The sequence below is a fragment of the Candidatus Polarisedimenticolia bacterium genome (assembly GCA_036004685.1).
In the GTDB taxonomy this organism is placed as follows: Bacteria; Acidobacteriota; Polarisedimenticolia; order Gp22-AA2; family AA152; genus DASYRE01.
In genome coordinates this window covers 1-57,671 of the sequence record DASYRE010000024.1, presented here as the reverse complement: position 1 = coordinate 57,671, position 57,671 = coordinate 1, and the positions used below count along the sequence as shown (strand labels likewise).

Sequence of the window (57,671 nt, the reverse complement as noted above, 5' to 3'; positions counted from 1 at the left end):
GAAGCCAGGGCGACGACCGTGGCGCGCGCGGCGGCTTCGAGGATGCGGCGATGCGGCGCGAATCCTTCGAGGATCACGGCGTCGCCCAGATTCTCGCTGCGGATCGCGTCCTCGAGGCGGGAGCGCTCGGGTCCGTCGCCGAAGATCCGCAGCCGGAAGACGATCCCTCGCCGGCGCAAGAGGCCGCACGCGGCGATGAGATCGACGAACCCCTTTTCCGGCACCAACCGTCCCGCCGAGACGATCTCCGGCGGCTCGGCCCGCGGCATCGTCCCGGCCGGAGGAATCGCCGAGAGCGTCACGCCATGGTAGACGGTGTGGATGCGATCCGACGCCTCGGGAGCGAGCTCCGCCAGCAGGCGCCGGTTGCCGTCCATGCAGGTGAGCACGAAGCGGGCGGAGCTGATTTTCTGTTTCAGGAAGGTCTGATCGGCGTAGACGTCGAGCCCGGCGTGCGCCGTGAAGCTGAAGGGCACCTTCAGCAGGCGGGCGGCGACGTAGGCGCAGGTGGCGGGATAATGGCCCCAGGTGCCGTGGACGTGGGCCGTTCCCCGGCGCTCCATGCGCCGCGCGAACGCCAGGGTCTTCGGAAAGAGGGCGACCGTCTGCATGAGGAAGTGCGGGCTCGCGGCGTTGCCGGCCACGACTCGCAGGAACGTGCCCACCGTGCGCCACGGACGGAGAAGGAGAAAAGCTCCCGACGCGAGCCAGACCTCCAGGCTCCAGAAATAAGGAAGCCGGTTGATGCTCAGTCCGCGGTCGGGATCCGGATCCTCGCCCACCAGCTCCCGGAAGTTCCGGGTCGCGTACAGGTCGATCGCCATCCCGCGCTCCGCCAGGGCCCGGAACTCGCCCTCGACGAAGGTCTCGGTGATCGTGGGGTAGGCGGTGAGCAGGTAGGCAATGCGCCGCCGCGGCTCCATCTTTCCGGGCCGGTCACCGCTCTCGGCGGATGGATCTGGACGATTTTTGTTGGGCAGAATTCCTCCGGGAGGAAGGGCTGCCGCCGGCCGCGGCGCCGAAGGTCGAAGGCGAATCTACATCATGTTGAGCTGGAGCTTCGCCGCCTGCGACATCATCTCCGGAGTCCAGGGGGGATCCCAGACGACCTCGACCTTGGCCGAGCTGACGCCCGGGATGTTGCGGATCTTCGCTTCGACTTCGGGGGGGAGGGATCCCGCGACGGGGCACATGGGGGAGGTCAGGGTCATGCGGACGTCGACCGACCCGGGAGCGTTCACGTCGACCTTGTAGATCAGTCCCAGCTCGTAGATGTTCACGGGGATTTCAGGATCGTAGCAGGTCTTGAGAACCTCGACGACCTTCTTCTCGAGATCCTCGACGCTCGTCCCAGAACCCTCCGGCTTCGTCTCCGCCGTCTCTCCGGTTGGCTCCGTCATCGTCCGCTCCTTTCGAATCGTCCGAACCGTGCGTCGTTCGAGGTCACGCGATCGCTCGCCTCGAGCCTCTTGGCAATCGGAACGTGGTCGTCGCGCGATTCCCGCCTCGACCGTCCGTCCGCCGCCGGCAGGAGGCCGCTTCCTGGCACGTCGCCTATTCCGTCGAGACGGTGTGTTCCTTCCCTTCCAGCGCCGCTTTCAAGGCGTGCCAGGCGAGCGCGGCGCACTTGATCCGGATCGGGAACTCCGAGACTCCGGAGAACACCGCCAGCTTGCCCAGATCCGCCCCCGAAGAGTCCTGCCTCCCCGTGATGAGGGAGTGGAACGACTCGAAGATCGCCTTCGCCTCCTCGGGGGTCTTCCCCTTCAGCTTCTCGGTCATCATCGAGGCCGAGGCGGTGGAGATGGCGCATCCCGATCCCTGGAAGGAAACGTCCTCGACCTTGCCGTTGCGCAGGGTAAGAAACACGGTGATGCGGTCGCCGCACAGGGGGTTGAAGCCTTCCGCGCTGTGGTTCGCCGAGGGAATCTTCCGGAAGTTCCTGGGGCTCCTGCTGTGGTCGAGAATGACCTCCTGGTAGAGATCGCGGAGGTCGGACATCAGCCGAAGACCTCGAGGACCTTCCGGATGCCGGCGAGGAGGGCGTCGACGTCCTGTCGAGTGTTGTACATCGCGAAGGAGGCGCGCGCCGTCGCCGGGATCCCGTAGCGCTCCATGAGCGGCTGGGTGCAATGGTGCCCGGCGCGAATCGCGACCCCCTGCTCGTCGAGGATCGTCCCGATGTCGTGAGGGTGCACTCCCTCGATGACGAAGGAGAGGATCCCGGCCTTCTCCGGCGCGGTGCCGACAATCCGGACCCGGGGGATCTGCGAGACCGCTTCGGTCGCGTAGGCGAGCAGCTCATTCTCATGGGCCGCCGCGGCTTCGATTCCAATCTCCTCCAGATAGTCGATCGCGGCCCCAAGGCCGATCACGCCGGCGATGTTGGGCGTTCCGGCTTCGAACTTGAAGGGCAGGCGGTTGTAATGGGTCTTTTCGAAGCTGACGGAGCTGATCATGTCGCCGCCCGACTGGTACGGCGGCATCGCCTCCAGGAGCTTCTCCTTGCCGTACAGGATCCCGATCCCCGTCGGACCGTACATCTTGTGGCTGGAAAGAGCATAGAAGTCGCAGTCCAGCTCCTGGACGTCGATTCGGAGATGGGCGGCCGCCTGGGCGCCGTCGAGCAGGACGGGAATGCCGCGCGCGTGCGCCATCCGGATCACCTCGCGGACCGGGTTCACCGTGCCCAGGGAGTTGGAGAGGTGGACCATCGAGACGATCCGGGTCCGCTCGCCGAGAAGCTTTTCGAGATCTTCGAGGATCAGCTCGCCTCGATCGTCGACGGGAGCGATCCTCAGGTGCGCTCCCTTCTCCTCGGCGAGGATCTGCCAGGGGACGATGTTGGAGTGGTGCTCCATCGTCGTGAGGATGATCTCGTCGCCCCTGCCGACTCGGGAGCGGCCGTAGCTCTGGGCCACGAGGTTGATCGCGCCGGTGGTGCCGCCGACGTAGACGATCTCCCGGTCGCTGCCGGCGTTGATGAACCGCCGGATCTTGGCGCGGACCTCCTCGTAGCCGCGGGTGGCCCGCTGGCTCAGCTCGTGGACGCCCCGGTGGATGTTGGCGTTGTCGCGCAGGTAATAGCCGCTCACGGCGTCGATGACGGCAAGCGGCTTCTGGCTGGTGGCGGCGTTGTCCAGGTAGACGAGCGGGCGGTTGTGGACCCTCTGGTCGAGGATGGGAAAGTCCCGCCGGACGCGCTCCACGTCGAAGCGCGCCGTCGTCGTACGGCGCTCCGGGTCCAAGGTCCCTTCGGCGGCTCTCATGCGTTCCCCCAATTCTCGATCCCCACCGGCAGGCGGGTCATCAGCTCGCATTCCAGTCCCATCCGCACGGGCTCGACGGGAATCCTCTCCACGACGTCGCTCGCGAAGGCATGCACCAGGACGCCGCGCGCCTTCTCCTCGCCGATCCCGCGCGAGCGCAGGTAGAAGAGGGCGTCGTCGTCGAGCTGCCCGATCGTCGCCCCGTGGGTGCACTTGACGTCATCCGCGTAGATTTCGAGCTGGGGCTTGGTGTCCACCAGCGCCTCCTCGGAAAGGAGGAGGTTCTTGTTCGTCTGCTTGGCGTCGGTCTTCTGGGCGTCGGGCCGCACCATGATCTTGCCGTTGAAGACGCCGTGGGAGGAGCCGCCCAGGACTCCCTTGTAGAATTCGCGGCTGCTGCAATGGGGCTTGGCGTGATCGATGAAGGTGTGGTTGTCGATGTGCTGGCGGCCCGTCGCGAGATAGAGGCCGTTCAGGACGCACTCCGCGCCTTCGCCGTCCAAGACGCCGTTGAGGTCGTTGCGGACCAGGGCCCCTCCAAAGGTGATGGAGTGGGACGTGAACCGGGCGCTGCGCTCCAGATGCGCCTGGAGGGTCGAGATGTGGTAGGCCTCCTCGCTCTCCCTCTGGAGCCGGCAGTGATCCACGACGCAGCCCGGACCCGCCACCACCTCGGTCACGGCGTTGGTGAAATACCCGCCGCCGCCGAGCGAGAAGTAGTTCTCCACGATCGCGGCCTGGCTCCCCTCCTCCACGACGATCAGGCTCCGGGGATGCGACACGATCGGCCCTTGGCCGTTGGGCGCGGTGACGAAGAGGAGATGGATCGGCTCGCGCAGCACCTTGCGCCTCGGGACGTGGACGAACGCCCCGTCGCGGAGGAACGCGGTGTTCAGCGCGACCAACGCCTGGGAGTCGAACGATGCGTGGCGGCCCAAATAGGCCTCCACCCGCGCACCTTCCCGCTCGAGCGACTCCGCGAGGCTCCCTACCCGGACGCCGTCGGCGTCGGACCGCAGCAGCGACAGCTCCGGGACGTAGCGGCCGTTCACGAACACGAGGTGCGTACACTCGGCTTCCCCGAACATGGCGACGTTGAGCTTCTGCTTCTGGCTCATCACCCCCTTCCCGTTCCGCTCGGCGGACTTGAACGGGGTGGAGGAGATCGGAGCGAGGCTGGTGTACTTCCATTCCTCGTCCCGGGTCGTGGGGAACTTCAGATCGAGGAAGCGATCCAAGGCGCGCCGGCGGAGGGCCGGCAGGAAAGTGGGCTCGTGCCGGGGGCCGGTCTTCTCGAACCGCTCGAACTCTGAAGCGTAATGATCGGTCGCGGAGATCGGTTTCGTCATTCTGCTCTGCTCGTGGCTGCGTGAGGTTGTCGCGAAGGTGGCTGCCGATCAGGCGTTGGCGGCCTTCTCCTCGATCCAGGAATATCCCTTGTCTTCCAGCTCCAGCGCCAGCTCTTTGCCGCCCGATTTCACGATCCGGCCTTCGGAGAGGACGTGGACCCGATCGGGGACGATGTAGTTCAGGAGGCGCTGGTAGTGGGTGACGACGATGATGGCCCGCTCCGGCGCGCGGAGGGTGTTGACGCCGTGGGCCACGACTTTTAAGGCATCGATGTCGAGGCCAGAGTCGGTCTCGTCGAGGACGGACAGCCGCGGCTCCAGGACGGCCATCTGGAAGATCTCGTTGCGCTTCTTCTCACCGCCCGAAAAGCCTTCGTTGACCGACCGGTTCAGCAGGCTCTCGTCCATCTCCACCAGCTTCATCTTCTCCTTCACGCGAACCAGGAAGTCCATGGCGTCGAGCTCCTCCAGTCCGCGGTGCTTGCGCGAGGCGTTGAGTCCGGTCCGCAGGAGGTAGGTGGTGCTCACGCCCGGAATCTCGACCGGATACTGGAAGGCCAGGAAGATCCCCGCCCGCGCGCGGTCCTCGGGCGACATCTCCAGGAGGTTCTGGCCGTCGTAGGTGACTTCCCCGCCGGTGACTTCGTAGGTCTCGCGTCCGGCGAGAACCTGCGCGAGCGTGCTCTTGCCGGACCCGTTCGGACCCATGATGGCGTGCACTTCCCCGGACTTCACCTTGAGGTTGATTCCCTTGAGGATCTCACGCCCGCCGGCCGTCGCCCTGAGGTTCTTGATCTCGAGCAGCATCGTCTCTCCGCCTTCTCCGGTCGTCTTAGCCTGCGCTACCTAGCCCACGCTTCCTTCGAGGCTGACTCCGAGGAGCTTCTGCGCCTCGACGGCGAACTCCATCGGCAGCTCCCGGAACACTTCCTTGCAGAAGCCGTTCACGATCATGTTGACCGCGTCTTCGGTCGAAATCCCGCGCTGCTTGCAATAGAAAATCTGGTCCTCGCCGATCTTGGAGGTGGAGGCCTCGTGCTCCAGGCGCGAGGTGCTGTTCTTCACTTCGATGTACGGGAAGGTGTGCGCCCCGCACTTGTCCCCCAGCAGGAGCGAATCGCACTGGGAGTAATTGCGGGCGTTCGCCGCCCCTTTCAGTATTTTCACCAGACCGCGGTAGGTGTTCTGCCCGTGCCCGGCCGAGATCCCCTTGGTGACGATGGTGCTGCGCGTGTTCTTTCCGATGTGGATCATCTTCGTTCCGGTGTCGGCCTGCTGGTAGTTGTTGGTCACCGCCACCGAGTAGAACTCCCCGACCGAGTTGTCGCCCTGCAGGATGCAGCTCGGGTATTTCCAGGTGATCGCCGAGCCTGTCTCTACCTGGGTCCAGGAAATCTTCGAGTTCGCGCCGAGGCACTTGCCGCGCTTGGTCACGAAGTTGTAGATGCCTCCCTTCCCCTCCTTGTCGCCGGGGTACCAGTTCTGCACCGTCGAGTACTTGATTGTGGCGTTGTCCAGCGCCACCAGCTCCACGACCGCGGCGTGCAGCTGGTTCGTGTCGCGGATGGGGGCGGTGCAGCCTTCGAGGTAGCTCACGGTCGCGCCTTCATCGGCGACGATGAGGGTCCGCTCGAACTGTCCCGTGTTGGCGGCGTTGATCCGGAAATAAGTGGAAAGCTCCATCGGGCAGCGCACTCCTTTCGGGATGTAGGCGAAGGAGCCGTCGCTGAAAACCGCCGAGTTCAGGGTGGCGAAGAAGTTGTCGGAATAGGGCACGACCGAGCCGAGGTACTTTCTCACGAGATTGGGATGGTTCAGCACCGCCTCGGAGAAGGAGCAAAAGATGATCCCCATCTCGTTCAGCTTCGCCTTGAAGGTCGTGGCGACCGAGACGCTGTCGAACACCGCGTCGACGGCGACGCCGCTGAGGAGCTTCTGCTCCTCCAGCGGAATCCCCAGCTTGGCATAGGTCTTCAGCAGCTCCGGATCGACCTCCTCCAGGCTCTTCGGGCCGGTCTTCTGCTTGGGCGCGGAGTAATAGCTGATGTCCTGGTAGTCGATGGGACCGTATTTAACGTTCGGCCAGTGGGGCTCTTTCATCGTCAGCCAGTGACGGAAGGCCTTGAGGCGCCACTCCAGCATGAACTCCGGCTCCCCCTTCATCGACGAGATCATGCGGATGATCTCCTCGCTCAGGCCTTTGGGAATCGTCTCCGATTCGATGTCGGTGACGAACCCGTACTTGTATTCCTGCTCGGCCAGGTCCTGGATTGTCTTGGTCGTGGTCTTCATTGCGCCTCTTCAGGGATTTCCCGCTCTCCGCTCGATTTCGATCGGCTTGCCCGATTTTCGAGAGCGAAAAGAGATCGGCCGGGCCATCTCGGAGAGGGAAACGCTCTCGAGAGCGGTCCGGATGGCGTTGTTGATCTTCTGCCAGCTGTTGTGAACGGGACAGGACTCCTCCTGGGCGCAGGACCCGGGAAGAGCCGCGGTGCAAACGGTTAGGGCCACGGGCCCTTCGGTCGCCGTGATGATGTCCGCCACGGTTATTTTTTCGGGGGCGCGCGCCAGGCTGTAACCGCCCTTGACGCCTCGATGCGAAAGCAACAACCCCTTGCGGGTGAGGGCTTTGAGAATCTTGTTCACGGTGGGCAGGGGAAGGTGCGCGGCGCAGGCGATGTCGCGCGCGTTGTGCAGCTTATGCTCCGGATCCCGGGCGAAATGGGCGAGAAGCATTATTCCGTAGTCGGTCAAGCGGGTCATGCGAATCAAGGAAATCGCTCCTCAAACGGTTCAGGGATTCGAAACAGTACCGTTCCTGTCCTGTATACGACACGATGTTACCGGCCCGGAGCCATCTTGTCAACCCCATTTCTTGAGTCCTTTCGGCGGGTTCGTCCTGAGTCGGGAGTCTCTTGCCGACCACCTTCTACGGGGTCTTTTCCGGCCGGGTCGAGGGGGAAAGAGCCGAAGGGCGAGACCCGGTGGACGCAACGTCCCGCGGAGCGGCTGGATCGAGGGATCGGAGCAGGTCGTAAGTGTAAATCCCGCTGCTGTGCATGTCCGACCAGACGAATTGCAGCGCGTATCGTCCGACGCGCCGGATCTCCATGGGGCGCACGCTCTTGAGGATGCGCTCGGGATCCATGCGCCGCTGACCGGTCCATTCATCCACGCACAGAGCGCAAGGACATGCCTGGCGCAAGGCCCGGAAAGGATAGCGGCTCAGGTGCCCGTCGCTCCATCGAATTTCGACCATCCCATTCTCCGTCTTCACCTCTTCCGGCCGGTGGCTGACGGAACGAGTCATTTCGTTGACCCGCCGGACTTCGTCGGAGACCTTCCGGGCGATCTCCACGAAGGCCCGCGCGGAGGGAGCTTCCGGAGCGGGGCCCTCCGCCCCGACGACGGGGACCCCGGCATCCCCTGAAGGGGGAAGGGCGGGATCCAGCGGCACTTCTCCCAGAAACGGCACCCCCAGCTCTTCCGCGGCGCGCTTGCCGCCTCCATGCCGGAAGATCTGCGTTTCCTGCGAGCAGTGGGGACAAATGAAGGTGCTCATGTTCTCGACGATACCGAGAATCGGGACCTGCACCTGTTCGAACATCCTCAGTCCCCGGAGCGTGACGCCCACGGCGACTTCTTGAGGAGTCGTCACGATCACCGCCCCCACCAGCGGAGCGGATTGCGTCAAAGTCAGCTGGACGTCACCCGTTCCGGGCGGCAGGTCGATGAGGAGGTAGTCGAGCGCTCCCCAGGAGACCTGCGCCAGGAACTGCTGGATCATCTTGGTGGCCATCGGCCCCCGCCAGATCACCGGCGTGTCGCGGCCGGTGAACAGCCCCATCGAGATGAACTTGATACCGAATTTTTCGGTCGGCAGGAGGGTCCCCTCCGCCTCCCCCGGCCTGGGCGGCTGATTCGACCCGAGGAGGGTCGGGATCGAGGGTCCATAGATGTCGGCGTCCATCAATCCGACGCAAGAGCCGCCGCGGGAGAGCGCCAGCGCGAGGTTGGCGGCGACGGTGGATTTTCCGACTCCCCCCTTGCCGCTCGCGATGGCGATGGCGTTCTTCACTTGGCTCATTCCGCTTTGGATTTCCACGGCGCTCATCGACACCTTCGATCTGGACCAGGGGTCGGTCCGGGCAATTCCCGCTGGTTCGGAGCAAGAGGCGCCAGTAGACCAGTCGCGGGATGGAAAGTCAACCTCGGGCGACCAGCGCTGGTCCGCGCCAGGAGCCGCCGCATCGAGGATCAGGAGGGAGCGTCCGGCACGCTGTTGGGTTGCGGGCGCTGGGTGGAAGGGCAGCAGCGAGGACCGGCCCCTGTCGAGGGGCCGGTCTGAGAAGGGGGGAACGTCCATCAGGAATTGTCATCCCGGGCAGTTTGCGGGGATGAACGAAAAAATGAATCGGCCCCCTTGCGGGGGCCGATCTTCGGGACCTCGATTGGCATTCCGTGATCCGAAGGCGCTTTCTCCTTCTAGGAATCCCTTCCTAGCCCTCAGCGCCTTCCCGTCATCACGGGTTCGACCGTTCTCGCGGTCGTCATCGCGTGGTCCCTGTCTCCTTCGGTACCGTGTTACCTGCGGTTGTCGTCATCGCGGTCACGGTCCCCATAGTCGTCATCGTCCCGATCCCGGCGATGACGTCGGTCCCAATCGTCGTCGTTGCGATCGCGGTCTCTTCCTCTCCGATCGCTGCGATCGTAGCGGTCATCGCGATCGTAGCGACCCTGGCGGTCACGACGGTCACGATCGTTCCAATGATCGCCGTACGGCCTTCCTCGGCGCTCGGCTACTAGGACGGGCACCGACCGTCCCTGACGCCGATACTGAATCACCTGGTACGGCCGGTATCCTGTCCAGCGGGAGCCGAGCTGGATCTGGACCAGATCCTGGAAATCGCGGTCGCTCAAGCGGAATCCTGATCGATGCCGCCAGTGGCCCCAGGCACGTCCATAGGGAGGGCCTGGGTCCCGATCAAAACCGCTGAACAGCACGTCCACCGATACTCCGCAGCGCCGGGAGATGTCCATCCAGCCCATGCCGCGCGAGCGCAGGTTGACGATGAAACTCGGAGATCGCCCCGACTCGTGCGCCAGGAAGAGAATCGTCGGCAGATCGGCCTCGATGTATCGGATCCGCGGAAGCAGCGGCTCGATCGTCCGCCGGCTGTAGCCGTAATCGTTCACTGCCAGATGGCCGAAATACTGGTTGTCGTTCCTCACGGAGCCGCTGCTGAAAAGGAACTCGAACGACGTCGCGGCACTTGCCGGGAGTAAAGCCAAAGCTGAAAGAGCGGCGACCATCACCGTTCTTTGAAGCCATTTTCTCGTCACAAGCACCTCCTTAGGTGAAAAGCGGCACCTTCCATCATCGCGAGAGTCGCGGACCTTCCTTCTCTGCTCAATGGGGCACCTCCTTTCTCTTGCTCATTCGCAGAGCCTCAAGGGGGTGGTCTCCAATCGACTCGCATCCCCATAGAGCAATCACGATGCCAGTGCCGGATTCGAAGGTCTAACTGGCTGCAGGAAGAGACTTAAGAGAAACTCTTGACAGGCGATTCATGTTTTTGCGCGAGGGTGGGAAGCGGAGCTAGCGTCATCATGAAAGGACATTTCCACAACGAGCTATGCTTTCACTCGACCCCGCATCCAGAGGCTTCGTCCCGTAAGCTCCGAATGATCCATCTTGGCGGCGCGATCCAGCAGCCGGAGACGTTCCGGGAGAGGAAGCCTGAAACGCCATTCGTCGTTTCTTCCTCCCTGCTCCCGGACGGCTGCCGACCAGTCCTCCCACCATGGCGTCACGTCGCGCGCGATCGGCTCGATGATCAGCAGGTCGCTTCCCTGCCGCGCCGCCGCGAGCATCTTCGGCCGCAGCGCTTCGCGCTCCTCCGGCTGGATCTCGTTCAAGGTGAACGCCGCGAGAATCGCCTCGTCCCGCCCGCGGAAATGGAGGAGGTTCAAGTCGGCCCGGCGCGCCTCTCCCTCCAGGCCCAGGCGCCGGAGGTTCCAGCGCGCCTCGCTCACCGCCCAGGGGTTTCGATCGATGGCCAGGAGACGCGGATGCGGGTCGCATTCCAGGGCCCATGCGGCCCCGGCCGCTCCGGTGCCCGATCCGAGATCGAGAATCGTGCCGGGGCGTCCCCCCGCGCCGAGGGATCTCACGATCTGCCGGACGAGAAGAAAATGGAGGGGGGCGTAGAAGAGGGCGAACGCCGCTCGCTTTCCCGCGCCGTCGAGCGCCGCGCCCGCCGTGAGCCGGCCTCGGCGCTGCACGTAGAGAGAAGACAGAGCCTGCAGCCCGCGCCGGACCTCGGGGAACGTGAGGCGCTCCAGATGGCGCGCCTCGACCGCCGAGAACCATGACTCGAAGGGATCCCCTGCCGGGGCCGCCACGCTTGAACTCCCCGGAAAGATCGCCGGTCAGCTCCGGTGGTACTTCCCCATCAGCTCGGCTTCGGAAAGGACATGCGCCTTCATCGCCCGTTCGAGATGCGCCTTCCGGGCGCCTTCCGGAAGCTCCAAAGCCACGTCGAGAGCGTAGAGGCGGAAGGTGTAGCGGTGCGTCCCGGACGGAGGGCAGGGACCGCCGTAGCCGATCCTCCCGAAATCGTTCGCGCCCTGGCGCGTTCCGTCGGACAATGCCCCCTTTTTCGGCAGGTTTTCCGGCAGCCCGCGGACCTCCGCCGGGATGTTCCAGATCACCCAGTGGACCCAGCTTCCGGACGGCGCATCGGGGTCGTCCGAGATCAGCGCGAAGCTCTTCGTCGCCGCCGGGGGATCGGTCCAGTCGAGCGCGGGCGACACGTCTTCCCCGTCACAAGTGTGGACGGAGGGGATGTTCGCATTCGGCTTGAATGACGGGCTGCTGAGGTTCATCTCGACTCCTTCACCCCGGGAAATCATCGATCGCGACGTCCCGAGCCTTGAAGAACACGGCTAAGAACCGCTTCCGGCAGAGCTGAGGCGCGCCGCCTTTCTGCGGCCCTCCCGGACGAACTGGACGCCGGGCATCGACAGGAGGCTGCGCGATTCCGCCTCGTCCAGCCCTTCCCGGACGACCAGCGTCATCGGCTCCCCATGATAGAGGCGCTCGTTCGCCGCGGTGAGCAGCGCATTCAGCTTCAGGTAGGTGCGGGCGGTGGGATTCTCGGCGGCCACGGTGAACTGTCCCCGGTGGAAGAGGATGGTCTGGACTTCCTTGAGGGCCGAGGCCTTCTTCACGAAACGCCGCATCTCCCTCTGGCCGCGGTTGCGGAACCGCCGGAAGAGAAAGACTCCCACGAGCAGGACGACGATAAGCGGCCCGACGTTGCCGCGCTCGCTTCCGGTCACGAGGGAGATCAGCAGGGCCCCGAGGACCGCTCCCACGATAGTCGCCCAGAGCAGGCCGCGCGACGTCAGATTGCCGAACATCCCGCGGAAACGATCCAGGACGGGCACTCCCCCGGAAGCACCGGACTCGATCTCGCGCTTCACCTTCTTCAGCTCGGTCACCGCGTCCCGAAGGTCCTGGTAGCGCTCTTCGGGCTTTTTCTGCATGCATCGGTCGATGACTTTCTGCAGGGAATAGGGGACGTTCGTCCGGATCGTCGTGACGGGCTGGGTCGGCTCGTAGGCGATGGCGTGCAGAGTGTCCAGCGCGCTGGCCCCTTGGAACGGGACCTTTCCGGCCGTCATTTCGTACAAGAGGATCCCGTACGAGAAGACGTCCGATCGGCGATCGGCCGGCAGACCGCGGGCTTGTTCCGGGCTCATGTAAGTGATCGTTCCCAGGATCATCCCGGCATGCGTGCGGGTCAGCGTTTCCATGCGGCTCGACCCCGCCTCCCCTTCGCCCGAGTCCAAGAGCTTCGCGAGCCCGAAATCGAGGATTTTCGGATGCCCGTCCTTGGTCACCATGACGTTGTCCGACTTGATGTCGCGGTGGATGATTCCCGCCTCGTGCGCCCGCGCCAGCCCGTCACCCACCTGGATCCCCACCTCGACGGCGGCGGGGAGGTCGAGCTCCCGGCGGGAGACGAGCTGCCGGATCGTGGACCCGTCGACGTACTCCATAGTGATGAAGGTCGTGTCGTCCGACTCGCCGATTTCGTAGATTTGGGCGATGGCGGGATGGTTGACGGTGGAGGCGGCCCGCGCTTCCTGCAGGAACCGCCGGCGTCGCTCAGCGTCTCCCACCAGATCGGGCCGGAGGATCTTGAGCGCCACGGGCCGTCCCAGGCGGGTGTCCACGGCACGATAGACCTCGCCCATGCCCCCCTTGCCGAGAAGCTCTTCCACCCTGTAGTTATTGAGGGTCTTCCCGATCATCGAATCCGGCTCCGGCGCGATGGCCCCGTTATCGCTCTGCCCATGGACCTTTACGATGTCCCGCGCGATCAGGTTCCGGAGCCTCCTTTCGGAGGGCCTTATTCTATCCGCTTCTTCCGTCTGGTACTAGCCGGAGCTCGACCCGGTGAAAAGTCCCGCACATCGAGGGGCCGGTTGCCCGGCCTGGGAGTCCTGCCCCATAATCCGCGCCAACGTCGCCGAGCGGGACCCCTTCGCACAGGAGGACGTTGCTTCCATGACCGACTTCTGGCCTTCTCGCCACCTCATTCCCCCGAAGCGCCGCTGCCCTGGCGCCGCGCCGCCATGCTTCCAAGGAGGAGCTCCATGAAAGGCTTCAGAGACTTCCTGCTCCAAACCAACGCTCTGGCCCTCGCGATTGGGGTGATCATCGGCGGGGCGGTGGGGAAAGTGGTCAGCTCGCTCGTCAAGGACATCCTCATGCCTCCCTTGGGACTTCTGATCGGGCGGGTCGACTTCTCCAACTTCTTCGTCAATCTCGGGTCGACTCATTACGACACCCTCGCCGACGCTCAGAAGGCAGGCGCCCCGACCCTGAACCTCGGCCTGTTCTTGAACACCATCGTCGACTTCTTGATCATCGCCCTGTGCGTCTTCGTGATCACGAAGATCGCCATGAAGCCCGCCCCGCCGGGTCCCGACATGAAGGATTGTCCCCAGTGCGCGGAGAGAGTGCCGGCGGTGGCGAAGCGATGCCGCTACTGCACGAGCCAGCTCTAGGTCCTTGCGAGGAGCCCGGAACCGGGGCTCGGAGGGCCCGGGGGGACACGCGGACGGGGAATCTTGGGCGCCGTCGCTCAGATCTTCCCGAGGAGGAGGATCGCGCCGGTCGGCTGAGGCGAGCCTCCTTCGGGCTCTTCGGTGACGGCCGCGGCCACGACCGCGCCCGCGTCCCGAGGGATGGCGACCGTGCCGGAGGCCTCCGCCGTCGCGGCGGGATCGAAGACACCGGCGTTGATTTTGGCCGTAGCGGTCACCATCCACAGCTGATAGCTTCTTCCCTTCGCGGGAGGCGGCAGGCCGCCCGCGAAGATCTGCCAGGTTTGCCGGCGGCGATCCCAGAAGACTCTCGCCCGCGATTCAGAACGGTCGGCCTGTCCCTCCAGGTCGATCACGCTCACCCCGGGCGAGCTGACGAGCTGCAGCGTGTCTCGGGCCCGAATCATCTGCTGTTTCAGTAACGCCAGCTCCCGCTCCTGGGCGCGCAGCCGGCTATGCAGATCCGCCACCAGGACGCGCTCGCGGCGGCTCACCAGCACGCCGGTCAGCACCGCGACGATCACCCCTGCGGCGATCCCCACGGCCCAGAGGCGAGATCTTCCGAAGCCTCTGGGCTCGGCGGCCGAATTCGCGGCGTCACGCCGGACAGCCGCCACGAGACGTGCCTTGACCATGGGCGAAGGCTCCTCGGGCGTCCGGGCATAGGGCAGCAGCCCGAGGGTCTCTCGCACGGCCGCCTGCTCGGCGGAACAGGCGGGGCAACCGCTCTCCAGATGCTGGCGAAGCGCCCGCCGCTCCGCGTCCGATTCCAGGAGATCCAGGGCATCCAGCGCGAGCCGCTCCTGGACCGCCTTGCAGTCCATGATCTCTGCGCCGCGCCCTTCGAGATTCATGCCTTTGTCTCCTTCTCCAGTCCTTCCCGGAGATGGGAGAGGGCCTGGCGGATCCTGCTCTTGATCGTTCCGAGCGGCTCACCCAGCTCGACGGCCACCTCCGAATGGCTCAGCCCTCCGTAGAAGGCGAGCTCGAGGGCGCGGCGCTGCTCGAGCGGAAGCGCCCCGAGCGCGTCGGTGATGCGCTTCTTCTTGAGCTGCATCTCCATCAGCTCCTCCGCCCCCGCTTCGCGCCGTTCCGCCGGGGTCCCCTCCGTGCCCTGCACCTGCAGCCTCTCCCGGCCGCTCTCGCGCCTGCCGCGCGCCCGCAGCCGGTCGATCGAGCGGCTCCGGCAGAGCATGACGAGCCAGCTGGACACCGATCCCCGCAGGCGATCGTATCCGCCCGCTCCGCGCCACGCCTGGAAGAAGACGTCGGCGACGACCTCCTCGGCGTCGGTTCGATCCCTCAGGATTCCCACAGAAAGGCCGAAGACGACCCTTCGGTAGCGCTCATAGAGGATCGAAAGAGCTTCCTGGTCCTTTTCCGCCATGCGGATCACGAGGGCCTCGTCGGATGGAAGGGAGGAAGGCGCGATGCTCAGGGCGGGCTCCACCTTGGAAGGTCCTGAAGAGGATATACGCCCCATCGGCCCCTTTTGGATGGGTGCGAAGGCCGGCAGGCGATTTTATCGGCATCACGCCGAACGATGCAATCCATCCGATCGGTGGCGAGCGTATAGACGGACGAGTTCACCGAGCCACCGGACCGAAAGCCGCATCCGCCCGTTTGAATAGGAGAATGGAATGTCCCTTGCCACCCGATCCCGCCTCCTCGTCCTGACCCTGCTTCTGCTGGCGCACGGATCACTGCAGGCCGCCAGCCACCGGGAAGCGCCCCTGACCGCCATCGATCGCACCGCGGATATCACCGACTTCTACGCTTTCGTGAGCTACGACAAGCCCGAAGAAGGGGCGAAGAGAGTCACCTTGATCCTCTGCGTCGACCCGTTCCTCGAGCCCGCGAACGGACCCAATTACTTTCCCTTCGACGACAACATCCTTTACGCGATCCACGTGGACAACAACAACGACGCGGTCGAGGACGTTTCTTTCGAGTTCCGGTTCAAGACCGAGCAGCGGCTTCCCGGCGTCCCGGTGGGCTTCGCGGGCGCCGGAGGCGGCATCGCGGCTCCGTCGAACTCCCCCGCGCCGGTGGCTCCAGGGACCGCCTTGATCCCGCCCGCCATCACCGCCCTGGACGGTCCCGGATCCGAAGGACTGGGCCTCCGGCAGAGCTATTCCGTCAGCATGGTGCTCGGCAGCGGCCGCTCGGCGGTGCGCCTTCCGCTGGGCGGCGCCGGCGGCCGGAGGCTCTATGCCGTTCCCAGCAACGTCGGCCCGCGCACCATGCCCGATTACCCTGCGCTCTTCGCGCAGGGGATCTACGAGCTCGAAGGAGGGGTGAAGGTCTTCGCGGGCACGACGGACGATGCCTTCTGGATCGATCTCGGCGCCGCGTTCGACTCCCTGAACTTCCGCGTGCTCCCGGGGACCGACGTGGAGGGTAACGGCGGCTACGGGTCGACGGGGATTCCCGCCGTGATGACCGATCTGCAGGACCGCGCGGCCGCCAACTTCGTGACCGATTCCGTCTCCGGGTACAACGTGAACACCATCGCCGTCGAGGTTCCCATCCCGCAGCTGACCCGCACGCGGGCCGCGGTGAGCCCGGAGACCGCCGCCGCGACTCTGGGGACCTGGGGCAGCACGTCACGGCCGGCGGTCACCGTTCGATCCAGCTCGAGGCCGGAGGCGGGACATGGAACGTTCAAGCAGGTGCAGCGGATGGGAAACCCGCTCTTCAACGAGCTGCTCATCGGCACCGACATGAAGGACCGATGGAGTCGAGCGCTCCCGAAGGACGACACGCAATTTGCGCGTTTCGCGCTGGATCCGCTGGTCGCGCGAATCGCCCAGGCCGCCTACGGCGGCGCGTTCGACATTCCCGCACCGCCCCGCACCGACCTCCTCCCGCTGGTGAAGTACCTCCCGCCGATCGCCGCGCCCGGGACGCCGGAAGGGCCCGTATCGGATCTCCTGCGCCTGAACGTCGGCGTTCCCCCGACCGCGTCCGCGACCGCCAGCCGCCTTGGAGTGCTCGGCGGCGACCCGGCGGGATTCCCGAACGGACGGAGGGTCTTCGACGACGTCACCGACATCGTGTTGCGGGTCGCGGTGGGCGGCGTGCTTTCACGGGACGCCGGCGGGAATTCCCTGAACCGGTTCCCGAACAGTCGCCTTGGGGACGGTGTCAACGTCAACGACGTCGCTTATTTTCCGAGCTTCCCTTACGTCGGCTACGCGCATGACGGCGTCAACCGCCGCCACAAGGATCCGGGCGAGGCCGGCGGCGGACCGGTCCAGAATTGACTCAACCGAGGGAGTTTTCGATGCAGCCGCATCCGTTCCGAAGAATCATCGCGCTCGCTCTTCTCACGGCTTCCGCGACCGGCTCCATGCTTCTGGCGCGGCCCGCCGTTTCCAGCCCAGCCGAGGCGCAGATCGGCGCCGCCCGGGCGAGAATCGCGTCCGGAAGACCGGACGTCAAGACCTACCAGGCGCTGGCCATCGGGTTGACGCGCCGGGCGCGCGAGACCGGAGACGTCTCCCTTTACTCCGAGGCGTCGGAGGCTCTGAGCGAGGCTTCGAGCCGGGAACCGGGCAATCCGATCACCCAGCGGATTTCGGCCTGGGTCGCCCTCGGCCGTCACGAGTTTGCGAAGACCTACACGATGACCCGCCGCTACGCGCGAAAACATCCGGATGACGCCTGGAACTTCAGCGTGATGGGGGACGCGCTCATGGAGCTGGGACGCCCGCGCCGGGCCGAGAAGGCTTATCAGGCCATGGTCGACTTGCGTCCCGGCCCCTCGTCCTACTGCCGTGTCGCTTATCTGAGAGAGGCGCGCGGCGATCTGGAGGGGGCTGCCGAGCTGCTGGAGATGTCGCTGCAGTCCACCCCCCTTTCCGAGACGGAGGATCGAGCGTGGCTCCTGGTCCAGCTCGGGCATCTTTGGCAGGAGCAGGGAGATCTCGCCGGCGCCGAGGAGAGGCTGCGCCAAGCTCTCAGCCTCTTCCCCGGCTATCACTACGCGCTCGCGGCGCTCGCGGCCATCGCCCTGGAGACCCAGCGACCCGCCGAGGCCGCGCTCCTGGCCCGGCAGGCGATCGACGCGGCGCCTTACGCCGAGCGCTACCTCCTGCTGGCTGACAGCCTGCGGGCCCTGGGACGGGAGGAGGAGGCGCGGCGCGCGGAGGCACGGTTCGAGGGGATCGCCCTGGCGAACCGCGACCTCCCTGACAACGAGAACCACGATCTCGTCCTTTTCTATCTCGAGCGCAGGCCCGACCCGCCGCGCGCGCTCGCCATCGCGCGTCACGAAGCGGCGATCCGCGAGGACGTCCCGACGATGGATCGCCTCGCCTGGGCGCTGCACCGGAACGGCAGGACCGGAAAGGCCAGGCGGCTGCTGAAACGGGTCGCCGGCACCGGGACCCGTGACCCTCTGGTCCTGAGCCATCTCCGGCTGATCGGCGAGAGCCGCTGACGCCGAGCCTGGACATCGGCGCGCGAGTATGGAATCCTCGCGGGCATGAGAGTGCTGATATCGGGATCGAGCGGCCTGGTGGGTTCGGCCCTGAGGCAGTCCCTCGCCGCCGCGGGGGACGAAGCGATCCGGCTTATCCGTCCCGGCGCCAAGGCGGAAGGCCCCTCCGTTTCGTGGGATCCTGAAGCGGGGCGCCTGGATGCCGCCGCGCTCGAGGGGCTCGACGCCGTCGTGCACCTGGCCGGAGAGAATATCGCCGAGGGGCGCTGGACCGAGGCCAAGAAGCGCCGCATCCGTCGCAGCCGCGTCGAGGGGACCCGGCTGCTTTCCGAGGCGCTGGTGAGCCTCGCGCGGCCGCCGCGCGTCCTGCTCTCCGCTTCGGCGATCGGATATTACGGCGATCGCGGGGCGGAAGTCCTCACCGAGAACAGCCCCCCGGGGAGCGGCTTCCTGCCCGAGGTCTGTCAGGCGTGGGAGAAAGCCACCGAGGCGGCGGCGCGCAAGGGGATCCGCGTCGTCTGTGCGCGATTCGGAGTCATTCTCTCTCCGGCGGGCGGCGCCCTGAAGAAAATGCTGGTTCCCTTCCGCCTGGGAATGGGAGGCGTGGTCGGCTCCGGGGACCAGCAGATGAGCTGGATTTCCCTGCAGGACGCCGTCGGCGCCATCCAGCACGCTCTGCGCACCGAAGCCCTGTCCGGGCCGCTGAACACCGTGGCTCCCCAGCCGGTCACCAACCGCGCATTCACCCGGGTTCTCGCGTCGGTTCTCAGCCGGCCCGCCGTCTTTCCCGTTCCGGCCTTCGCCATCCGCTTGTTGTTCGGCGAGATGGGGGACGCGGCCCTCCTGGCCAGCGTCCGGGTGAAGCCGGAGAGGCTGCAAGCCTCCGGCTACCGCTACCGGCATTCCGATCTGGAGACGGCGTTGCGGGATCTTCTGGACCGCTCGAAACCGCGCTGATTTCCGTTGGTGCCTACCGCCGGCGGGCCGCGATCCCGGCGACCATTCCTCCGTCGAACTCCCCTTCCCTTTCCCGGAGAACCTCCAGAGGCGCCGCGAGCCGGCGAAGCTCTCCGGTTTCCAGAAGGAAGTCGGGACAGGTGGGAGGGCCTCCGCGCCGGCCGTGCTCCTCGGTGAACGTCTCGTAGAGCAACAGGCCGCCCCGGCGCAGCGCCCGGATCAAGGCCGGGAAAAGAGGCCGGTGCAGGTAGCGGGTGACCAGAACGAGATCGTAGACGGAGTCCCCGAGATCGGTGGTCGCGCTTTCGAGATCGAGAACCTCCGCCGACAGCGGCAGTCCCAGCTTCCGAGCCGTCCGATCGAGGGATTGGATCTTGCGCTCGTCCCGATCCACCGCCCGAACTCGGAAGCCCGCGGCGGCCAGCAGCAGCGCGTTGCGGCCCGCGCCGCAGGCGACGTCGAGGGCGTTGCCGCCCGCCGGCAGCAGGCGCGCATTCTTCACGAGCCAGGAGGACGGGCCGGCGGGATGACAGGGATCGCCGGAAGAGAACTCCCGCGGCCCGCGCCACCGCGACAGCCCTCCCGAGAGATTCAGCACTCCCTCGAAGCCGGCCGCGATCAGGAAGCGCGCCGCCGCGGCGCTCCGCACTCCGTGCTCGCAACAGACCAGAAGGGGCTTCCCCTCAAGCGGGAGCGTCGCGGGCGCCGCGGCGATTAGATCGACGGGCAGGAGGATCGCTCCCGGGATGTGCCCCAGATCCCGGTACTCCTCGGGCGTGCGGACGTCCAGGACCCTCACGCGCTGCTCCCGGACGCGACGCTCCGCCTCCTCCGGCCCGACGCCCGCCACGGAATGAGAAGAGCCGGGATCTTTCGACATGAAGGAAGTGTGCCGTCCTCGAAGGAGCGCGTCAACCGGAGGTTGTCCCGCGGGCGCGTCTCATGGTTAACTGGGGCCTCACGGCTCCGGAATCGAGCGTCGGACGATCTGAATCCGCCATTGGACTCTGCACAAAGGAGACGACCATGCCCACTCGCCATTCAAGCGCCGTCTGGAAAGGCGGCCTCAAGTCCGGAAAGGGACTCGTCACGGTCGGAAAAGGCATCTTCGAAGGGGCCTATTCCTTCCCCTCCCGTTTCGAGGAGGGCGAGGGGACGAACCCCGAAGAGCTGATTGCGGCTGCGCATGCCGGCTGCCTCAGCATGGCTCTGGCTGCCGGGCTGGAGCGCGCCGGCACTCCGGCGACCCAGATTTCGACGCGAGCCTCGGCGTCCCTTGACAAGGTCGGGGAGGGATTCCGCATCACCAAGATGCGGCTGGAGGTCCGGGGGAAGGTGCCGGGGATCGACGCTCACGCCTTCCAGGAGGCCGCGGAGAAGGCGAAGGAAGGATGCCCCGTGTCCAACGCCCTCAAGAACAACGTCGTCTTCGAGCTGGACGCGAAGCTCGAAAACTGACCTCCTTCGGCGCCCTCAGGAGGCGGGGGGACGCACCCCCCGCCTCCCTTCCACTTCCGCCTCCAGCCGCCGGTAGGCGCGATCCCCCCGCAGCCGCTTGAAGTCGTCGTCCTGCCTGAGCCGCTCCAGATCCGCGAATCCCCGCTGCACCGCGCGCTCCAGGCTCCGGAGCGCCTCCCGGCTGTCGCCGGCGCGGGCGCGGGCCGCGGCGAGACGGTAGAGCAGCTCCGGATCCTCCGGACGGATGGCGGCGGCGACGGTCAGGCAGAGAATCACGGCCCGATCGTCTTTTCTGCGGGAAGCTTCTTCGGGAAGGTAATAGGCGGTCTGGACCAGGAGAGCGTTCAGGATCCGCCGGGCGGACGCCGCGAGCCGCGGATCCTTTCCCCGGCTCTTCCTTTTCCATTCGTCGAGCCGGAGAGCGGCCGGAAGTCTCGCGGGATCGGACGAGACCGAGGAAGAGGATGACGCGGCGCCGAGGAGGCGCCAGGCTTCGGAGAGGACCTGGCGCTCGCGCCTTCGCAGGTTTTCATCCTCGCGCCTCTCACGCCGCACCCTCTCGGAGCCCGCCAGCCGCAGAGCCGGCTCCGACGCCTCCGCGACGTCGAGGAGACCCCGAAAGTCGGCGGCCGTGGCGCGATAGAGCCGCGCCGCTTCCGACGGCCTTCCCTCTTGTTCGAGCGACCGGGCCTCGCCGAGAGCTTCGGTCCAAAGCGAGCTGATCAGGGAGGCCTCGCGGTTCCGCTTCGCCGCGGCCATCGCCTGGAGCTCCATCCAGGCGAGGGCGCGGCTCGCGAGCCGCGCGGGCATCCAATCGTGCCCTCCTCGGAAGACTTCGATGCGATGGACGATCCCCAGACGATCGAGGGTCTCGTCCAGCTGCAGCATCTCGTCGTAATTGAAGTCTTCGTCGCCGGCGGTCCCGAAAAGCACGAACGGGAGGCCGGCCTCCGGGGCGCTGCCAGAAGGGAACCCCGCGCCCGCCGCGATCACTCCGGCGATCTTGCCCCGCTCCGCGAGCGCCATCTCGATTGCGGCGCGGGCGGTCCCCGAGAAACCGCCGAGGTAGACGCGCCCATCGTCCAGGCGCAGCCGCTGGTGCGTGTCGCGCCACATTGCGGCGAGCGCCTGGGAGTTCGGATCGACTTGCCGATCGCTGGCGGAATCGTAGGAGCTGGCCAGCACGGTGCCGAAGCGCTCTGCCCCTTCCCGGAAGCGCTCCAAAGCGGCGAGGGCCCGACCGCGCGCGTCCATGAGATAGAGGACCGGCGCCGGGCGGGCCGGATCGTAGGAGAGCGGCAGGTAGAGAGCGTACGACCGGGTCGGATCGGAGGTGCACGTCAGCTTTGGAGCCACGACACCCGGCGCCGGGGAGGCCGGCGCCGGCTCGGCCGCCGGCGCCCCCGCGGCGGGAAAGAGCAGTACCAGGACCAGAAGAGGAGGGAGGCCGGACCTCACTGCTTCTTGACGATGTCCAGCAGCTCGACCTCGAAGACCAGCGTCGCCCCGCCGGGAATCTGAGGCGGACGTCCCTGATCGCCGTAGGCGATTTCCGAAGGACAGATCAGCTTGGCCTTCTCCCCCACCTTCATTTTCTGGACCCCTTCCGTCCAGCAGGGAATGACGGCGTTCAGCGGAAACTCCACCGGCTGGCCGCGCTGAATCGAGCTGTCGAAGACCGTGCCGTCCGGGAGCGCGCCTTGATAATGGACTTTGACCGTGTCGGTCATCGTGGGAGTCGCGCCGGTGCCCGGCTTGAGCGTCCGGTAGACGAGGCCCGACGGGCTTTTCTGCGCGCCCTCCTCCTTCGCAGCGCCTTCGCGGAAGGCGGCGGCTTTCTGTTTTTCGGCGGCCAGCGAGGCTCCGGCCCGCGCCTTCATCAGCTCCTGGACTTTGGGGCCGTAGACATGGAGATCGACCTGGGGCTTGGCATGGGCGGCGGCGTCCGCCACGCCTTTGCTGACGAACTCCATCTCCTCGGGCGTGAGCGAAAACTGGGTCAGATTGGCGCCAACCAGAAGGCCGAGAGCGTAGAAGGTCTTGTCCTGCTCCGTTTTCGGATCCGAACCCTTCGTGCTATGCGAGCCGGATCCGCATCCAAAGAGGGCAAGGATCGCCGTGAGGACCAGCGAGCCGACGGTGGGTTTCATAATCTCCTTTCGATGCGGGTCGCCCCGCGGAGGTGACTACGTGATCGACCGATCCTCCGGCCGAAGGGGAGTCATTGTATACCTCAGAGCCCGGGACGTCGTGAGGGTATGCCGCGCGCGGCATCCTGAGGAGCGGATCGTGCGCGGGCGTCTCGAGGAGCCTGGCGCCGGGCAATCAGCTCCGCCAGACGAGGCCGATCGTCTCGTATCCCTGTCCGGGATGCCGGAGCCTCTGCTGTCCCGGGTCGAGAGGGACCGGATAATGGGGGTCGCCGACGAGCTCGAGGGAGCAAGCCTCCACCAGCTTCAGATAGACGCGCGCGTTGGCCTCCTCGGGCGTCATGTCCTGCGTGATCACGAGCCGGCCGCCCGGGCGCAGAACCCTTTGGAACTCCTTCACGCATCCGGCCCAGAGCTCGGAGGGAATGTGTTCGATGACGCTCAGGCAGAAGACGCGATCGAAATGGCCGTCGGGAAAGGGCAGGGCCTCGGCCGGATCGGCGTGATACCGGATGCGATCGTCGCCGCCCGCCTCGGGGAGTCCCCAGACCGAGTTGATTCCGGCGGCGCGGAACAGGACTTTCTTGCTCATCGAGCGGAGGTTCGCGCCGAGGCTCTTTCGCTGGTCGTAGACGCATCCCGCCCCTTCGTTCAGCGAAGGGTCGACGACCGAGCAGTCGTGGCCGTGCCGGGCCAGATAGAGCGCGAAAGGACTGCCGCCGCCCCCGATGTCCGCCACCCTCAAGGGCCGGCCGCCCAGATCGGCCGCCAGGATCGCCCACGGATACTCCCAGGCCCGGGACCAGTGATCGTGTCCCGTGTAGCTCTTGAGACGGCGGCTCCGGTGGAGCAGCGGCCGGAACCACGACGGCTGTTGGAGCAGCGACAGGCGGAGCATCTCGCTGTGGATCTCCCGGAATTCCCGCCGGGCACATTCCCGCATGTCGAGCAATTTCGACTCCAAGCTCACTCCTTGTAGATCGATTCGATCAAATCCGCGTACTTCTGCTCGATGACCCGCCGCTTCACCTTCAAGGTCGGGGTCAGCTCGCCCGCCTCCTGGGAAAGCTCCCGGGGAAGGAGCCGGAATTTCTTCACCGTCTCGTAGGACGGCAGCCCCGCCATCTTCGCGCGGATCCGGGCGCGGTAGAGATCGAGGACGCGGGGATCGCGCAGGAGCTCGTCCAGGCTCCTGGTGGAGATCTGCTTGGCGCGGGCGAAGGAGGCAAGCCAGTCGAAATCGGGAACGATCAAGGCCGAGACGAACTTGCGACGGTCTCCCAGGACGACCGCCTGGCTGATCGCCCGGTCGGACTTCAGGAGGTTCTCCAGAGGCTGGGGGGCGACCATCTTGCCTCCGGACGTCTTGAGAACCTCCTTCTTGCGGTCGGTGATCCGCAGGAAGCCGTCGGGATCGATGACGCCGATGTCCCCCGTGTGGAACCAACCGTCCTTCATCGCCTCCCGGGTCGCCGCCTCGTTCCGGAAGTAGCCCTGCATCACGTTGGGGCCGCGGACCAGGATCTCGCCGTCCTCGGCGATCCGGACTTCCACGCCCGGGATCACCGGGCCGACCGTGCCGAGACGGATCTTTTCCAGCGTGTTGACGGCGACGACCGGCGAGGTTTCCGTCAAGCCGTACCCCTCGAGGATCGGGATCCCGGCGGCGTAGAAAAACTCGGCGATGCGCGGGGCGAGCGGGGCGCCGCCCGAGACGAAGAACCGGATCCGCCCGCCCATCTTCTCCCGGATGGGAGCGAAGATGCGGCGATCGGCGAGGGGATGGAGCAGGCGAGCGAGGGGCGGCACCGGGTGCTTCTCCAGCAGGGCGCGCGCCCGGCGGCGCGCCTCCCGCAGCAGGAGCCCGGCGAGGAGCCGGCGCGGCCAGGGCAAGGAGCGGACGTTGGAGACGATACGGTCGTGGGCTTTCTCGAAGAAGCGCGGGACGCTCGACACCACGGTCGGGCGCACCTCGGCCATGTTCTGGGGAACCGCCTCGATCGACTCCGCGTAGGCGATGCTCGCTCCCGCCGACAAATAGGCGAATTCCACCATGCGCTCGAAGACGTGCGTCAGCGGCAGGAACGACAGGGTGACGTCGTCCGAGGAGAAGGGGATCAGCTTGAGCGTCGCGTTGACGTTGAAGGCGAAGTTGCCGTGCGTGAGCACCACTCCCTTCGGCTCCCCGGTGGTCCCCGAGGTGTAGAGGATGCTCGCCGGATCCTCCGGCCGGATCGCCGCGCGGCGGGCCTCGAACCGCTCCGGCTCCGCTCGATGCGCCGCCTCGCCCGCCGCCAGGACCGCCGTCCAGGAAACGGCGTCCCCCGGCGGCGTCTCGCCGGCGTCCAGGATGAGGATCTGCGCGAGAGCGGGAAGGGAGGGCAGGGCGGGGCGCAGCTTCCCCAGCTGGGCGGCTCCGGAGACGACCACCGCGCGCGCCTCGCTGTTCTCCAGGATGAAGCGGACCTGCTCGGTGAGAAGCGACGCGTAGATCGGCACCACGACGGCGCCCAGGCTGAGCAGCGCGTGATCGAAGGCGGTCCACTCGGGCCGGTTTTCGGACAGGATCGCGACGCGCTCCCCCTTCACGACTCCGAGCGTCTCGAGCCCCAGGGCGAGGGACCTGACCGTCGAGAAGAAATCCTCGGTGGAGATGTCGTGCCACGAGCCGGCCGACTTGTAGCGGAAGAGATCGCTCCGCGGGTGATCCCGCTCCAGCTGCGTCAGGATGTCGCCCAGAACCCGGATCTCCACTCCGCCCTCCTTCGTGCCTCGTTCTCCGGGCTTGCGCGCCCGAGCGTCAAGAGACCGCGCGACGCCGCCGCGCCGGCGGCGCGATCATCAAGGCGCTTCCCCGGAATGTCAACCGCGCCGCGAGGCCGTCCCGCCCCTTCGCGCCTTACGGTTCTCCTTCCTCCGGATCGAGCCAGCCGTGCGCCGCGAGAAAACGGCGCAGGCGCGGATCCTCCGACTGCAGCGGCTGAATCCACGCCCCGAGAAGGGTCCGCCGCCACCAGCCTCCCTCGGGATCGCCCGGCGGAGCGAACCGGTAGCGATACAGGACGGCCCGAATCCAGCGCGGGGGCGACTCGGGAAAGGGATTCCCCGCGAGCAGGCCCAGGGTCTCCGGATCGTTGTGAAGGAGCTTCCAGATCAGGTGAATCGTCCATGGATAGCGCTCCGGCCGCGACATCGCGGCGAACCATATCTGCCAGTCCAGGCGGTAATGGTACGGGGAGACGATGCACGGACGGCGCTTTGGATCCCCGGGCTTGCACTTGAATTCGTATTCCCTCCAGACCGTCTGGTCGGTGAGGATCGGATCCTTCGTGCCTTCGAAGACGATCTCGTTCCGCTCACGGCCGACGCTGCCGAAGGCGCCGTAGGTGTTCACGAGATCGAGGCGGTTGAAGGAGGTGTTCATCGCCTGACGGGAGGACAGGAGATTGCGGATGGGATCGATGCTCAGGACGGCGACCAGCGCCACCAGCGCGACGGCCGCGACGCGCTGCGCCGGGGAGGCCTCCGCCCGCGCCGCGGAGTGCGCCGCCTTCTCCGCCAGCCGCGCCGGAACGACCCTGCGAAACAAGGAATCGTCGAAGCAGGCCAGGATCGGGATGATCGTGAGGTAGTTCAGGAAGGAGAGGTTGCCGCTGAGAATCAGCGTGATCTGGAAGGCGACCAGAAGGCAGCCGGCGGCATGCCGCGCGAGGCGCGGGCCGAAGACGAACCACGGAGCGACCAGCTCGTTGAGGTGATTGAACAGCACTCCCAGCTTCTGGAATCCGCGGGGCATGAAGTGCAGCGTCCGGCTCAGCGGATTGGGGATCGGCTGCGTCTCGTAGTGATAATCGAGGCAGGTCAAATCCCTCCAGCAGGAATCGCCGCGCAGCTTGATCAGGCCGGCGCCAAGCATGATGCGGAACGCCAGCCACCGGAAGAGCCAGAGCACGGGGGCCGCCGGCTCGCGCCGCGGAAAGGGGCGCCCGTCCAGCAGCGGGCAGAGAAAGATGGCCAGAAAGCCGGTCTCGAGGAGCTGAATCTCCCAGCCGTAGCCGTACCAGTCCTGGCCGACGTGGACGAACGAGAGGTAGAGGGCCCACAGGATCGCCAGCATGATCCCGTTGGCGTATCCGAGAAGCACGGCCAGCGAGAGCGCGGCGCCCAGCCAGGCCCCGCCGAGCAGGATTCGATCGGAGGAGGCGAGCCAGAAGACGCTGGGGAACTGGAGGAATCCCCCCAGACGGCTTCCGTACGCGGCTTCCGCCCGGCCGAGGAAGAGGCCGATCGGCAAGAGACCATGCTCTCCCAACAGAGGGACGAGCTGAAGCGCGAGGCCCAGAAACGCGACCAGGTAGACGAGACCGAGCAGACGCAGGATAAAGAACCGGGTGAGCCAGTACGAGGAGGGCTCGCCCCGCGTCAATCAGCGCTCCGCGGCCGGCTGCGTCGCGGGTCGGACGATTCTCCACACGGCCCACGCCAGCAGCCCCAAACCCGCCAGGTAAATGGGCCACCGGAACGGCGCCGGCCGCAGCCGATCCAGCGTCTCGGCGTCGGCCGGCAGGGCGGAAAGGGCGTCGGCCATGAAAGCATAGAGCACGGCGAGCGTCCCGGCCGCCGCGGCAATCCCCTCCGGCAGGTGCGGTCGCAACCGCCGGCCCCGATCCTCGGCCCGAACCGTCAGGGCCCCGCCCGCCATGCACAGCAGCGCGATCAGAACGGGGCTGAGGACGGGCCCCCACCACGGCAGCGGAATGAGGAACAGCAGGTCGAAGGAGAGCAGCGAGGCGGGCCAGGCGAGCAGGAGCCGGAGCCACGCGTAATAGGCGATGTCCCACAGGCCGAAGGCGAAAAAGGCGAAGCCCAGGCGCGACTGCCTGGATTTCCCGGCCGCCCAGCCGAGCGCCAGCAGCATGATCAGCGTCGCCAGCTCCCGGCCGAGCTCCACCGCCGCGATCGCGGGATCGTAGGGCGAAGTGTCCCGGATGAGGTCGGTGATTCCGAAAACGCGGCGGAGATAGACGACGGTGGCCGCTTCCAAGTAGGCCATGGCCACGGCGAAGATCGACACCCACCGGAGCTTGCCGGTTTCCATCGGAAGCAAGGTTAGCACAGCGAAGGCCGCCGAGCGTCGCGCGGCGCGGCCTGCCCAAAGAGGATCGGGATCCGGTCCTCGAAGTCATCCATCGCCCCGGACGATGGATGATTCCCTGACGCCGCCGCGGTTCCCCATGTCCATGCGGTGGACATGGGGTCTTTCCCGGCGGCCCGCCGGGGGAGGTGTCCCCTTCCCGGAGCCGGCACGAGAATCGCGTTCGGCTCCTCCCATTCCGGCGCGACTTGTTTCATCCGGGATCGTTGCGGAAGCTCACCTCAAACCTATATTTAAGGGCATGTCGCGAATCGGACGCTACGTCATCCAGGGCGAGATCGGGCGGGGCGCCATGGGAGTCGTCTATCTGGCCCAGGATCCCCGGCTGCAGCGCCGCGTGGCGCTGAAAACCTACATTCTGCCGGACGGCATTTCCGAGGAGCTGATCGCCGAGTTCCACGAGCGTTTCTTGCGCGAGGCGCAGGCCGCCGCTTCCCTCTCCCACCCCGGAATCGTCACGATCTACGACGCCGGCGACGACGCTTCGCTGGGCCTCTCCTACATCGCCATGGAGTACGTTCCGGGGCGCAGCCTCCGGCAGGTTCTCGAGCAGGGGGATCGGCTCGAGCCGGGCTGGGTCATGAGCTTCGGGGCCCTCCTGGCCGAGGCCCTCCACGTCGCGCACCAGGCCGGAATCATCCACCGCGACATCAAGCCCGCGAACATCCTCCTGCGGGCCCCCGATGGGGCGGCGAAGATCGCCGATTTCGGAGTGGCCCGGCTCTCGACTTCCGAGCTGACGCAATCGGGAGCGTCTCTCGGCTCCCCCGCATACATGTCCCCCGAGCAGATCCGCGGAGGGGACCTGGACGGCCGGAGCGATCTCTTTTCGCTGGCGGCGGTGCTGTACGAGGCGCTCTGCGGGGAGCGCCCCTTCGAAGGAAAGGATCTTCCCGCCTTGGTTTATTCGATCGCCCACGACGCGCCGATCCCGATCACCCGCCGCGTTCGCGGCTTTCCGGATCGTCTCAACGACTTCTTCGACCAGGCCCTGGCGAAAGATCCGGGAAAGCGCTTCAAGAACGGCGCTGAGTTTCGCGATGCCTTCCGCGAGGCCGGCCGCAAGCGGCGCGCCTCCGCGGCGCCGGCCGCGCCGCCCGACTTGGCCGGAAAGGGGGCTCAGGCCGCTCCGGCGCCCGCCGGCGCCACAGAGCCTGCCTCCCACCGGAGGAAGCCGACAAAGGGCCGCGGCAGGTTCCTGGGGTTGAAATTCGGGGCGGCCGCGATCTTCTCGCTTCTGCTCATCGCGACCGGGTACTTCTATCTCTCCCGGCCCGCTCACCTGAGGCTGGACGCCCGCAGCAGCATCGGGGCCGGGACCCTGAGCCTCCGGGTGGACGGGCGTGAGGTCTACTCCCGGCATCTGGCGCCGGCCGCGAGGAAGGGCATCTTCAACAAGATCCTCGGGCGCGACCAGGAGACTTTCGAGGGATGGATTCGGCTCTCGCCCGGCAAGCACGAAGTGGCCGCCCGCGTGCTTCCCGAGGGAGCTTCTTCTCCTTTCCAGGATTCGATCGTCGTCGACCTCAGGTCGGGCGAGACCCGGACGCTGAAGATGATCGCGGGACGATCCCTCGGCGCCCCGGTCTCGCTCAGGATGGACTGAGCGTCTTTCGATCGCGCCGCTGCCTCGCAGGGAAGAGAATCTCAACCTTCATGAGGAGAGGATGATGGGAGACAAGAAATCGGAATTCGCCGCCAGCACGAAGCTCGACTCCGCCTTGGCGCGCCCGCGGCTCAAGGAAGGCCTGATCTCGCCGGCCACCGGCATCTTCCTCCGGATCGAGGAAGGGCCGGGAAGCGGCCGCGTCTACACGCTTTCCTCCGGGGGAGTCTATCTGATCGGACGCGCCGGCGCGGACATCGTCCTGGAGGACGAAAAGGTCTCGCGCAAGCACGCCGAGATCGGATTGTACGGACCGGAAGCGTTCGTCCTCCGCGATCTGGCGAGCACCAACGGCACGCGGCTGAACGGCAAGCGCATCTCCGAAAAATCGAAGCTGAATCATTGGGACGTCATCCGGGTGGGAGACACGGCGCTGCGCTTCGCGGTGATCGACGACTCGATCCAGGTCTCCAAGTTCGCCGCGGGCAGGTAGGGAAGGATCGTCCGGCCGCGCGGCTCCGCGGCCCCCGGAAGAGGCCGCGCCCGGCCCTGCCGCCCTCCCGTCCTCCTTGCTGCCGTTCGCGAGGTGCGGAAGAATAGCGGCGGGAGAGAATCCGCTTGCCTTCCGAGACCTCCTTGACCTCCCTCGGCGCCCGCCTGGCACGACTGCGCCGCTTCGCGGATCGACCCGCCTATTTCTGGAAAGACGGCGTGCGCTGGCGCCGCCGGACCTACGCCTGTCTCCACGATCGCATGGTGTCCTGCGCGGCGACGCTGGCCCGCGAAGGCCTCGACGCCCCGGTCCTGATTCAGGGCCCCGGCCATCCCTCCTGGGTCGAAGCGCTGGCCGGAATCCTTCTCGCCGGCGGCGTCGCGGTCCCCCTGGAGGAGTCGGCCCCCGACTCGTTCCGGGAGGAAGTGGCGAGGCGCTGCAAGAGCCGCCTTCTCGTGGCGCCTGCCGGCGTCTCGCCGCCGCCCGGATGCCGGCGGATCGAGTGGGACTCCTGGGGGGACCCGGACGCAGCCTCTTCCCCTTCGTGGGCCGATCCCCCGGGCGATTCAACCGCGGAAATCGTGTTCACCTCCGGAACCACGGGGCAGCCCCGGGGCGTAGTGCTCACTCACCGCAACCTCGCCTCCGACTTCGCTCCGATCGAGAGGGCGTTCGAGCGGCGGGAGCGCTGGATTCGCCCCCTCGGCACGCTTCCCTTTCTCACCACGCTTCCCCTGTCCCACATGTTCGGCCAGGCGATGAACGTCTTCCTGCCGTTGTTCATGGGTCTCAGCGTGGCGTTCGTCCCGCCGCGGCCCGCGGAGGTCCGGGAGGCCGCCCGGCGTCTTGGCGCCTGGGGACTCTTCACCGTTCCCCGGCTTCTCGATCTTCTCGGACTTGAAGTCCGGCGCCTCCTGCGCGAGGAAGGGGCGCTCGAGAAGATTCAGAAGCGCCAGGCCCGCTTCGAGCGCTGGCCTTTCATGATTCAGGCCCTCCTCTTCCCGCGCCTGGCGGGAATCTTCGGGCGCCGGTTCCGGCTCCTGGTCTCCGGCGGCGCTCCCCTTGCGGAAGAAGTCCAGCGATTCTGGGAGAGCCTCGGATATCTCGTGATTCAGGGATATGGACTGACGGAAACCGCGCCGATCGTGTCGATTTCGAATCCATTCGATCGCCGGCCTGGCGGCGTCGGCCGGCCGCTCGGTATCCAGGAGGTCTCCCTGGGCGCCGAAGGGGAGATCCTGGTGCGCGGGCCGAACGTGACTCAAGGCTACTTCGGAGAGGCCGCGGCGCGGAACCCCGACGGATGGCTGCGCACGGGGGACGTGGGCGAGCTCGACCCGGAAGGACGGCTGCGAATCCGCGGGCGGCTCAAGGACGTCATCGTCACTCCCGAAGGAGAGAACGTTTTTCCGGCCGACGTCGAAGCGGCGTTCCGCCCCTCCGAGGGCGTCCGCGAGGCCTGCGTGCTCGGGGTCTCGGAGGGGGCCGCGGAGCACGTCCATGCCGTCCTTCTGATGGAGCAGGGCTGCCATGCCGAGGAGGCGGTGGTGGCCGCCAACGAGCGCCTACAGCCCAGACAAAGGGTCCGCGATTTCACCGTCTGGGCCGGGAGCGATTTTCCACGAACTTCCACCGGGAAGGTGAAGAAGGGCCTCGTCCGGGAGGAAGCTCTGCGGCGCGCGCCCGGCGGGCAAGGCGCCGGGGGCGCGTTCGGCCTCACCGCCGAGGTTCGCCGTCTGGTGGCGCAAGTGGCCCGCAGCCGGATGGAGCGCCTCGAGGAGGGAACGCTCCTGGTCGAGGCGCTCGGCCTGTCGAGCCTCGATCTCGTCGAGCTGGGCGTGCGGCTGGAAGAGAGATTCGGGGTGGTCCTGGCAGATGCGGCGCTCGCCTCGGCGACGGTGGGAGATCTGGAGCGGGCGGTCCGGCAGGCCGCCGGCCGTGTCCCGGTCCGCCCCGAAGGCGACCGTGTCTCGGAAGCCGCGCACGCCGAAGCGCCCCTTTCGTCGGCGAAACCCTCTCCGCCGCGCCCGGGCGCCTTGCGGATGCCTCGATGGGCACGAGTCTCTCCATTCCATCAGTTCAGGCGCTTGCTGGAAGAGGCGGTCTTCCGCCCGATCGTTCTGCTGCAGGCAAGACCGGAGGTCGTCGGACTCGAACGGCTCGGCTCGGCCGACCCGCCCTACCTCTTCGTCTGCAATCATCGGAGCTATCTGGACACCGGCCTCTTCAAGGCGACGCTTCCCCGCCTGCTGAGGGGAAGGATCGCTCCGGCGATGACGACGCGCCACCACCGCGTCTTCTTCGGGGAAACCGGCGGCGGCCGGACCCGCTACGCACTCGAGTCGATGCAGGTGCGGCTCGTGGAGCTGCTTTTCGGCGCCTGGCCGCTGCCGGAGACCGCCGGCTTCCGCCAGAGCCTCGGTTACGCGGGAGAGCTGGCGGACGCCGGCTTCTCGCTGCTCGTCTTTCCCGAAGGAAGGCACGTTCCCGAGGGAGGTCTCGCGCCGTTTCGGGGAGGGATCGGCATTCTGGCCCGCGAGCTGCGCGCGCCGGTGGTTCCCGCCTGGGTGGAAGGAACGGCGCGAGTGCTTCCCGACGGGGCCCGGTGGATGCGACGGGGCAGGACGCGCCTCGTCCTGGGCGAGCCCCTGTGCATCGATCCCGCAGCCGATCCCGCCGAGACGACGCGCCGCCTGGAGAAGGCGGTCAGGGAGCTGGAGGATTGGGAGTCCGGACGCTTTTCCGAAAAGACCGCTGCGCCGCCGCGTTAGTGTCGCATCCGGAATCTTCATGCTTGAGGCCTTGATGCATCACGGCTCGCTGCGTGGCGCCTCGCCTGGCCCGCCTAGTGTCGCGTCTCAAAAATCATGTTACATTCGGCCCCCGATCCATCCCGGCCCGACGGCCTGCGTCATTTCCGAGACACGACACGGGAAAATCTCTCGAGCCATCTCGAGAACGGTCCGTCGCCCTCCTTCCTTCCCGGGAGGCCCGCATCGAGGCGCCGGAAGACGCCGGGCCAGCCCTCCGCGATCTCCCGGGAGGCGGCAAGGAGCAGGTATCGCTTCCCCTCTTCAAGGTCCAGGATCTTGAACGACCGAATCGCCATGCCGCCGCCTACCCTTTCCGCGCCGAGGAGCCATGTCAGGTAGCTGAACCATTGTTCCGGCTGGCGGGCCCCGTCCACGTCGCCGGCGGAAAACTCCGGATTCACGTACTCCAGATCGATGGCGAGGCAGCCTCGGGCGGCTTCCGCGAGCTCGCGCGGAAGAGAGCGCCCCTCATAGAAATGATAAAGAGGCATCACGCCTTCTCTCGCCTTCTCCCGTGCGAAGTAGTAGCGGAGGTTTTCCGCGACCGTGTAGTCCGCGAACAGCCAGCAATCCTCCGGCACCCCCGCGCGGGCGAGATCGGAAGCTTCCCGATAGGCCGGGCCGCGCGAGCGGTGATAGGGAAGTATCGTGCCGCGGAGGTTCAACGCTCCCAGCAGGAGAGCGGGAAGCAGGCTCAACGGGATCAGTAGCCGGCTTCGGCTCCGGCTCCATCCCCCGGAATGATCCCGCAGATCCATGGCCGCCAGCGCGATCAACAGCGCGAGCGGCAGGAGCGGGGTGATGAAGAACTCCTTCTCTCCCGGAAACCACCAGAGAAAGAAGAGGTAGTAGGAGACGATCCAGACGAGCAGGAAGATGCGTTGCCTCCTGAGGGGGCGATCGGCGCGAATCGAGCGCAGATGCCAGCCGCCGAGGAGGAGAAGGAAGACGCCCGTTCCCGGAATGAAAAGCGCGCGCAGCGACCACGGGAAGGTGGTGACGTTGCGCAATTGGCTATGCAGCAGGCGGCCTATCCCGAGGACGCTGAGATTCCGGGCCGTCCCCCATCCGGCCACCGGATGGAAGGCATAGGCGAGGCAGAAGCGGACGAAGCGCGCCGCCGTCGGCGGACCGGGGTCGAGACTCTCGCCTCCTCCCCGCAGCGCGGCGGGGCCGAGAAAGGCGAGCAGGTAGGCCGTCGCCGCGAGCAGGCCTGCGATGCCCAGCATCCAGGCCCCTTCCTTCCATCCTTTTCCTCTCGGCGCAACGAAGAGCCAGTATCCGAGCGGGACGCAAAAGAGCACGCTGGGCTGGTGATACAGGACCGCGAGCGCCAACAACGCGCCGCCCGCGAGGACGCGGCCGGCGGAGGGCCGCCGCTCTTCCCGAGTCACGAGAACGACCAGCAGCGCGAGGCAGGCCGTGGCGGGGAGATACACCTCCACCAGGGTCGAATACAGCCAGAATCCGCGGCACGCCAGAAGCAAGAGCGCGGCGGCCACGCCTCCGAAGGACGAGCCGGTCCATCGGCGGACGATCGCATGGCAGGCGAGCAGGACGACGACCGACGCGACGATATTGTGAAGCTGTCCGGCCAGCACGGGATCCTCGCCGCCGCCGGCGCGCGCCACCAGCAGGCGCGTGAGCCGGATCATGGGGGTGAACAGAAGGTGGTGGGGATGGAAGATCTCACGCCCCGTCCGGGCTGACAGGGCGTAATCGAGGCTGTCGGCGGTTTGCTGCGCCGCCCGCCCGGCAAACAGGACCACGGCGGCGAAGAGCGCCAGCAGCGCCGCGGCGAGGTCGGGCCGGGGCGGGAGGCCGGCGCCGGGGGGCTTCATCCCCGCTCCCGATCGAATCGAGGACCGCGCCGCCCGGGTCCTGAGCGCTCCATCGCCTGCCCCGTGCCAAGTCCGCCGCCGACGCGGCGGCGAAGCGCACTCTAGCACAGCGGGCCTCCCGGCCTGACAGCGCCGGGACGGTGGTGTAATCTTCCCCTCCCATGAAGGGATCTTCGTCTCCGAGACTGGAGGCCCTCTTTCGCCGCGTCGTCGCGATGCGGGGTTGGTTCTTCGCGCTCTACGCCCTCCTCGTTCCGTTCGCGATCGGGCTGGCCCTCCGCGTGCCGCACGACAATTCCATCGCCCGCCTGATCGTGCAGAGCGATCCCGACTATCGGAACACGATCGCTTTCCAGCGTCTTTTCGCCGAAGGCGAGCAGGTGGTTCTGCTCGCGGAGGCGAAGGATCCCTTTTCTCCCGCGGCGCTTTCGAGAGCCCGCGAAATCCAGGATCGCCTCGGGCGGGTTCCCCGGGTCCGGAGCGCCTCCGCCCTGGACATCTACGACCGGGCTCACCCCGGCTCCGCCGCGAGCCCCGGGTTTCCGGAGGAGTTCCGGCGGTTCGTGAGCGGCACCGATCTCTTCCGAAAGCAAGGGCTCGCCGGCGCCGACTTCCTGGGGATCGTCGTGGATCTCGACGTCCGAACGGCGCGACAGCGGAACGAGACGCTCGCCGCGATCGATCGGGCGCTCGCTCCGCTGGAAGCGGCGCCGGGCCCTCTGGCGGGGATCCGCAAAGTCGGATCCCCCTACGTCGACGCCTATCTGGAATCGGAGACCGCCCGGGCCAGCCTCCGGTACTTTCCGCTTTTCGGCCTCTTCGTCGTCGTCATCAATTTCGTCCTCTACCGCTCGCTGAGGACCCTGGCCGCCTTTCTCGTCACGCTGCTGGTGTGCGTCTCGCTGACCGTCGGGTTCGCGCGGCTCGCGGGATTTCCGTTCACCATCGTCTCTTCCCTCGTGCCGGTCACGATCCTCATCACCGCGACCGCCGCGCTCGTGTACATCCAATCCCGGTTCGTCGAGCACGCCGGTGCGGGATCGGTCGACGAGCACCAGATATTCACCCTCTCCAACAAGTTCCTCGCGACCACCGCCTCGATCTTCGCGACGGCAATCGGCTTCGGCGCGCTGGCCGTCTCGGGCATCCGCCCGATTCGGGAAATGGGCCTCTGGGTCGCCGCGGGCCTGCTGATGACCTGGATCGTCGTGTTCACGCTCTTCCCCGCCCTGCAAAAGACCCTCGCGACTCCCGTCCTGCGGCGGCGCACCTCCGCGGGACGGCTCGTCCTGCGCCTGATCGACCGGCTTCCCGCCTTCTCCTATCGCTATCGGCGCGTCATCCTTCCCGCCACCGCCTTCTTGATGCTGGCGGGCGTGGCGGCCTTGACGGGGATTCCCGGACGCCTGGCCCCGATGCGCCCGGAGACCGACACGCTGGCGTACATCGACAAGAACGAGCCGATCTACCGGGACACCCGCCGGTTCGAAAAAGCGATCTCGGGGCTTTCGGTCATCCAGATCTGGATCAAGTCGACCCGAGGGACGGTGGTCGAGCCGGAGGTGCTGCGGGGGCTCGAAGGGTTCGCGCGGAATCTCGAGGCCGATCCCCGGATCGGATCGGTCCTGGGCCCGACGACGCTCCTGCGCTGGTCCAGCTACGTCGCCGGCCACGGGGACCGGCTCAGCGACGAGCCCTCGGCCTGGGAGGGGCTCGCCGCCCAGCTCGAGCAGCTCCTTTTGCGAGAGCCGGCCTTGCGGGCGTACGTCGACGTCGGCTCCCTGCGCCACGCGCGGATGACGGTGGTTCATCACGGGCAGGGTTTCGCCCACGTCGAGGAGATCAAGGACTTCATCCGGGCGAGCTGGAGGATATCGGCGGCGCGCCATCGCGCGCTCGGGGAATGCCGGATGATGGTCGTCGGCCAGGGGCTGCTGCAGGCGAAGATCGCCGAATACCTCGTGCCCACGCTGACCGAGAGCTTCCTGCTGACGGCCTCGGTGATTTTCGTGGCGTTCCTGCTCGTCTTCCGGAGCACGGCGGCCCGGCTGATGGCGATGATTCCCTCCCTGTTCGCCATCCTCGTGATGTTCCTGGTGATGCGGCTGACCTCCATCCCGCTGAACGTCGCCACGATTCTCATCGCCTCGACGGTCCTGGGAGCCTCGGAGAACGATCAGATCCATTTCTTCTACCACTTTCAGGAGAAGCGGCGCTCGGCCGGGACCGAGGAGGCGCTGCGCCATTCCCTGGTCATCGCCGGACGGGCGATTCTGTTTGCGACCCTCATCAACGCGGGCGGCTTTCTCACGCTGTCGCTGTCGGGCCTGCCGCCGATGCGCCAGTTCGGCCTCGTCTCCTCCAGCGCCTTCGTCCTCTCCATGATCGCCAGCTTCACCGCGGTCCCTGCCGCTTTGTGGATTTTCTTCCGGGAGGTCCCGGGCCTGCCGGCGCAGGACTCCGGGAGCCGCGCCGCGTCCCCTCGTTGACACGGGAAGAGGCGACCTGCGAAACTCGCCGCGCGCCGCGCCGTTTCGCCCCTGCTCCCGCGCCGAAACGGCCCCGCCGGCGCGTGGGAGCGCGCGACGAGCCGATGAACGATCCGGGGCCGGGCAGAAGAAGGGGATTCGAAACCCTCGACCTCGTCCTGATCTCCGTCTCGACCTCCCTCCTGGCCGGATTCGCGATCGCCGCGGCGCGCATCGGCGAGAATCGCTACGTTTCCCTCGGCTTTTTCCGCAACGCGCTGTTGACGCTGCGTCAGGCGATTCTCCAGGCCCTGCTCGCCGGGCTCCTTTTCGCCCTGGCGTGCCTTCTGCTTCGCGGACTGGGGCGCGCCGTCGTCGGGCGCTTCCCCCGGGCCGGGCTCTTCCATCGTGAAGGGACGACTTTCGCTTCCGGCGCCGTCCTCCCTCTTCTCGCCGCCGGCTCGGGAGCGCTGCTGATCCTGGCGGTCTACGCGCTCCGCCGTGACAGCGTCTCGAACTCACTGATCTTCTTCGTGACGGGAGCGGCGTTTCTCTGGGGCGGTCTCTTCGCGGTCTCCCGGCGGCTGCCCGCCGCTTTCGCCGTCCACCGCTTCCTCGTGCTGGCGGCCCTCCCGGCTCTCACGGCCTGCATCGTCTTCGCCCCCCACCGCTCCGATTACGCGATTCTGTCCCGTCCCGCGGTTCTGATAGCCATGACGATCTGGGCCGGCTTGCTCGCCTGGGAGGCGGCGTCGCGCCACGCGTCCTCCGGCCTCCGGCCGGCCGGCCTGCTTCTCGCGGCGGGTCCGGCGCTCGCCGCCGCGCTCGGGATCGCCGTGAGCTGTCTTCCCGCCGGCAAGCTGCGCGCCGCCCGCCCGGAGAACGTCGTCCTGATCGGCATCGACACCCTCCGTTGGGATCACGTCTCGCTCGACCCGCCGCCTCCGGGAACGCGGGACCTGACCCCTTCCCTGCGGTCGCTGGCCCGCCGCGGCACGATCTTCCGGAACGCCATCTCCCAGGCGCCCTGGACCAAGCCGGCATTCGGCTCGATCCTCACCGGGCTTTATCCGCGGCAGCACGGGGCGGTCTCCTATTGGGGGGCCTTGCGGCCGGCCGACGCGACCCTCCCGGAGATCCTGCGCGAGGCCGGCTACCGGACCGGGGCCGTGGTGAGCCATTGGTACGTCGACTCTCGGGCCGGGTTCGCCCAGGGAGTCGACTCCTTCCAGGAAGACAACGCCCGCGGGCATTGGGCGATCACGTCGGGCTCGGTGACGGAGGAGTCGCTGCGGTTCCTCCGCCGGCGCGGCGGCAGCCCCTTTTTCCTGTTCGTTCATTATTTCGATCCTCACTTCGAATACCGCCATCATCCCGGATGGAGCTTCGCGCACGGCTATCGGGGCTGGCTGCGGCGCGATCGCCTGAGCATCGACAACCTCCTGAAGAATCGCCACCGGCTCTCCCCGGCGGACGTCGGCTATCTGAAGGATCTGTACGACGAGGAGATCGCCTTCACCGATTCTCAAATCGGCCGGCTCCTCCGGGAGCTGAAGGACCAGGGGCTCGACGCGAAGACGGCCGTCGTCGTGGTCGGGGATCATGGAGAGGAGTTCATGGAGCACGGCGGCCTGAGCCACACCACCACTTTGTACGAGGAGGCGATTCACGTCCCGCTGGTCGTGGCGCTGCCCGGGACGCCCGGCGCCAAAAGGGAGGTGGCCGAGGTCGTCGAGACCCGCGGAATCTTCGCGATGCTCCTGGGCTACCTGGGGATCCGCTGGAGCCCGCCGCCCGAGCTCAGCGGCCTCCTGGCCCGGATCGATCCCGGCCGTGAGGGCCGGGCGGCGGCACCGAGAGCCGCCGTGGCTTATTCGGAGGTGTGGCTGCCCGACGCCCCCCTTGAATCGGGAACCCGGGTCCAGCTTTCCTCTCTCCGCGGTCAGGACTGGAAGATCATCCGGGACCACCGGTCCGGAAGCGAATCGCTTTTCGATCTCACCGGCGATCCGGGCGAGCGTAACGACCGGGCCCAGACCGATCCAGGCGCCCTCTCCAGGATGCGCGACGCGCTGGATGCTCTCTCGTCCGAAATGCCCGGAGAGACCGGCCGCTTTCCCCGCCAGGAGCTGAACGACGAGATGCTCCGCGAGCTGAAGGCGCTCGGTTACCTCTGAGGGCGCGGAGCCGGCTTCTCCATCTCGAAAGCATGGGCTTTGCGCCCGCCCCGCGCGGTCTTCTCGGCCGCCCGTCCGCTCTCGATCAGAGTCCGGGCCAGCGTTGCCGCCCGGACCGCGAGCTGGCGCGCCCCCGCCCGCAGCTCTTCACTCTCCTGGACTTCGAGCACGTTGTTCTCCATGTCTTCGGCCGACCATCCCCGGGAGTGGGCAATGTACGGAAACCGGGGGGACCGAAAACCCAGCTCCGCGAAGAACCCAGGGAGCTGTCCGGCCACGGCCTGCACGTTGTCCTGCCCGCCGGTGATGATGAACGCCGCAACCTTGTTGCGGATCAGGACTCGATCCCGGATGGTGGTCTGGTTTTGGACGCAGTTCAGCCGCTCCGCCATCTTGTAGTAGATGGAGCTCGCCGCCCCCCAGCGGATCGACGTGGCAAGGAGTACTACATCGCTCCAGTGGATGAGCGCCTCGTAGACTTCGGTCATCTCGTCCCGCTCGTCCATTTGCGTGATCGAGCATGGCCAGGTGCACGCGCGGGCGCTCTTGGAGTAGTACCCCTCGCAGTTTCGGAAACGGAGTCGAGCCAGCTGGATGAGCCGCGTCTCGCACTGCAGCGTCGATCCGGCGTGCTCGAGCGCCTCCGCAAGCAGCGCCTCGGACGTCGAGTAGCGCGGATTGTCCCGGTCCATGGCGGTGGTCGAGAGCCCGGCCACCCGAATCCGGCCCTCGGCCCGGACGACCGGACGCTCGAGCGGGTGGGGCGTGTGAGGCTTCTTCCGGCGCGGCGTCGCGGATTGCAGGTCCACGAACAGACGCCCTTCGCGGACTTCGACTCGATAGGCCGGAACCTGATCTTCCTCGAATCCCGGCTCGCCGGCTCCGGTCTGGAAGTGGAATTTCCAGGCGTGCTACGGGCACACCAGATACTCTCCGTCCAGCCGCCCCTGTCCCAGGGGACCTCCGACGTGATTGCAGGCATTGGACAGGGCGCCGAATTCTCCCTCTCGACAGCTCACCGCCAGCCGGACCGTCCCGGCGGTCGCCACCCTCACCGTCCCCTCTTCGAAGCTTCCGGCGGGGCCGAGGTCCGTCCATCGCTCGTCAGCCATGGTCTCCTCCATCGGGATCGGGCCGATCCCAAACTAGAATGCGATCGTGGGAAGTTTGTGTCGCCGGTCGCTCACCGGGAGTCCGGGCCGGCCGCTTCCGGCTTCCGCTGGAACACTTCCGCGGTGGCGTCGCCGCCCCGGAAGTCCCATTCCGGGCTGGCGTGAAGGGCCCGCGCGAGCGGAGCTTCCGGGGGAACCAGGACCCAATCGACGCGATCCTCGGCCAGGTTCGTTGCCCATCCCGGCCCCGCCCCCAGCGTGCCGACATATCGCAGGTAGAAAGCGTCGCCGCGCATGTCCCAGCGGCCGTCCACCAAGATCGGCGCTTCAGGCCACTCGAGCAGCAGATAGCCTCCCCAGACGTCGGGGGTGAACACGGGGCCTCGAGGCCTCACGCCCGTCTCCCGCAGCGCCCGGACCTGCTTCACCGGGAAGAGCGATGCGTCGAACCCCGATTCCGGAAAACGGCCGCTCACCGCGAGAAGAGCCGCGATCAGAAGACCCGCGAGAAACCACCCTCCTCCCGCTCGGCGCTCGCGGCGGCGCCAGGGCTCCAGCAGCGCTTGCAGGTCCCGGGGTGCTTTCTGCGCGATCCCGATCGAGACCCCATCGGCGAGAAGGATGGCCCCGAAAATCACCATGAGCTCGACGTGCCGGATCGAGCGTAAGGCCATGGCGGTCGTCACCAGGAACGCGAGGAGCGTGCCCGGGTGGAACCGGGTGGTCCAGTGGGGGCCGCCGCGGCGTTGCGCACGCCTCGCTGCGACCAGGCCCAGTGCGAGACCGGCCAGGCAGAGCACAAGGAATCCGGCCGTCGCCACCCCGGCGCGATCCAGCAGGCTGGGAGACTCGAACTCCGCCGTGTGGGCAATCGCCTCACCGTGCAAAGCGATGTAGGCGATTTCGTGCAGCGGCAGCCGGTAGCCCCAGGGGTTGATCAGGACCGCGCCCGCGGTCAGGAGCGTTACGATCGTCCAGGAAGCGAGCCCGGGCGGCCGGACGGGCTCGCGTCGGCTCCCCCGGCTCAGCGCCATCTGAATGACGACCCCCGCTCCGTAGCAGCCGAGGATCACCAGGGCCATCAGGAACCCGCCGTGGAGGTTCGCCCAGAGCAGGGCCAGCGGCGGCAGGAGGAAGAGGCGGCGCGGCGGCAGCGCGCCACGCGTCACTCCCTCCAGCACGGCCGTCCAGATCACGAGGAACAGCACCGTCACCAGGTGCGGGCGGGCGAGCCAGTGCATGCTGGCGGTCGAAGCGGCGGCCATCGTCGCCCCGAAGGCGGCGACCGCGTCGTCGCCGCGGCGCAGGAGGTGCCGGTAGAGGATGACGTGCGCCGCGGCGATCAGGAGCGCGGAGAGCCAGACGATCCCCGGCCACCCGGCGGCGGCGTGGATGGCGCCCATCAGGAGGTCGGTGAGCCATTCGTGGGCGAACCACTCGTGGCCCTGGAAAGGCCCCGGGAAGGGATCGGTCGTCGGGACGCTCCGATGGTCGAGGATCCACCGCCCCGTCGCCACGTGGGTCGCCACGTCGGCGTCGCCGAAGAGCCGCCGGCTCCCCGTGACGATGACCAGAACCAGCAGGAGGAGTCCCAAGAGATCCGTGAGCGTCGGCTGGAAAAGGCGCCGGAGCTTCGGCATCGGCGCTCAGGAGAGCGCGGGGGGGGAAGGCTTCGCCGGTTTTCGATCGCTGAAGAACCGGTCGTGCGCGATCATCAGGAGGGTCGAGATCAGGCCGATGACGGCCAAGACGATCCACATCCCCTCGGGCCGTCTCCCGCCCTCCTTCAGGTAGTGCTGCACGAGCCAGCCTGAAAGCCAGCCCCCCACCAGCGACCCGACTGCGACCGGCAGGAAGGCGAACCCCATGAACGTGCCGACCTGCTCCTTCGGCGCCAGGTCGGCGACGTATTCGTAGAACCGCGGCGCCTGCATCGCCTCGCCGAGCGCAAAGCAGGCAATGGCGAAGACGGTCAGAGGGATGGTCGGCGACGCGGCGACCAAGAGCCACGAGGCGCTGGCCACTGCGAAACCCATTGTCATCGCCGTGATTGGCCGGATCTTCTTCATCAGCGCCGTCACCGGAACCGTCATGGTGATGATCACACAAGGACCCACCGTTTCGAACCATTCGAAGCGAGGGAAATGCAGGACGTCCCGCACGTAGAACGGTAGCGAGAAGAAGATCTGCCAGAACATGATCCAGAAGCCCGAGAAGATAATCAGGAAGCTGATGAACCGGAAGTTCCCGAAGACGACGAACATGTCGCGGAGCACCCGACCGAAGGTCCGTCGCGGCCCGGCCTGGCCGACGAGGCCGGGCTCCTTGAAAAAGACCAAGGTGGCCAGCAGGTTGGCGAGCGACACGAGCGCCGACATGACGAGGACGTACTCGATCCCCAGTCCCTCGCGTACCTGCAGCGCGAGCACCGGCCCCAGCGCTCCGCCCAGGTTCACCAGCGTGTAATAGATCGAATAGCCGAGCGACTTCGTGGTCTCGGTCGTCGTGCGGGCGACGACTCCGACGATGCAGGGCTTGATGAGCGAGCCGCCGATCGCCGTCAGGAGTAGGGCGCCGACCACGTAGGGCAGGCTCCCGACCGACTCCACGATCCGGCGCCCCGCCGAAAGCCCCGCGAGCCCCACCGAAAAATAGCCCAGGGAGAAAATGGTAAAACAGGCGGCGAGACTCTTCTTGAAGCCGTATCGGTCGACCACGGTCCCCGCCAGGATCGGAAGAAAGAAGATGGCGAAACCGTATAGTCCGACCAGCGTGTTGCCGGTCGTGCCGAGGCCCACCTTCTCGACCAGGTAGACGGCCAGGATCGCTTTGGAGCCGTAGAAGGCGAGGCGCTCGAAGAGCTCCAGCGTGTTCGCGATCCAGAACGTCCTGGAAAAGCCGGTGCGAAGCTGCGTCAGCCGGGCGGAAAGTTCCACGGTTCCTCCTCCGGAAGGGCACGTGGCCGTCGATTCTCTTGGATTTCACCAGGCGCGTCAATGGCGGGCGGGTGCGGAGGGCTGCCCGGGGGGCGGGCGGGAGTGAATCAGTTCCTCATGGCCTTCGCGATCGCCTGCTCGATTTCCTCGATCTTCCAGGGCTTCATCAGGATCTCGTTGCCGGTCTCCTGGAAGAACTGCCGGATCTCGCCGGTTTCTCCGTCGCCCGTCGTGAAGATCACCCGCCGTGCAAGGCGAGGCGATTTTTCCATCACGGCGCGATAGACGTCCTTGCCGGTCCCCCGCGGCATTCTCATGTCGGTGATCACGAGGTCATGGCCGTTTCCCGAGATCTTCCTCACGGCCTCGGGAACGTCGGAGGCGGTGTCGGCGCTGTGGCCCATCGAGCCGAGGAGCTCGACCAGGAATGCCTGAAGGCTCGGCTCATCGTCGACGACGAGGACCCGGAGGCGGCCGGGCGCGCCGGAGAGATCCGCCGCCGGCGCGGGGCGCTTTTCCTCGCCGCGGGCGATCGGGAGATCGAGGACGAACGTCGTCCCTCCGCCCCTCGCGCTCTCGGCGCGGATCGATCCCCCGTGCTCCTGCAGGATCCCGTAGCACAGGGAGAGTCCCAGCCCCGGGCCGCTCCCCTCCTTCTTCGTCGTGAAGAACGGCTCGAAGATGCGGTCGCGTATCTCCTCCGGAATGCCGCGGCCGCTGTCCGTCAGGCGCGCCTCGATGCGGTCCCCGGCCCGCCGGGTGCCGACGTGCAGCTTCCCGCCCCGTCCCGTCTCGAGCATCGCCTGCTCGGCGTCGTTGAGCAGATTGAGGAGCACCTGCTGCATCTGTTGGAAATCGATCATCGTCAACGGAAGGTCCGGATCGAGATCCTGGGAGACCTCGATGGCGTTCGTCTTGAACGAATAGGACTTGATCTCCAAGGTCTTGCCGATGATTCCGTTCAAGCCCAGGAGCTTTTTTTCGGGGGGCTGCCGGCGGGCGAAGGCGAGGAGGTTGCGGACGATCTTCCCGGCCCTTTCGGTCTCCGAGCAGGCCGTCTCGAGGTACCTGCGAATCTCGGGGGAAGGATTCCGGCTCAGGGCCAGCTGCGTGTACCCCATGATGCTGGTCAGAGGGTTGTTCACTTCCTGCGCGACTCCCGCGACCAGCTCTCCCATCGCGGCCATCTTCTCCGACTGGACGAGCTGCCGATTCGCGTCGTCGAGCCGGACCCGGGTCTCCTGCAAGGCCGCCCCTTGGCTCCTGAGACGCAGGGCCTCCTTCGTCCCCCGATAGCTGCGCGCCCAAGCCGCCCCCGCCGCCACCAACGCCAGGATCGATCCGAGGAGCCAGAACGCGACCTGGCCGGAGCTCAGGCGCCGATCGATCACTTCGGGCCGGGGTTTCACCCAGATCTCCCACGTCCGGCCCCCCAGGGTGAATCTCTCCGTGGGCGCCGAGCTCGGGGTCTTCGAGGAGCCGAAGCTCCCGCTGGCGTAAAGCGGCGTCCCCAAGTCCAGCACCATCTCGTCGTAGCTGGCGAGGACTTGCGGATGGAACAGCGCCTCGAAGAAATCGGCGCTGCGGAACGACCCGACGATCGCTCCCTGGAACTCTCCCCGGTGGAAGATCGGCACGGTGAGCACGAAGCCTTGGGCGCCGCCGATCAGGTTCAGCGGAGCCGAGAGGACCGGCGCCGCCGCCTGCTGGGCGCGGAGCAGCGTCTCGTAGCCGCGAGCATGCGTCCGGACGTCGAAGCCGACGAGCGCGCGGTTGATCTCCACGGGATAGACCCACCGGACCTTCAGCGTCGAGTCGATGGCGCTGATCCTCAGGCAAAGCGGAATGAGCCGGAAGGTGGTCGAGGCGAAGCTCTCGAACTCCTGGTGCGTGACCTCCTCGCTGTTCGCCCAGAAATTCGCCATTTGCTGGAGGCTGATCAGCTGCTTTTCCAGGCCCCCGCGGATCCGGCTCGCCACCTGGCTCGCCACGACACGGGTTTCGCGGTCCAAATCGGCCTGCCGCGAGGCTTTTTGACGGGAGCTCTGCCAGGCGAGCGCGGCGAGGCACGCCACCAGCACGAGCGCTCCTTCCAGCGTCGCTTTGCGCCAGCGCGACAGACTCAGGGGACACCTCCAGACCCCTGGGAATATAGGGTCCGGCGATCCCTCCAGCAAGCTCCCTCTCCGCGCGGCGCAACCGAGGAGGCAACCCTTTGTCTCCAAAGCGAGTTTCGGTCATTCCTTGGGGTTATCTGCGGGTCGGGACGGCGTGGGTCGAGAGCCTTTCGAGGGCCAGGCGATTGCCGGGATCGGCCTCCAGGACCACCCGGTCGCAGGCTCGGCCCTCTTCGATGCGCCCCTGGCGGTACAAGGCGGCGGCGAGGTCGGCGTACATCTCGAAATAGGCGCCGCCGCTTTTTCGGATCGCTTCGCAGAACCGGCGCTCGGCCCGAAGCGGCTCGCCGCGGTAGAAGTGGAAGAGCCCGAGGCCGAAATCCTCGGAGGGGTAGCGCTCCCGCCGGACGAGCCCCGCGAGCCATCCCCCGAGCCGGCCCGGGCGGGGCGGCCCCCCCAGTCCCGGGAGGGAGCGGAAGTCCTGGCGGCCGGGAGCTTCTCCGATTCGAGACGGCAGCCGCGGATCCACGAGCGAGCCGGCATCCTCCTGCCGGACGAAGATCACCGATAATCCGTCCACGTAGGCCAGCGTCCATCGCGGATCGCGGCTCATGCGGCCCAGCGCCGCCGGGTTGGTGGCGTAGGGGAAGACGACCCAACGAAGATCGTAACGTCCTACCGCCTCCTCGAGGGCGTCCTCCGAATCGAAGAGCCTTCGGTATTCCTCGTAGAACTCCTCGCCGACGACCTCCAGCCGCCCATCGATGAAAACCGGCTGGGGAAGGGCCCACAGCAGCGTCCCCCCGAAATTGAGGTGGTTGAGCATCCGCCCACGGAGCCCGGCCCGCACCGCGAACTCCGCGGCGTCGAGAGGAAGAATCAGGCGATTCCAGCCGAGCCCGAAGCGCGTCGGCCGGCGGGCGGCAACGTAGTACGAGTCGTGGACGACGCGCAGTCCGAGGGCGAGCGCCAACAGCGCGAGCAGGCAGAAGAGGGCCTTCCGGATCCTCGATTTCGCCGTTTCTCCCCGGCCGGCGCGGGCGATCAGCCCCTCCGCCGGCAAGGACCAAACCAGCCCCGGCAGCGCGACCAGGACCAGAATCGGCATGTTGCGGATCATTCCGGCGGCGAGCGGGAAATAGGCCAGCGCCAGGATCAGAAGATCCCATCGCTTTCTTCGGAAGAGCAGCGGCAAGCTTAGGAGGAGCAGGACGGCCAGAATCCTGAAGGAGAAGATGGGAAGCTTGGGATAGAAAGGGAATGCCTCGGGGATCTGGAGCCGGAACGGGGAGACGAACTCCCCGATCGAGTCCGCGAAGGCATTGCCCGGGCGGAGCCGGGTCGCCAGGGTGAACGGAAACAGAGCCCCGCGCCACCCGTAGGGATTCAGCAACGTCACCGCCACGGACCCGGCGCTCGTGCCCAGCAGCCGGCGATCGACTTGGCCGTCCCGGATTCGCAATCCGACGAGGAAGCACGCCAAGGCTCCCCATCCCAGGATGAAGAGGCTATGGGAATTCGCCCAGATCAGGTGAATTAGCGGCAGGAGCCAGAGAGGGGCCGGCCTCCCGTGGGCATGCCGGTGGAGCAGATGCAGGACGACGGCGAGGAAGGCGTAGGAGAGCAGCTCGGGGCGCGCCTCGAACCGCATCTCCGAGGCCAGAATGCCGAGGAGGAGAAACGCCGCGAAGGACAGCCGATCGGCCGCTTCCAGGCGCGTCGTCCGCCAGAGGATCGTGAAGGCGGCGAGGATCAGAAACGCGTGGAAAAGGACGAGGCCCTGGACGCCGCCCGCCCCCAAGACCGCCGCCGCCAGGACTTGATAGCCCCAGCTGGTGTCCACATACGGGTGCCCCCGCAGCGTGAAGGTGAAGGTGTCGGTGACGGGCCAGCCGTTCCCCGAGAGGATCGATTCCCCGGCCCGGAGATGAAAGCCGGTGTCGGGATTTCCGACCTGCCGGAAGGAAAGCGCCGCCAGGAGCAAGGCGATCGCCAGGAAGGCGATCCCCGCCAGGCCGAGGCCTGCGACGGAGCGGCTCTTCATCGGGCTGGTGTGGGAGCGGGACGCGGCACCCGCGGCGCGCGGCGCGCGGGGCCGCACTCCGTTTCGGCCGGCTCGATTCGGGCCCGGGCCCTGGTCCCTCGGCGGTCCCATAAGCGACGCGGCGGCGGGATCACGCTTCAAAGGGAAGCCGAGGGGGTCGCTCCCCGTCGAGCCTCGGACTTGCCGGGACCCTTTCGACGCCGCGCGGCAGCGCCTTCTCGTGGGTCAAGAGCCACCTCTTGATCGCCAGACCGCCCCCGTACCCCCAGAGCGCGCCGTTCGCGGCGACCACGCGGTGACATGGAATGACGACCGGGACGGGGTTGCCGCCGTTCGCGGCGCCCACCGCGCGCACGGCCGAAGGCCGGTTCAGCCGGGCCGCCAGCCCCGAATACGACATCGTCGCGCCCGCCGGGATTTCTCGGAGCGCCGACCAGACGGCGCGCTGGAATTCGGTCCCCGCCGGAACGACCGGGATCCGATCGAGCGCCCCCAGATCTCCTGCGAAATAGTCCCGCAGCGCCGCGACGGCCCCGGCCGGATCGGGATGGGTTTCGATGCGGACTTCCCCCAGCCGGCGCGTGAAGCGGAGCCGCTCCTGCTCCTCGCCTTTCTCGAAGAAGACGGCGGCCAGCGCGCCGCCCTTCGCGTACAGGGTCAGACGGCCAATCGGCGTCCTCAGGACCGACCTTTGAACGATCATCGCGATCTCCGCCGGGGCTTCTTCGCCGGCTTGGGCGCGGCGCCGGCATGGCGGCGCCAGAGATGCACGGCTGCATAGGCCCGCCAGGGGCGCCACCTTTCAGCCCGCTTCAGCAGGCGATCTCCCTCCAGGCCCATCGCCCGCTTCAGGACCAAGTCCTCGGCTGGAAACGCGTCCGGCTCCCCGAGAGCGCGCATGGCGACGTAATGGGCCGTCCACGGTCCCACCCCCGGCAGCGCCATGAGGCGCGTCAGAGCCCCCGGAAGCGATGCCGATCCGTCCAGGGGAAGCGACCCGGCCGCGACGGCCTGCGCGAGCGCGGTGAGGCAGAGCGAGCGCGCGCCGGGCAGACCGAGGCGGGACAGATCGGCGCGGGCCAGGATCTCCGGGAGCGGAAAGAGGCGCGTCAAACCCTCTTGCGCCGCGGGAAGGGGATCGCCGAACGCCTCGGCGAGCCGTCCCGCCATCGTCGACGCCGCTCGGACGCTCACCTGCTGGCCCAGCACCGCGCGAACCGCCATCTCGAACCCGTCCCAGCAGCCGGGGACCCGCAATCCCGGGTGGGCGCGCACGATCGGGGCGAGCATCGGATCGGTTCCCAGATCCTGGCCGATCCGCACCGGATCGCAATCCAGATCCAGGAGACGGCGGACGCGCCGCACGATGCGCTCGAGATCCGCGCCGGGCGGAGCCCCGACGCGCAGAAGCATTTCCGGCGATCCCGCCGCGGGGCCGACCTCGATCGTCGCCGGTCCCGCGGCCGAGCGTATCGTGCGCCGGTAGCGGCCCCCGGCCACCGCTTCGACGCCGGGGATGGCGCGCCCCGCCAGAAACGCCAGGAGCGACTCCCAATCGAGAGGAGCGCGGTACGGCAGGCGAAGCGTGAGAGGCTCCGTCGCCCGGACGCGTGGGGCGGCGCGGCGGAACTCGCGCGGCGCGCAACGAAACGTCCGGCTCATGGCGCCGTTGAAGCGCCGGATGCTGCCGAATCCCGACGCCGCCGCGACGGCCGACATCGGGAGATCGGTCTCTTCGATCAGCTGGCGGGCGAAGTGCGCCCGGCGGGTCAGGGCGACCGCCTTCGGAGGGGCGCCGAGGCGCTCCAGGAAGAGACGGCGGAGATGCCGCGCGCCCATCCCGAGCTGCGCGCCCAGCCTTTCGACTCCGCCCCGGTCGAGCGCCCCCTCGTCGATCAGCCGCAACGCGCGGGCGATCGTCGCACCCGTCCCTTTCCACACGGCGGAGTCGGGCGAGGCGTCGGGGCGGCACCTCCGGCAAGGACGGAAGCCGGCCAGCTCGGCGGCCGCCGGGCCGGGCAGGAAGCGGATGTTCCGTCTCGCCGGAATTCTCGCCGGACAGCCGGGACGGCAATAGATGCCGGTCGTCGTGACGCCGATGACGAAACGTCCTTCGAACCGGCCGTCCCGGTTGCGCACCGCGCGGTAGCAGGCTTCGGCGTCGAGCGTTGCGGGATCCGGGATCATGGTCGCTCCTTGGCCGGCAGTTATACCATGCCCCAGGGGGCTGGATTGGACGAAATCGGACATGGTTACTCAGCGGTGGAGGGCGAGCGACAGATAGAAAAGGCGGTCCCCGCCGGGGGCTCCGAACCCGGCGCCATAATCCAGGCGGATCACGAGCGGCTGGCGCGGAACCAGGAACCGCAATCCCACCCCGGCGCCGGCGGCTCGCTCCACCCCCGCGTCCGAACCGGAGACCTCTCCGGTGTCCGCGAACAAGGCTCCTTTCAGCAGGTGCGCGATCCGGCGGGGGCGGAATGGCTCCTCGGGAAGCTCCTCGGCGCTCCCGGCCGCCGGCGGCGCGTTGCGGAACAGAGGCAGCCAGAGCTCCGACTGCAGAGCCGCGAAATGCCTGCCCAGGAACGAGTCTTCCCGAAATCCTCGCAAGCTCGCGGCCCCGCCGAGGCTCCAGAGCTCAGTCGCCGGAACCGCTCGATCGATGAAGCCGCCCAGCAAATGGAAATCGGCTTCTACGGCCCCGGAGAAACGCTGGTGCAGCCTGCCGTCGAACCCGGCGCGCACGAACGTGCGCTCCCCTCCCAGCGCGGTGAACGCGAAATCGAGCGCCGGCGCAATCCGGATCGAAACACTCGGCCAGCGCTCCATGTGCCTCCAGTCGTACTCCGCCCCGAGCCGGAGGAACGTGAGGCGTGACTCGCCGGGAGGGGGGATCGCTTCCTGCAAGTCGGTGCGCTCATGACGGATCCCCAGGCTCAAGCGGAACGTGTGGGGCGCTTCCAGCCCCAGCGGCCGCATGCCGATCGTCGCCGCCGCCCCGGAGCGCCTTTCGTCCGTCTCGACGCCCTGGAGCAACCTGTCGTGCCGGTAATTGGAGAACAGGCCGAGATCCAAGTCGTACAGGCGGCGAGGCGCCTCCTTGCGGGCCAGCAGAGGAGCCCGGTACGAGAGCTCCCCGCCGGCCGAGGCGTTGTAGCTCGGAGCGACGCTGAGGCGATCGAGCGCCGTGAGGAGGGAATCTCTCTGATAAAGAAGCCCGATCGAGCTTCCTTGCCGCGGCTCGTAAGTCCCGGTTCCCCCGAAATAATTCGCTTTTCGGCGCGTCCGCGCGCCGCGGGTGTCCGGCCGCAGGCTCATCAGCAGGTAAGCCGCGCGCCGAATTCCGCCCAGCTCGCGGGGAGTTCCCGGGATGACCGCGATGGCGTATCCGAGACGCCGCAACGCCTCGTTCTCGTCGCGATACCGCTCGAAGTTGTAGAGATCGCCCGGGCGCGTTTGCAACAGGCCGAGCAGCACGGCCCGAGGCGCCTCGCGCGGGACCGGATAGAGGCCGCGGCTCTCACGGAAAGCGGGATCAGGCGCGATGCCGAGCCGGGAAAGGTCGGCCGGATCGAACGTGATCAAGTCGATCGTCTGGTTGCTTTCCCGGACGACGGCGGTAATCGTCCCGGAATCGCAGGCGATGTCGACGGAGGGGACGTATCCGAGAAACCGGTAGCGCGCGGCGAGCGCTTCCCCGATCGCCTCGGGACGGCAAGGGGATCCGATGAACTTGGAGAGGAATTCCCGCAGCTCGTCCTCGCGAAAGACCGGCTTGCGGGCGGGGATCGCGCCAGGATCGAGAATCGCGACGGCGCCGGCCTCCCGGATGATCGCCGCCGAGCCGAGCGCCTGCGACGCCGCCAGGGAGAGCGCCAGAGCGGCCGCCCCTGCGCCCCGCGGGATTCGGAGTCTTGGAGCCTTGTGGGCGGGACGGCGCGGCGCGGCGACCGGGGCGCCCACCGCTCCTCAGCGCTCCATCGCCTCGAGCACGCTGCGATAGGCGGCCAGGCGCTTGCCGCGCTCGCGCGCGAACCGCTCGATGCCGCGCCGGATGTGCTCGGGAGACAGGTGCGCCTCTTCGATCACCTCCTCGACCGTGCCTCCGGTGCGCCATCGGTCGTCCCAATCGGAGGTGAGGGAGTATTCGGCCACGATCGGGCTGTCCACCCAGTCGCGCGTCACCCGCAGCGCCCGATTGCTGATCACCATCGCGTCCAAGCGCTCCGGCGCCGCGCAGACCCGCTCGCGGTACGCGGCGTCCTGCAAGCGAAAGAGCTGGGGGCTGATGGCGGCGATGATCTTGACGTTGATCCCCGCCTCGTCCAGCGCCGGCAGCACCTTGAGGAGATTGTAGGTCGTCATCGTGCCCTGCACGAACACGGTTCCGGCGCGCGGGACGCCGGGCTTGTAGTCACGCAGGATGTACGCGCCGCGCGCCGCGTCGAAGTGCGAGCCCAGGCCGAGCGCGGCCCGGTCGGGTATCGTGATGTTCGGCCGGGTCAGGTGCAGCGCGATGATCGGGGCGTCCGTGGCGAGCGCCGCCGCCAGCACCACCGGGACCTCGTTATACTCCCAAGGGTGCAGGTCGATGACGTGGCCCTCCGGGAAGAGCTGCGTGACTCCCGGGGCGAAGATGCCGAAGTGCGTTCGCGAGTCCTCCGCCGTCTCCGGCCCGGAATGGCCCGCGACCCAGATGACTTTCCCGACCTTGAGATCGCAGTCCTGCGCCAGCTGGCTGAACAGGCGCATCGGCCCGTACTTCAGATACGAAAAGGATCCGTACGTCGAGCACGCCGTCCAGAATCCGTCGAACTCGTTCCGGGGATCCGCCGCGAGGTTGACCGAAGCCGCGCCGGCGGCGATTCCGGCGTTCGAGAACTCGGTGATCTGCTGCGGCAGGAGGGTTCCCTCGGGGTTCTTGTCGCGCTCGTACCACCCCCATCCCTCGATTTCCTCGAACCCCTTCGAAAAGCCGATGATGTTGGTCGACGCGGCGAGATCGGCCGACATCGCCAGGAACAAGGGCCGGCCGTACTCCTGGCGGGCGTACGAGTTGATCCAGGAACCCCAGGCGGCGAGCGCCGCGCGGTTCGGCTGCGAGTCGCCCGGCTTCGCCCAGATCGACGCGGGATAGGCACGGAAATCGGTGAGTCTCGAATCGTTGAAGATCGTCGCCCGCCTGCCTCCCAGCCGAAACCCGTCGATCTCGTCCGGGACCGACCCGGCCAGCTCGACGAGCCGATCGCTGAGGTAATCGACGAGCCCTGCCTGATCGCGCATCACGCCGAGCGCCCGGCCCAGATTCGTCTCCGCCTGGCCCCGGACGGCCGCCGCTCCGGCCGGCGCGCCTTCCCCGAAACCCGCGTATTTCACCCCATACTTGTCCATGAACTGCCGGCGCAGCTCCCAGAACTTCTCGCTGTTCATCTTGTGCGGCGTGCCGTGGGACTTGTTGTCATAGACGAGATAGCCCCGCCCCTTGCGCGTCTTGAACCAGCCGCAGGAGGGGACGTGATCCCGATTCTCCCCCAGCGCGGCTTCCAGCATCACGCGGGTCGTCTCCCCCCATTCCGAGCCCTGCTCGGTGCCGACGATCCGCCAGCCGTAGGGGGCGAACCATTCGGGCGGGGTGCCGTGGACGACGGAGGAAATCGCGTTGTCGTCGATGCCGAAGTCGTTCCAATCGATCAGGAAGACGAGGTTGTCCAGCCCCAGACCCCAGGCCGAGTTCCGGGTCTCGTGGCTGGCTCCCGGCGTCAGCCCCCCCTCCCCTTCCATGACGAAGACCTTCACTTCTCCCGCGCCGGCGCGCTTGAGCGCCAGAGCCTGGCCGGCCGCCGGCGGCATGCCGTGCCCTGAGGGCCCGGTGTTCCATTTCAGGAAGAGCGTCTTGCCTTCCATTTCGGCATGGCCCGGCAGTCCCCGGTTCCGCCGCAAGCCGAGCAGGTCCTCCCAGGTCAACGCGAACCGGCCTTCGTCGGGGAAGGCGAACGCGCTCTCGCGGCTCCTGCGATGACGCAGGCGGAGCGCTTCGTTCAGAACCGCCAGCGTGGCGTAGACGAGGGGCACGGTGTGCCCGGCGGAGAGGACGAAACGATCCGAGAACCGGCGCCACGGGCGCAGGATGTCCCACCGCATGGCTCCCGACAGCAGCGTGGCGACGAGAGCGTGGACTTTCGAGCGCGAGCCCCCGGGGTGCCCGCTTTGGCGGTAGTTCAGCGAGAGGTCGATCATCTCGTCGATCAGATCCTTGATCACCTCCCAGCGGCCGAACGAATCCTGCGCCTCACGCAGGAGCCGTTCCACCTGCTGTCGGCCTCCACGATTCACCGTGGTCCTCCTGTCGCGAAATCATGCGGCGCGCCGGCTGCCGGGCCTTTCGGGATCCCGGGAAGCCGCCGCCCCGGCCTCGGACATCGTAACCCATTTCGGCTCCGCGCCCGCGTGGCGGCCGTCCCGGCGGGCCGCCTCCCGCCCGCCGCGCCGATCGGCAGAGGCGCGCTGGGGCTCCAGGTCATCCTTCGGCCGGCGGTCCGGTCATCCGCCGCGGGTCGAGGACCCGATCGAGCTCCTCCTCGGGAAGGACCTTTCTCTCCAGCGCCACTTGCCGGACGCTCCGCCCGGTCGCGTGCGCCTCCTTGGCGATCTCGGCGGCACGGTCGTAGCCGATCCGCAACGCCAGCGGCGTCACCAGCGCCAGGCTCTTCTCGACCAGCTCGGCGCAGCGCCTCTCGTCGGCCCGCACCCCCTCCACGCACTTCCGCGTGAAGAGGTCGACGGCCTTGCCCAGGATCGCGACGCCCTGCAGGAAATTGTGCGCCATGACGGGCATCATGACGTTCAATTCGAAATTGGAGCCCTGCGCGGCGACGACGATCGCCAGGTCGTTGCCATGGACCTGGGCGCAGGCCTGCAGGAGCGCCTCCGCCATTACCGGGTTCACCTTGCCCGGCATGATCGAGGAGCCGGGCTGGGTCGCCGGCAGGACAATCTCCCCGATCCCGCATCGCGGTCCGCTGGCGAGGAATCTCAAGTCCTGCGCGATCTTCCAAAGGCTCGTGGCGACCGAGCGGAGCGCTCCCGAGGATTCGACCATCGCGTCCTTCGCCGCCTGCGCTTCGAAGTGATTCTCCGCCTCGCGCAGAGGCAGTCCCGTCTCGGCGGCCAGGCGCTCGATCGCGAGGCCGGCGAACCGGGGATGCGTGTTGATTCCGGTCCCGACCGCCGTGCCTCCGAGGGCCAGCTCCCCGAGCGGACTTCGCAGCGCTTCGATCCGCCGGATCGAATGACCGACCTGGCTGGCGTAGCCGGAGAATTCCTGGCCGAGGAGGATCGGCGTGGCGTCCTGGAGATGCGTCCGTCCGATTTTGACGATCCCGCCGAACTCCTCCGATTTCGCCGTCAGCGCCTTCTCGAGGCGGCGCAGCGGCGGCAGCAGGTCGCCCTCCAGGGACTGGAGCGACGCGAGGTGCATCGCCGTCGGGATGACGTCGTTCGAGGACTGGCCGCGGTTCACCATGTCGTTGGGATGGACGGGCGTCTTCGCTCCCCGAGGGGCCTCCAGGATCTCGTTCGCGCGGTTCGCAATCACCTCGTTGGCGTTCATGTTCGTCGAGGTGCCCGACCCGGTCTGGAAGACGTCGACGACGAAATGCGCGTCCAGCTTGCCGTCCACGACCTCCGTCGCCGCCTGCGCGATCGCTTCGGCGAGACGCGGGGAGAGCAGGCCGAGCTCCTGGTTGGCCCGCGCCGCGGCGCGCTTGATCCGCCCCAGGGCCTCGACGAAGCGGCGCGGGAACCGGATGCCGCTGATCGGGAAATTTTCCACGGCCCTCTGCGTTTGCGCCCCGAAGTAGGCGTCGGACGGGACGAGCACCTCCCCGAGGGAATCGGTCTCTTTCCGGAATCCCGGCGCGTCCTCTGACGATTTTTTCTTCACGGAGCGCCTCTTCCCTTGGTCCGGCCGCCCGGCGGTCAATAGGTCTCGCGCGGCGGCAGCGCGCGCGCCTCCTTCAGCCAGCGCTCGACCGGCGCATGCCCCAGGACCGCCGAGAGGTAGCTTTCCGCCCGGGGCGTCGCGGCCGTCGGCACGCCGAACGAGACGAGACGCACCACCGCCGGGGCGAACATCGCGTCGACGCCGCCGAATCCGCCGAAAAGGAATTCGCCCGGGGCGTTCTTCCGTTCCAGGGCGTCCTCGAAAAATCGCAGCATCTCGGCCGCCTCCTCTCGAGCCTCCGGCGGCGGCGCCGGGGGCTCGGGAAGGAAACAGTGGTTGAAAGACATTCCTTCGCGCAGCTTCGCGAATCCCGCATGCATCGAGGCCGCCAGCCAGCGCGCGTGGGCGCGCGGCTGAGAGGCGGAAGGCCAAAGAGGCGGATGCAGCGGCGGCGGAAAGGTCTCCTCCAGGTACTCGAGGATGGCGAGCGAATCGGGGACGATCCGATCGCCGTGATGCAGCACCGGCACCCTCCCTGTCGGCGAAACGGCGCGCCGCCGGCGCCGATCCTGGTCTCGCCGCAGCTCGATCGTCCGCTCTTCGAAGCGCAGCCCCTTGACCTGCATCCCGAGCCAGGCGCGCATCGACCAGGACGAGATGTTCTTCTCGCCGATATAGAGAACCGGGTCGCCGGCCATGGGCCCTCCTCCTCCGCTCACTTCAGGCTCTCCGCCCGCGCGCCGCGGGAGCTGGCGTTCCCTTCCGGGGAATCGGATTCGGCAGCATAGCCAACCGGCCGGCTCGCGTCCATCGGCGGCCCCGGCGGGAAGGCGGCGGGACCTCCCGGACTTCCCCCGGATTTCCGGAATGGCGGCGGAAGTCTATAATCGCGCCGTGAGCCTTGCCCGGAAGCTCCTCTTCTCAATGGTCTCGCTGCTCCTGTTCTGCGCCGTCGCCGAGGGAGTCGCCCGCCTCGTCTTCCCTCCCCCGGACGTCTCGCGCCACCGCGAGCACGAGCAGATCATCCAGACTCTCGGCCTGCCTTCCCTGAACGATACCATGATCGCCGACCCGGCCCTCTTCTGGAAGCTGAAGCCCGATTTGAAGGGCCGGCGGATCACCGGACGGATCCGCGAAACCCCGATCGGGTTCACGGTTTCGACCAACCACGACGGCCTGCGGGGCTCCGAGATCCCGCCCGCCAAGCGCGGCCTGAGAATCCTGGCCCTGGGCGACTCCACCACCTTCGGCCTGGGAGTGGAGGACGATCAAACCTGGCCGGCGATCCTGCAACAGCGGCTGCGGGCGGAGCTCCCGGGCGGCGTGGAGGTGATCAACGCCGGCGTCCCCGGCTATACCGCCTATCAGGGACTTCGCTACTTCGAGATGCACGCTGCGTCGCTCCGGCCCGACCTGGTGCTGGCGACGTTCGGATTCAACGATGCCGACTCGTGGGGCTCGCGCTCCGACTTCCAGACCGCCTGGATGCTCCGGATTCGCCGCTGGGAGAAGCCTTTTCTGGCCAGCCGGCTGTACGGGGGACTGAAGCAGCTCGCGCGGAGGGAGGTGCCGGCCGCTTCTCCGGCCGCGAGGCGGCCGCGCTTGTCGCCCCGGGAATTCCAGTTCGCCCTGTCGCGGCTGCGGGACGAGTGCTCCGCGCGCCGGATCCCGCTGGTCCTGGTGATTTGGCCGTACGCCAATCAGATGCGCTCCGGCGGCGACCGGCTCGTGATCTACCAGCCGCTCGTCGAAGCCTTCGGCGCCCGCCAGGGAGTACCGGTCGTGAACCTCGTGAAGAGCTTTACGGAGCACCCCGAGCCGCTCTTCTTCGATCACGTCCATGCCAACCCGGCCGGATGCCGCGCCGCCGCCGAAGCCCTGGCGCGGTTCTGTCTCGATTGGATGCCAGGACGCGGCAGCCGCTGAGACGGCGGCTTTCCACGACGGACGCAGCGAGCTCCGGCAGCGCGTCGCGGAAAACAGGCCGCCGTCGACCACTCACGAATCGCGAGGCACGCCGAAACGGCGCGTCTCCACGAGACGCACCGCCGAGGCGCGGCGGGGCGGGAGGTCGGCGGCCGATCTAGTGTCGCGTCTCAAAAATCATGTTACATTCGGCCCCCGATCCATCCCGGCTCGCCGCGTTGCGCCTCGCTTGCGTACCGCCTTGGGTACGCGACGCTCTGGCGCGCCTTGCGATCCGGGCGCCTCGGCGACCTC

The 57,671-nt window shown here is 67.4% G+C and carries 46 protein-coding genes (1 of these 46 running past the window's edge); 11 read left to right on the top strand and 35 right to left on the bottom strand.

Annotated features, from left to right (window positions below):
- The 13 genes from VGR67_05510 to VGR67_05450 form a co-directional block, all read right to left on the bottom strand.
- A protein-coding gene (locus VGR67_05510; GenBank protein HEV8335854.1) for a glycosyltransferase family 4 protein crosses the window boundary here: on the bottom strand, positions 1 to 923 show its 5' portion. The gene continues 310 nt to the left of window position 1, outside the view; 923 of the gene's 1,233 nt are visible here — the first part of the coding sequence; it begins with the start codon at positions 921 to 923; its stop codon lies beyond the left edge, outside the window.
- A 114-nt stretch (positions 924 to 1,037) separates the two neighbouring features.
- The gene (locus tag VGR67_05505) at positions 1,038 to 1,400 is read right to left on the bottom strand and encodes an SUF system Fe-S cluster assembly protein (GenBank protein HEV8335853.1); all 363 of its coding nucleotides are present in this window, start codon (positions 1,398 to 1,400) and stop codon (positions 1,038 to 1,040) included.
- A gap of 154 nt (positions 1,401 to 1,554) precedes the next feature.
- Positions 1,555 to 2,001: an SUF system NifU family Fe-S cluster assembly protein gene (locus VGR67_05500; GenBank protein ID HEV8335852.1), complete on the bottom strand. Its 447-nt coding sequence runs from the start codon at positions 1,999 to 2,001 to the stop codon at positions 1,555 to 1,557.
- Positions 2,001 to 3,269: a cysteine desulfurase gene (locus tag VGR67_05495; protein HEV8335851.1), complete on the bottom strand. Its 1,269-nt coding sequence runs from the start codon at positions 3,267 to 3,269 to the stop codon at positions 2,001 to 2,003. Before VGR67_05495 ends, VGR67_05500 begins: the two co-directional genes overlap by 1 nt.
- The gene (gene sufD, locus VGR67_05490; protein HEV8335850.1) at positions 3,266 to 4,618 is read right to left on the bottom strand and encodes a Fe-S cluster assembly protein SufD; all 1,353 of its coding nucleotides are present in this window, start codon (positions 4,616 to 4,618) and stop codon (positions 3,266 to 3,268) included. The genes VGR67_05495 and sufD overlap by 4 nt, the downstream gene beginning before the upstream one ends.
- 48 nt (positions 4,619 to 4,666) lie before the next feature.
- Positions 4,667 to 5,425: a Fe-S cluster assembly ATPase SufC gene (gene sufC / locus VGR67_05485; protein ID HEV8335849.1), complete on the bottom strand. Its 759-nt coding sequence runs from the start codon at positions 5,423 to 5,425 to the stop codon at positions 4,667 to 4,669.
- 39 nt (positions 5,426 to 5,464) lie between these two features.
- Positions 5,465 to 6,910, bottom strand: coding sequence for a Fe-S cluster assembly protein SufB (gene sufB, locus VGR67_05480; GenBank protein HEV8335848.1), 1,446 nt, complete (start codon positions 6,908 to 6,910; stop codon positions 5,465 to 5,467).
- A 9-nt stretch (positions 6,911 to 6,919) separates the two neighbouring features.
- Positions 6,920 to 7,381, bottom strand: coding sequence for an SUF system Fe-S cluster assembly regulator (locus tag VGR67_05475; protein HEV8335847.1), 462 nt, complete (start codon positions 7,379 to 7,381; stop codon positions 6,920 to 6,922).
- A 166-nt stretch (positions 7,382 to 7,547) separates the two neighbouring features.
- Positions 7,548 to 8,732, bottom strand: a complete 1,185-nt coding sequence (locus VGR67_05470) for a P-loop NTPase (GenBank protein HEV8335846.1) — start codon at positions 8,730 to 8,732, stop codon at positions 7,548 to 7,550.
- Positions 8,733 to 9,202: 470 nt separating this feature from the next.
- Positions 9,203 to 9,961, bottom strand: coding sequence for a hypothetical protein (locus VGR67_05465; GenBank protein ID HEV8335845.1), 759 nt, complete (start codon positions 9,959 to 9,961; stop codon positions 9,203 to 9,205).
- A gap of 291 nt (positions 9,962 to 10,252) precedes the next feature.
- Positions 10,253 to 11,023: a methyltransferase domain-containing protein gene (locus tag VGR67_05460; GenBank protein HEV8335844.1), complete on the bottom strand. Its 771-nt coding sequence runs from the start codon at positions 11,021 to 11,023 to the stop codon at positions 10,253 to 10,255.
- A gap of 27 nt (positions 11,024 to 11,050) precedes the next feature.
- The gene (locus VGR67_05455) at positions 11,051 to 11,506 is read right to left on the bottom strand and encodes a YbhB/YbcL family Raf kinase inhibitor-like protein (GenBank protein ID HEV8335843.1); all 456 of its coding nucleotides are present in this window, start codon (positions 11,504 to 11,506) and stop codon (positions 11,051 to 11,053) included.
- Between the two features lie 60 nt (positions 11,507 to 11,566).
- Complete coding sequence (locus VGR67_05450) at positions 11,567 to 12,940, bottom strand: serine/threonine-protein kinase (GenBank protein HEV8335842.1); 1,374 nt, start codon at positions 12,938 to 12,940, stop codon at positions 11,567 to 11,569.
- A gap of 345 nt (positions 12,941 to 13,285) precedes the next feature.
- Between VGR67_05450 and mscL the strand changes: the two genes are divergently transcribed.
- Positions 13,286 to 13,699: a large conductance mechanosensitive channel protein MscL gene (mscL, locus tag VGR67_05445; protein HEV8335841.1), complete on the top strand. Its 414-nt coding sequence runs from the start codon at positions 13,286 to 13,288 to the stop codon at positions 13,697 to 13,699.
- Between the two features lie 77 nt (positions 13,700 to 13,776).
- On the opposite strand, the gene VGR67_05440 is transcribed toward mscL, so the two are convergent.
- Positions 13,777 to 14,592, bottom strand: a complete 816-nt coding sequence (locus VGR67_05440; GenBank protein HEV8335840.1) for an anti-sigma factor — start codon at positions 14,590 to 14,592, stop codon at positions 13,777 to 13,779.
- Complete coding sequence (locus tag VGR67_05435; GenBank protein HEV8335839.1) at positions 14,589 to 15,125, bottom strand: sigma-70 family RNA polymerase sigma factor; 537 nt, start codon at positions 15,123 to 15,125, stop codon at positions 14,589 to 14,591. Before VGR67_05435 ends, VGR67_05440 begins: the two co-directional genes overlap by 4 nt.
- A 253-nt stretch (positions 15,126 to 15,378) precedes the next feature.
- On the opposite strand from VGR67_05435, the gene VGR67_05430 reads away from it, so the two are divergent.
- Genes VGR67_05430 through VGR67_05420 form a run of 3 tightly spaced genes read left to right on the top strand, consistent with a single transcriptional unit; the run spans position 15,379 to position 19,139 of the window.
- Complete coding sequence (locus VGR67_05430) at positions 15,379 to 17,004, top strand: DUF4331 domain-containing protein (protein ID HEV8335838.1); 1,626 nt, start codon at positions 15,379 to 15,381, stop codon at positions 17,002 to 17,004.
- 20 nt (positions 17,005 to 17,024) lie between these two features.
- Positions 17,025 to 18,182, top strand: a complete 1,158-nt coding sequence (locus VGR67_05425; protein ID HEV8335837.1) for a tetratricopeptide repeat protein — start codon at positions 17,025 to 17,027, stop codon at positions 18,180 to 18,182.
- 45 nt (positions 18,183 to 18,227) lie between these two features.
- Complete coding sequence (locus VGR67_05420) at positions 18,228 to 19,139, top strand: TIGR01777 family oxidoreductase (GenBank protein HEV8335836.1); 912 nt, start codon at positions 18,228 to 18,230, stop codon at positions 19,137 to 19,139.
- Between the two features lie 13 nt (positions 19,140 to 19,152).
- Here VGR67_05420 and VGR67_05415 read toward each other — a convergent pair whose 3' ends face one another.
- Complete coding sequence (locus VGR67_05415; protein HEV8335835.1) at positions 19,153 to 20,019, bottom strand: rhodanese-like domain-containing protein; 867 nt, start codon at positions 20,017 to 20,019, stop codon at positions 19,153 to 19,155.
- A gap of 146 nt (positions 20,020 to 20,165) precedes the next feature.
- On the opposite strand from VGR67_05415, the gene VGR67_05410 reads away from it, so the two are divergent.
- Positions 20,166 to 20,597 carry an OsmC family protein gene (locus VGR67_05410; GenBank protein ID HEV8335834.1) on the top strand — a complete coding sequence of 144 codons (432 nt, stop codon included), beginning with the start codon at positions 20,166 to 20,168 and terminating at the stop codon, positions 20,595 to 20,597.
- A gap of 15 nt (positions 20,598 to 20,612) precedes the next feature.
- Here VGR67_05410 and VGR67_05405 read toward each other — a convergent pair whose 3' ends face one another.
- The 6 genes from VGR67_05405 to VGR67_05380 form a co-directional block, all read right to left on the bottom strand.
- A complete protein-coding gene (locus VGR67_05405; protein HEV8335833.1) occupies positions 20,613 to 22,055 on the bottom strand; it encodes a hypothetical protein in 1,443 nt (480 codons plus the stop codon).
- On the bottom strand, positions 22,052 to 22,747 hold the full coding sequence (locus VGR67_05400; GenBank protein ID HEV8335832.1) for an FKBP-type peptidyl-prolyl cis-trans isomerase: 696 nt from the start codon (positions 22,745 to 22,747) through the stop codon (positions 22,052 to 22,054). Before VGR67_05400 ends, VGR67_05405 begins: the two co-directional genes overlap by 4 nt.
- A 175-nt stretch (positions 22,748 to 22,922) precedes the next feature.
- Entirely contained in the window at positions 22,923 to 23,711 is a 789-nt protein-coding gene (locus tag VGR67_05395) for a class I SAM-dependent methyltransferase (protein ID HEV8335831.1), read from the bottom strand.
- Between the two features lie 2 nt (positions 23,712 to 23,713).
- The gene (locus VGR67_05390; GenBank protein ID HEV8335830.1) at positions 23,714 to 25,501 is read right to left on the bottom strand and encodes a long-chain fatty acid--CoA ligase; all 1,788 of its coding nucleotides are present in this window, start codon (positions 25,499 to 25,501) and stop codon (positions 23,714 to 23,716) included.
- Positions 25,502 to 25,646: 145 nt separating this feature from the next.
- Entirely contained in the window at positions 25,647 to 27,173 is a 1,527-nt protein-coding gene (locus VGR67_05385; protein ID HEV8335829.1) for a lipase maturation factor family protein, read from the bottom strand.
- Complete coding sequence (locus tag VGR67_05380) at positions 27,174 to 27,863, bottom strand: hypothetical protein (GenBank protein HEV8335828.1); 690 nt, start codon at positions 27,861 to 27,863, stop codon at positions 27,174 to 27,176.
- Positions 27,864 to 28,143: 280 nt separating this feature from the next.
- Between VGR67_05380 and VGR67_05375 the strand changes: the two genes are divergently transcribed.
- The 3 genes from VGR67_05375 (at position 28,144) to VGR67_05365 (ending at position 32,772) form a co-directional block, all read left to right on the top strand.
- The gene (locus VGR67_05375; protein HEV8335827.1) at positions 28,144 to 29,508 is read left to right on the top strand and encodes a serine/threonine-protein kinase; all 1,365 of its coding nucleotides are present in this window, start codon (positions 28,144 to 28,146) and stop codon (positions 29,506 to 29,508) included.
- Between the two features lie 64 nt (positions 29,509 to 29,572).
- The gene (locus tag VGR67_05370) at positions 29,573 to 30,001 is read left to right on the top strand and encodes an FHA domain-containing protein (GenBank protein HEV8335826.1); all 429 of its coding nucleotides are present in this window, start codon (positions 29,573 to 29,575) and stop codon (positions 29,999 to 30,001) included.
- 125 nt (positions 30,002 to 30,126) lie between these two features.
- Entirely contained in the window at positions 30,127 to 32,772 is a 2,646-nt protein-coding gene (locus tag VGR67_05365; GenBank protein HEV8335825.1) for an AMP-binding protein, read from the top strand.
- Positions 32,773 to 32,912: 140 nt separating this feature from the next.
- Here the strand turns inward: VGR67_05365 and VGR67_05360 are convergent, their stop codons facing one another.
- A complete protein-coding gene (locus VGR67_05360) occupies positions 32,913 to 34,655 on the bottom strand; it encodes a glycosyltransferase family 39 protein (GenBank protein ID HEV8335824.1) in 1,743 nt (580 codons plus the stop codon).
- A gap of 161 nt (positions 34,656 to 34,816) precedes the next feature.
- Here VGR67_05360 and VGR67_05355 point away from each other — a divergent pair, with 161 nt between their 5' ends.
- Positions 34,817 to 37,144 (top strand): MMPL family transporter, encoded by a 2,328-nt coding sequence (locus tag VGR67_05355; GenBank protein ID HEV8335823.1) that lies wholly within the window; start codon positions 34,817 to 34,819, stop codon positions 37,142 to 37,144.
- A 104-nt stretch (positions 37,145 to 37,248) separates the two neighbouring features.
- On the top strand, positions 37,249 to 39,300 hold the full coding sequence (locus VGR67_05350) for a sulfatase (protein ID HEV8335822.1): 2,052 nt from the start codon (positions 37,249 to 37,251) through the stop codon (positions 39,298 to 39,300).
- Here the strand turns inward: VGR67_05350 and VGR67_05345 are convergent.
- The 12 genes from VGR67_05345 to VGR67_05290 all read right to left on the bottom strand — a co-directional run bounded on the left by VGR67_05345 (position 39,291) and on the right by VGR67_05290 (position 56,149).
- Positions 39,291 to 40,109, bottom strand: coding sequence for an NAD(P)H-dependent oxidoreductase (locus VGR67_05345; GenBank protein ID HEV8335821.1), 819 nt, complete (start codon positions 40,107 to 40,109; stop codon positions 39,291 to 39,293). The genes VGR67_05350 and VGR67_05345 overlap by 10 nt on opposite strands.
- 102 nt (positions 40,110 to 40,211) lie before the next feature.
- Positions 40,212 to 40,412 (bottom strand): Rieske 2Fe-2S domain-containing protein, encoded by a 201-nt coding sequence (locus VGR67_05340; GenBank protein ID HEV8335820.1) that lies wholly within the window; start codon positions 40,410 to 40,412, stop codon positions 40,212 to 40,214.
- A 71-nt stretch (positions 40,413 to 40,483) separates the two neighbouring features.
- The gene (locus VGR67_05335) at positions 40,484 to 42,052 is read right to left on the bottom strand and encodes a hypothetical protein (GenBank protein ID HEV8335819.1); all 1,569 of its coding nucleotides are present in this window, start codon (positions 42,050 to 42,052) and stop codon (positions 40,484 to 40,486) included.
- 6 nt (positions 42,053 to 42,058) lie between these two features.
- Positions 42,059 to 43,348 carry an MFS transporter gene (locus tag VGR67_05330; protein ID HEV8335818.1) on the bottom strand — a complete coding sequence of 430 codons (1,290 nt, stop codon included), beginning with the start codon at positions 43,346 to 43,348 and terminating at the stop codon, positions 42,059 to 42,061.
- 107 nt (positions 43,349 to 43,455) lie between these two features.
- Positions 43,456 to 45,525, bottom strand: coding sequence for an ATP-binding protein (locus tag VGR67_05325; GenBank protein ID HEV8335817.1), 2,070 nt, complete (start codon positions 45,523 to 45,525; stop codon positions 43,456 to 43,458).
- Between the two features lie 73 nt (positions 45,526 to 45,598).
- Positions 45,599 to 47,566, bottom strand: coding sequence for a hypothetical protein (locus VGR67_05320; GenBank protein HEV8335816.1), 1,968 nt, complete (start codon positions 47,564 to 47,566; stop codon positions 45,599 to 45,601).
- 73 nt (positions 47,567 to 47,639) lie between these two features.
- Entirely contained in the window at positions 47,640 to 48,212 is a 573-nt protein-coding gene (locus VGR67_05315) for a methylated-DNA--[protein]-cysteine S-methyltransferase (GenBank protein HEV8335815.1), read from the bottom strand.
- The gene (locus VGR67_05310) at positions 48,209 to 49,696 is read right to left on the bottom strand and encodes an AlkA N-terminal domain-containing protein (protein HEV8335814.1); all 1,488 of its coding nucleotides are present in this window, start codon (positions 49,694 to 49,696) and stop codon (positions 48,209 to 48,211) included. Before VGR67_05310 ends, VGR67_05315 begins: the two co-directional genes overlap by 4 nt.
- Positions 49,697 to 49,765: 69 nt before the next feature.
- Positions 49,766 to 51,472, bottom strand: coding sequence for a BamA/TamA family outer membrane protein (locus tag VGR67_05305; protein ID HEV8335813.1), 1,707 nt, complete (start codon positions 51,470 to 51,472; stop codon positions 49,766 to 49,768).
- A gap of 6 nt (positions 51,473 to 51,478) precedes the next feature.
- Positions 51,479 to 53,842, bottom strand: a complete 2,364-nt coding sequence (locus tag VGR67_05300; GenBank protein ID HEV8335812.1) for a transketolase — start codon at positions 53,840 to 53,842, stop codon at positions 51,479 to 51,481.
- 184 nt (positions 53,843 to 54,026) lie between these two features.
- On the bottom strand, positions 54,027 to 55,451 hold the full coding sequence (locus VGR67_05295; GenBank protein ID HEV8335811.1) for a class II fumarate hydratase: 1,425 nt from the start codon (positions 55,449 to 55,451) through the stop codon (positions 54,027 to 54,029).
- Positions 55,452 to 55,486: 35 nt separating this feature from the next.
- On the bottom strand, positions 55,487 to 56,149 hold the full coding sequence (locus VGR67_05290; protein HEV8335810.1) for a glutathione S-transferase family protein: 663 nt from the start codon (positions 56,147 to 56,149) through the stop codon (positions 55,487 to 55,489).
- 169 nt (positions 56,150 to 56,318) lie between these two features.
- Between VGR67_05290 and VGR67_05285 the strand changes: the two genes are divergently transcribed.
- Positions 56,319 to 57,377 (top strand): SGNH/GDSL hydrolase family protein, encoded by a 1,059-nt coding sequence (locus VGR67_05285; protein ID HEV8335809.1) that lies wholly within the window; start codon positions 56,319 to 56,321, stop codon positions 57,375 to 57,377.
- The last annotated feature ends 294 nt before the right edge of the window (positions 57,378 to 57,671 follow it).

Bases quoted from the DNA above. Each gene is read 5' to 3' on its own strand.
- VGR67_05410 (HEV8335834.1), top strand. From the start codon at position 20,166: ATGCCCACTCGCCATTCAAGCGCCGTCTGGAAAGGCGGCCTCAAGTCC.
- VGR67_05375 (HEV8335827.1), top strand. From the start codon at position 28,144: ATGTCGCGAATCGGACGCTACGTCATCCAGGGCGAGATCGGGCGGGGC.
- VGR67_05360 (HEV8335824.1), bottom strand. From the start codon at position 34,655: ATGAAGCCCCCCGGCGCCGGCCTCCCGCCCCGGCCCGACCTCGCCGCG.
- mscL (HEV8335841.1), top strand. From the start codon at position 13,286: ATGAAAGGCTTCAGAGACTTCCTGCTCCAAACCAACGCTCTGGCCCTC.
- VGR67_05400 (HEV8335832.1), bottom strand. From the start codon at position 22,747: ATGAAACCCACCGTCGGCTCGCTGGTCCTCACGGCGATCCTTGCCCTC.
- VGR67_05350 (HEV8335822.1), top strand. From the start codon at position 37,249: ATGAACGATCCGGGGCCGGGCAGAAGAAGGGGATTCGAAACCCTCGAC.
- VGR67_05415 (HEV8335835.1), bottom strand. From the start codon at position 20,019: ATGTCGAAAGATCCCGGCTCTTCTCATTCCGTGGCGGGCGTCGGGCCG.
- VGR67_05495 (HEV8335851.1), bottom strand. From the start codon at position 3,269: ATGAGAGCCGCCGAAGGGACCTTGGACCCGGAGCGCCGTACGACGACG.
- VGR67_05335 (HEV8335819.1), bottom strand. From the start codon at position 42,052: ATGCCGAAGCTCCGGCGCCTTTTCCAGCCGACGCTCACGGATCTCTTG.
- VGR67_05470 (HEV8335846.1), bottom strand. From the start codon at position 8,732: ATGAGCGCCGTGGAAATCCAAAGCGGAATGAGCCAAGTGAAGAACGCC.
- VGR67_05340 (HEV8335820.1), bottom strand. From the start codon at position 40,412: ATGGCTGACGAGCGATGGACGGACCTCGGCCCCGCCGGAAGCTTCGAA.
- sufC (HEV8335849.1), bottom strand. From the start codon at position 5,425: ATGCTGCTCGAGATCAAGAACCTCAGGGCGACGGCCGGCGGGCGTGAG.
- VGR67_05315 (HEV8335815.1), bottom strand. From the start codon at position 48,212: ATGATCGTTCAAAGGTCGGTCCTGAGGACGCCGATTGGCCGTCTGACC.
- VGR67_05500 (HEV8335852.1), bottom strand. From the start codon at position 2,001: ATGTCCGACCTCCGCGATCTCTACCAGGAGGTCATTCTCGACCACAGC.
- VGR67_05455 (HEV8335843.1), bottom strand. From the start codon at position 11,506: ATGAACCTCAGCAGCCCGTCATTCAAGCCGAATGCGAACATCCCCTCC.
- VGR67_05370 (HEV8335826.1), top strand. From the start codon at position 29,573: ATGGGAGACAAGAAATCGGAATTCGCCGCCAGCACGAAGCTCGACTCC.
- VGR67_05505 (HEV8335853.1), bottom strand. From the start codon at position 1,400: ATGACGGAGCCAACCGGAGAGACGGCGGAGACGAAGCCGGAGGGTTCT.
- VGR67_05425 (HEV8335837.1), top strand. From the start codon at position 17,025: ATGCAGCCGCATCCGTTCCGAAGAATCATCGCGCTCGCTCTTCTCACG.
- VGR67_05420 (HEV8335836.1), top strand. From the start codon at position 18,228: ATGAGAGTGCTGATATCGGGATCGAGCGGCCTGGTGGGTTCGGCCCTG.
- VGR67_05440 (HEV8335840.1), bottom strand. From the start codon at position 14,592: ATGAATCTCGAAGGGCGCGGCGCAGAGATCATGGACTGCAAGGCGGTC.
- VGR67_05430 (HEV8335838.1), top strand. From the start codon at position 15,379: ATGTCCCTTGCCACCCGATCCCGCCTCCTCGTCCTGACCCTGCTTCTG.
- VGR67_05290 (HEV8335810.1), bottom strand. From the start codon at position 56,149: ATGGCCGGCGACCCGGTTCTCTATATCGGCGAGAAGAACATCTCGTCC.
- sufD (HEV8335850.1), bottom strand. From the start codon at position 4,618: ATGACGAAACCGATCTCCGCGACCGATCATTACGCTTCAGAGTTCGAG.
- VGR67_05310 (HEV8335814.1), bottom strand. From the start codon at position 49,696: ATGATCCCGGATCCCGCAACGCTCGACGCCGAAGCCTGCTACCGCGCG.
- VGR67_05475 (HEV8335847.1), bottom strand. From the start codon at position 7,381: ATGACCCGCTTGACCGACTACGGAATAATGCTTCTCGCCCATTTCGCC.
- VGR67_05435 (HEV8335839.1), bottom strand. From the start codon at position 15,125: ATGGCGGAAAAGGACCAGGAAGCTCTTTCGATCCTCTATGAGCGCTAC.
- VGR67_05285 (HEV8335809.1), top strand. From the start codon at position 56,319: ATGGCGGCGGAAGTCTATAATCGCGCCGTGAGCCTTGCCCGGAAGCTC.
- VGR67_05355 (HEV8335823.1), top strand. From the start codon at position 34,817: ATGAAGGGATCTTCGTCTCCGAGACTGGAGGCCCTCTTTCGCCGCGTC.
- sufB (HEV8335848.1), bottom strand. From the start codon at position 6,910: ATGAAGACCACGACCAAGACAATCCAGGACCTGGCCGAGCAGGAATAC.
- VGR67_05450 (HEV8335842.1), bottom strand. From the start codon at position 12,940: ATGATCGGGAAGACCCTCAATAACTACAGGGTGGAAGAGCTTCTCGGC.